Origin of the sequence: Ligilactobacillus ceti DSM 22408, assembly GCF_000423245.1 — a bacterium.
GTDB classification, from domain to species: domain Bacteria; phylum Bacillota; class Bacilli; order Lactobacillales; family Lactobacillaceae; genus Ligilactobacillus; species Ligilactobacillus ceti.
This window is the reverse complement of the sequence record NZ_AUHP01000014.1, coordinates 1-57,671: the sequence shown is the minus strand read 5'-3', so window position 1 is coordinate 57,671 and position 57,671 is coordinate 1. Positions and strand designations below refer to the sequence as shown.

At 34.3% G+C, this 57,671-nt stretch carries 52 protein-coding genes, 2 tRNA genes, 1 rRNA gene and 1 riboswitch (1 of these 56 running past the window's edge); of the genes, 51 read left to right on the top strand and 4 right to left on the bottom strand.

Annotation, left to right across the window (positions count from 1 at the left end; all coding sequences use genetic code 11):
* Window positions 1-1,867, bottom strand: partial view of a helicase C-terminal domain-containing protein gene (locus G540_RS0101755; protein ID WP_027106614.1) — the 5' portion only. 503 nt of this gene lie to the left of the window's left edge; the window shows 1,867 of its 2,370 coding nt (coding positions 1-1,867); it begins with the start codon at window positions 1,865-1,867; its stop codon lies off the left edge, out of view.
* A gap of 228 nt (window positions 1,868-2,095) precedes the next feature.
* On the opposite strand from G540_RS0101755, the gene G540_RS0101750 reads away from it, so the two are divergent.
* The 12 genes from G540_RS0101750 to G540_RS0101695 all read left to right on the top strand — a co-directional run bounded on the left by G540_RS0101750 (window position 2,096) and on the right by G540_RS0101695 (window position 12,968).
* On the top strand, window positions 2,096-3,409 hold the full coding sequence (locus G540_RS0101750) for an NCS2 family permease (protein ID WP_027106613.1): 1,314 nt from the start codon (window positions 2,096-2,098) through the stop codon (window positions 3,407-3,409).
* A 124-nt stretch (window positions 3,410-3,533) separates the two neighbouring features.
* On the top strand, window positions 3,534-4,079 hold the full coding sequence (locus G540_RS0101745) for a dihydrofolate reductase family protein (RefSeq protein ID WP_027106612.1): 546 nt from the start codon (window positions 3,534-3,536) through the stop codon (window positions 4,077-4,079).
* On the top strand, window positions 4,072-4,866 hold the full coding sequence (locus G540_RS0101740) for a TIGR02452 family protein (protein WP_027106611.1): 795 nt from the start codon (window positions 4,072-4,074) through the stop codon (window positions 4,864-4,866). The genes G540_RS0101745 and G540_RS0101740 overlap by 8 nt, the downstream gene beginning before the upstream one ends.
* Before the next feature lie 291 nt (window positions 4,867-5,157).
* Window positions 5,158-5,712, top strand: coding sequence for a LemA family protein (locus G540_RS0101735; protein ID WP_027106610.1), 555 nt, complete (start codon window positions 5,158-5,160; stop codon window positions 5,710-5,712).
* 21 nt (window positions 5,713-5,733) lie between these two features.
* Complete coding sequence (htpX, locus tag G540_RS0101730; RefSeq protein WP_027106609.1) at window positions 5,734-6,627, top strand: zinc metalloprotease HtpX; 894 nt, start codon at window positions 5,734-5,736, stop codon at window positions 6,625-6,627.
* A 7-nt stretch (window positions 6,628-6,634) separates the two neighbouring features.
* On the top strand, window positions 6,635-7,429 hold the full coding sequence (locus G540_RS0101725) for a hypothetical protein (RefSeq protein WP_152973817.1): 795 nt from the start codon (window positions 6,635-6,637) through the stop codon (window positions 7,427-7,429).
* Window positions 7,430-7,544: 115 nt separating this feature from the next.
* Window positions 7,545-8,921: a UDP-N-acetylmuramoyl-tripeptide--D-alanyl-D-alanine ligase gene (locus tag G540_RS0101720; RefSeq protein ID WP_027106607.1), complete on the top strand. Its 1,377-nt coding sequence runs from the start codon at window positions 7,545-7,547 to the stop codon at window positions 8,919-8,921.
* A 170-nt stretch (window positions 8,922-9,091) separates the two neighbouring features.
* Window positions 9,092-10,618 (top strand): degradosome RNA helicase CshA, encoded by a 1,527-nt coding sequence (gene cshA, locus G540_RS0101715; RefSeq protein WP_027106606.1) that lies wholly within the window; start codon window positions 9,092-9,094, stop codon window positions 10,616-10,618.
* 123 nt (window positions 10,619-10,741) lie between these two features.
* A complete protein-coding gene (acpS, locus tag G540_RS0101710; RefSeq protein ID WP_027106605.1) occupies window positions 10,742-11,110 on the top strand; it encodes a holo-ACP synthase in 369 nt (122 codons plus the stop codon).
* 20 nt (window positions 11,111-11,130) lie between these two features.
* Window positions 11,131-12,246 (top strand): alanine racemase, encoded by a 1,116-nt coding sequence (alr, locus tag G540_RS0101705; RefSeq protein ID WP_027106604.1) that lies wholly within the window; start codon window positions 11,131-11,133, stop codon window positions 12,244-12,246.
* A 59-nt stretch (window positions 12,247-12,305) separates the two neighbouring features.
* Entirely contained in the window at window positions 12,306-12,590 is a 285-nt protein-coding gene (locus G540_RS06845) for a hypothetical protein (RefSeq protein ID WP_051188917.1), read from the top strand.
* Window positions 12,591-12,968, top strand: coding sequence for a type II toxin-antitoxin system PemK/MazF family toxin (locus tag G540_RS0101695; RefSeq protein ID WP_027106603.1), 378 nt, complete (start codon window positions 12,591-12,593; stop codon window positions 12,966-12,968).
* 54 nt (window positions 12,969-13,022) lie between these two features.
* Here the strand turns inward: G540_RS0101695 and cbpA are convergent, their stop codons facing one another.
* The gene (gene cbpA, locus G540_RS0101690) at window positions 13,023-13,655 is read right to left on the bottom strand and encodes a cyclic di-AMP binding protein CbpA (protein ID WP_027106602.1); all 633 of its coding nucleotides are present in this window, start codon (window positions 13,653-13,655) and stop codon (window positions 13,023-13,025) included.
* 209 nt (window positions 13,656-13,864) lie between these two features.
* On the opposite strand from cbpA, the gene G540_RS0101685 reads away from it, so the two are divergent.
* The 7 genes from G540_RS0101685 to G540_RS0101655 all read left to right on the top strand — a co-directional run bounded on the left by G540_RS0101685 (window position 13,865) and on the right by G540_RS0101655 (window position 18,480).
* Entirely contained in the window at window positions 13,865-14,701 is an 837-nt protein-coding gene (locus G540_RS0101685) for an energy-coupling factor ABC transporter ATP-binding protein (protein WP_027106601.1), read from the top strand.
* Window positions 14,677-15,552 carry an energy-coupling factor ABC transporter ATP-binding protein gene (locus tag G540_RS0101680; protein WP_027106600.1) on the top strand — a complete coding sequence of 292 codons (876 nt, stop codon included), beginning with the start codon at window positions 14,677-14,679 and terminating at the stop codon, window positions 15,550-15,552. Before G540_RS0101685 ends, G540_RS0101680 begins: the two co-directional genes overlap by 25 nt.
* Window positions 15,542-16,339 (top strand): energy-coupling factor transporter transmembrane component T family protein, encoded by a 798-nt coding sequence (locus G540_RS0101675; RefSeq protein ID WP_235807535.1) that lies wholly within the window; start codon window positions 15,542-15,544, stop codon window positions 16,337-16,339. The genes G540_RS0101680 and G540_RS0101675 overlap by 11 nt, the downstream gene beginning before the upstream one ends.
* A 36-nt stretch (window positions 16,340-16,375) precedes the next feature.
* Entirely contained in the window at window positions 16,376-17,158 is a 783-nt protein-coding gene (gene truA, locus G540_RS0101670) for a tRNA pseudouridine(38-40) synthase TruA (RefSeq protein ID WP_027106598.1), read from the top strand.
* 110 nt (window positions 17,159-17,268) lie between these two features.
* Complete coding sequence (gene rplM, locus G540_RS0101665) at window positions 17,269-17,712, top strand: 50S ribosomal protein L13 (protein ID WP_027106597.1); 444 nt, start codon at window positions 17,269-17,271, stop codon at window positions 17,710-17,712.
* Between the two features lie 12 nt (window positions 17,713-17,724).
* Window positions 17,725-18,117 (top strand): 30S ribosomal protein S9, encoded by a 393-nt coding sequence (gene rpsI, locus G540_RS0101660; protein WP_027106596.1) that lies wholly within the window; start codon window positions 17,725-17,727, stop codon window positions 18,115-18,117.
* 72 nt (window positions 18,118-18,189) lie between these two features.
* Complete coding sequence (locus G540_RS0101655) at window positions 18,190-18,480, top strand: hypothetical protein (protein ID WP_027106595.1); 291 nt, start codon at window positions 18,190-18,192, stop codon at window positions 18,478-18,480.
* 66 nt (window positions 18,481-18,546) lie between these two features.
* On the opposite strand, the gene G540_RS0101650 is transcribed toward G540_RS0101655, so the two are convergent.
* Complete coding sequence (locus tag G540_RS0101650; protein ID WP_027106594.1) at window positions 18,547-19,809, bottom strand: DUF389 domain-containing protein; 1,263 nt, start codon at window positions 19,807-19,809, stop codon at window positions 18,547-18,549.
* Between the two features lie 98 nt (window positions 19,810-19,907).
* Between G540_RS0101650 and G540_RS0101645 the strand changes: the two genes are divergently transcribed.
* Both G540_RS0101645 and G540_RS0101640 read left to right on the top strand, forming a co-directional pair.
* The gene (locus G540_RS0101645) at window positions 19,908-21,989 is read left to right on the top strand and encodes a DNA topoisomerase III (protein WP_035463497.1); all 2,082 of its coding nucleotides are present in this window, start codon (window positions 19,908-19,910) and stop codon (window positions 21,987-21,989) included.
* A gap of 134 nt (window positions 21,990-22,123) precedes the next feature.
* The gene (locus G540_RS0101640; protein WP_027106592.1) at window positions 22,124-23,308 is read left to right on the top strand and encodes an SAM-dependent methyltransferase; all 1,185 of its coding nucleotides are present in this window, start codon (window positions 22,124-22,126) and stop codon (window positions 23,306-23,308) included.
* 37 nt (window positions 23,309-23,345) lie between these two features.
* Here the strand turns inward: G540_RS0101640 and G540_RS0101635 are convergent, their stop codons facing one another.
* Complete coding sequence (locus G540_RS0101635; protein ID WP_027106591.1) at window positions 23,346-24,200, bottom strand: undecaprenyl-diphosphate phosphatase; 855 nt, start codon at window positions 24,198-24,200, stop codon at window positions 23,346-23,348.
* Window positions 24,201-24,351: 151 nt separating this feature from the next.
* Here G540_RS0101635 and G540_RS0101630 point away from each other — a divergent pair, with 151 nt between their 5' ends.
* The 30 genes from G540_RS0101630 to G540_RS0101485 form a co-directional block, all read left to right on the top strand.
* Window positions 24,352-24,789, top strand: a complete 438-nt coding sequence (locus G540_RS0101630) for a universal stress protein (RefSeq protein ID WP_027106590.1) — start codon at window positions 24,352-24,354, stop codon at window positions 24,787-24,789.
* A 100-nt stretch (window positions 24,790-24,889) separates the two neighbouring features.
* Window positions 24,890-25,441 (top strand): TetR/AcrR family transcriptional regulator, encoded by a 552-nt coding sequence (locus tag G540_RS0101625; RefSeq protein ID WP_027106589.1) that lies wholly within the window; start codon window positions 24,890-24,892, stop codon window positions 25,439-25,441.
* A gap of 173 nt (window positions 25,442-25,614) precedes the next feature.
* Window positions 25,615-26,049, top strand: coding sequence for a MarR family winged helix-turn-helix transcriptional regulator (locus G540_RS0101620; RefSeq protein WP_027106588.1), 435 nt, complete (start codon window positions 25,615-25,617; stop codon window positions 26,047-26,049).
* Between the two features lie 120 nt (window positions 26,050-26,169).
* A complete protein-coding gene (locus G540_RS0101615) occupies window positions 26,170-26,757 on the top strand; it encodes an ECF transporter S component (RefSeq protein WP_027106587.1) in 588 nt (195 codons plus the stop codon).
* 30 nt (window positions 26,758-26,787) lie between these two features.
* Window positions 26,788-27,480: a glycoside hydrolase family 73 protein gene (locus G540_RS0101610; protein WP_338048086.1), complete on the top strand. Its 693-nt coding sequence runs from the start codon at window positions 26,788-26,790 to the stop codon at window positions 27,478-27,480.
* 77 nt (window positions 27,481-27,557) lie between these two features.
* A riboswitch (purine riboswitch) is annotated at window positions 27,558-27,655 on the top strand.
* 75 nt (window positions 27,656-27,730) lie between these two features.
* A complete protein-coding gene (locus G540_RS0101605; RefSeq protein ID WP_027106585.1) occupies window positions 27,731-28,306 on the top strand; it encodes a xanthine phosphoribosyltransferase in 576 nt (191 codons plus the stop codon).
* Window positions 28,307-28,336: 30 nt separating this feature from the next.
* Window positions 28,337-29,677 carry a nucleobase:cation symporter-2 family protein gene (locus G540_RS0101600; protein WP_027106584.1) on the top strand — a complete coding sequence of 447 codons (1,341 nt, stop codon included), beginning with the start codon at window positions 28,337-28,339 and terminating at the stop codon, window positions 29,675-29,677.
* A gap of 119 nt (window positions 29,678-29,796) precedes the next feature.
* Window positions 29,797-30,921 (top strand): ATP-grasp domain-containing protein, encoded by a 1,125-nt coding sequence (locus tag G540_RS0101595; RefSeq protein WP_027106583.1) that lies wholly within the window; start codon window positions 29,797-29,799, stop codon window positions 30,919-30,921.
* Between the two features lie 94 nt (window positions 30,922-31,015).
* The gene (gene pcrA / locus G540_RS0101590) at window positions 31,016-33,277 is read left to right on the top strand and encodes a DNA helicase PcrA (protein WP_051188915.1); all 2,262 of its coding nucleotides are present in this window, start codon (window positions 31,016-31,018) and stop codon (window positions 33,275-33,277) included.
* Window positions 33,278-33,291: 14 nt separating this feature from the next.
* Window positions 33,292-35,310, top strand: a complete 2,019-nt coding sequence (gene ligA / locus G540_RS0101585) for an NAD-dependent DNA ligase LigA (RefSeq protein WP_027106581.1) — start codon at window positions 33,292-33,294, stop codon at window positions 35,308-35,310.
* The gene (locus tag G540_RS0101580; RefSeq protein ID WP_027106580.1) at window positions 35,307-36,446 is read left to right on the top strand and encodes a CamS family sex pheromone protein; all 1,140 of its coding nucleotides are present in this window, start codon (window positions 35,307-35,309) and stop codon (window positions 36,444-36,446) included. The genes ligA and G540_RS0101580 overlap by 4 nt, the downstream gene beginning before the upstream one ends.
* Window positions 36,447-36,512: 66 nt before the next feature.
* Window positions 36,513-36,815, top strand: a complete 303-nt coding sequence (gatC, locus tag G540_RS0101575; RefSeq protein ID WP_027106579.1) for an Asp-tRNA(Asn)/Glu-tRNA(Gln) amidotransferase subunit GatC — start codon at window positions 36,513-36,515, stop codon at window positions 36,813-36,815.
* A gap of 2 nt (window positions 36,816-36,817) precedes the next feature.
* On the top strand, window positions 36,818-38,281 hold the full coding sequence (gene gatA, locus G540_RS0101570) for an Asp-tRNA(Asn)/Glu-tRNA(Gln) amidotransferase subunit GatA (protein ID WP_027106578.1): 1,464 nt from the start codon (window positions 36,818-36,820) through the stop codon (window positions 38,279-38,281).
* Window positions 38,281-39,714 (top strand): Asp-tRNA(Asn)/Glu-tRNA(Gln) amidotransferase subunit GatB, encoded by a 1,434-nt coding sequence (gatB, locus tag G540_RS0101565; RefSeq protein WP_027106577.1) that lies wholly within the window; start codon window positions 38,281-38,283, stop codon window positions 39,712-39,714. The genes gatA and gatB overlap by 1 nt, the downstream gene beginning before the upstream one ends.
* A 40-nt stretch (window positions 39,715-39,754) precedes the next feature.
* Window positions 39,755-40,792, top strand: coding sequence for a diacylglycerol kinase (locus G540_RS0101560; protein WP_027106576.1), 1,038 nt, complete (start codon window positions 39,755-39,757; stop codon window positions 40,790-40,792).
* 360 nt (window positions 40,793-41,152) lie between these two features.
* Complete coding sequence (locus G540_RS0101555; protein ID WP_027106575.1) at window positions 41,153-42,622, top strand: peptide MFS transporter; 1,470 nt, start codon at window positions 41,153-41,155, stop codon at window positions 42,620-42,622.
* 234 nt (window positions 42,623-42,856) lie between these two features.
* Window positions 42,857-42,937: transfer RNA gene (locus tag G540_RS0101550), tRNA-Tyr, on the top strand.
* A 9-nt stretch (window positions 42,938-42,946) separates the two neighbouring features.
* Window positions 42,947-43,018 (top strand) — tRNA-Gln (locus tag G540_RS0101545).
* A 177-nt stretch (window positions 43,019-43,195) separates the two neighbouring features.
* The gene (locus tag G540_RS0101540; protein WP_027106574.1) at window positions 43,196-44,503 is read left to right on the top strand and encodes an APC family permease; all 1,308 of its coding nucleotides are present in this window, start codon (window positions 43,196-43,198) and stop codon (window positions 44,501-44,503) included.
* Between the two features lie 176 nt (window positions 44,504-44,679).
* Window positions 44,680-45,441, top strand: a complete 762-nt coding sequence (locus G540_RS0101535) for a MurR/RpiR family transcriptional regulator (protein WP_035463496.1) — start codon at window positions 44,680-44,682, stop codon at window positions 45,439-45,441.
* A 514-nt stretch (window positions 45,442-45,955) separates the two neighbouring features.
* Window positions 45,956-47,047 carry an agmatine deiminase gene (gene aguA / locus G540_RS0101530; protein ID WP_027106572.1) on the top strand — a complete coding sequence of 364 codons (1,092 nt, stop codon included), beginning with the start codon at window positions 45,956-45,958 and terminating at the stop codon, window positions 47,045-47,047.
* A 46-nt stretch (window positions 47,048-47,093) separates the two neighbouring features.
* Window positions 47,094-48,851: a Na+/H+ antiporter NhaC family protein gene (locus G540_RS0101525; protein WP_027106571.1), complete on the top strand. Its 1,758-nt coding sequence runs from the start codon at window positions 47,094-47,096 to the stop codon at window positions 48,849-48,851.
* A gap of 39 nt (window positions 48,852-48,890) precedes the next feature.
* Entirely contained in the window at window positions 48,891-49,919 is a 1,029-nt protein-coding gene (gene ptcA, locus G540_RS0101520; protein WP_027106570.1) for a putrescine carbamoyltransferase, read from the top strand.
* An 81-nt stretch (window positions 49,920-50,000) separates the two neighbouring features.
* Entirely contained in the window at window positions 50,001-50,927 is a 927-nt protein-coding gene (gene arcC, locus G540_RS0101515) for a carbamate kinase (RefSeq protein WP_027106569.1), read from the top strand.
* 35 nt (window positions 50,928-50,962) lie between these two features.
* Window positions 50,963-52,321, top strand: a complete 1,359-nt coding sequence (locus G540_RS0101510; RefSeq protein ID WP_027106568.1) for an APC family permease — start codon at window positions 50,963-50,965, stop codon at window positions 52,319-52,321.
* A gap of 151 nt (window positions 52,322-52,472) precedes the next feature.
* Entirely contained in the window at window positions 52,473-53,165 is a 693-nt protein-coding gene (locus G540_RS06840) for a L,D-transpeptidase (protein ID WP_051188914.1), read from the top strand.
* 30 nt (window positions 53,166-53,195) lie between these two features.
* Entirely contained in the window at window positions 53,196-54,950 is a 1,755-nt protein-coding gene (locus G540_RS0101500) for an ABC transporter ATP-binding protein/permease (protein WP_027106567.1), read from the top strand.
* Window positions 54,947-56,602 (top strand): amino acid ABC transporter ATP-binding/permease protein, encoded by a 1,656-nt coding sequence (locus tag G540_RS0101495; protein WP_027106566.1) that lies wholly within the window; start codon window positions 54,947-54,949, stop codon window positions 56,600-56,602. The genes G540_RS0101500 and G540_RS0101495 overlap by 4 nt, the downstream gene beginning before the upstream one ends.
* Window positions 56,599-57,012 (top strand): YbaN family protein, encoded by a 414-nt coding sequence (locus G540_RS0101490; RefSeq protein ID WP_027106565.1) that lies wholly within the window; start codon window positions 56,599-56,601, stop codon window positions 57,010-57,012. The genes G540_RS0101495 and G540_RS0101490 overlap by 4 nt, the downstream gene beginning before the upstream one ends.
* A 445-nt stretch (window positions 57,013-57,457) precedes the next feature.
* A 16S ribosomal RNA gene (locus G540_RS0101485) occupies window positions 57,458-57,671 on the top strand; the annotation flags it as partial.

Genomic DNA, 57,671 nt, shown 5'->3' with positions numbered 1-57,671 from the left:
CTTGGAAAGCGGTGCTCAATTGTTCTAAATAGGTATAAGATGGTAAAAATACTAAATAGTTCCCGAGATGACTCGTAATCATTGTGGATAAGGTCTGGACAACTTGCGGTAAACTATTTTTTCGTTGTGAGTAAGTTGTTGGCAAATAATTCGGGATAATTAATTTTAGATTTTTAGGATCAAAAGGTGAAGGTAGCTGATAAGCCAAGCTTTGTGGATTGTTGCCTAACATTTTTTGATAATAATTAATTGGTGAGAAGGTTGCTGAAAAGAGCACCTTACTACCAGCTAAAGCTAAATCTTCTTGTAAAAGGCGACTTGGATTTAACGAAAAGACTTTCACAATTAAATCGTTTGTTTGGTCAGATAATTGTAATGAAATACGGAATGTATCATCGAAGAAATCAGCAATTTTTAAGAATGCATGACAAGCTAAAAATACTTCTAAAACAGCTTCTTTCAGACTGCTATCAGGAACTTCTTTTAACCACCGTGAAGTATAGGTGATAAACTGTTGCATACGTAATTCTAAATCTTTTAAACGTTCATCTAAAATTAATTGAGTTTGTTGATTTTCAATTAAGACAGTTTTTAAAACATCAAAAGCATTTAAGAGTTGTGTTAAACGTTTAGCTAAAGCTTTGGGTAAATTATTAGTTTGAACTTTATTTAATAAATCAGCGACAGCTGCGGCCGAGACTTCTTTAGTGTACATACTCTTGGAACGAGCGATTAAATTATGTGCTTCATCAATTAAAAGGCAATTTTGTAAATTGCGGAAATTAAAGAAGCGTTGTAAATAAACTAAAGGATCAAAAAGATAATTATAGTCACAAATAATAACGTCACAAAATAAACTTGTATCTAAAGAAAATTCAAATGGGTCTACATTATGTTTGCGGGCGTAGGTGGTGATTGTTTCTTTAGTGATGATTGTTTCATTTTCTAAAATATCGAAAATCGCACCCTCAATACGATCATAATAACCAATGAAAAAAGGGTTTTTGTCATCAGGCAAACCGACTTCTTCTGGGAAGGTAATCTGATCTTTAGCCGTTAAAGTGATACTGTGGAGCTGAATATGTTGTTGCATTAATAATTCTAATGTTTCTTCAGCCACATGCCGGGTACTTTGTTTAGCTGTTAGATAAAAGATACGATTAATTTTGGATTCACCCATTGCTTTTAAGGCGGGGAATAAAGAAGAAATCGTCTTACCTGTTCCAGTTGGAGCTTCGGTAAAGAGTGTCTTACGTAAAGCAATTGTTTTATAAACTGCGGCGGCCAGTTCCCGTTGATTTTTTCGGTATTGTGGAAATGGAAATTCGAGTGTTTGTAACGATTGATTCCGATTTTGTTGGAGCGTTTGTGTGAAAAGAATTAAATCAGTATATTTTTGGATTAATTCATTAAAGAAAGAACTAATTTCAGCATAATTAAAGATTTCGCTTTTAGTAGTAATTTCTTCAGTTGTTGTTTGATAGTAGATTAATGAACATTTCAGTTCATCTAAATTATTTTGGGTCATTAAAATATATGCATAAACTTTAATTTGTCCCCAATATAATTGTAATTTACTGGCAGGTAAATCTTGGAACTTAGGTGAAGAAGTTTTGATTTCTAAAATTTCTTCATTTTCAATCCAACCATCAACACGTCCTTGTAAAGTGATTTGTTCGCCAGCGATTTCGATGGGGTATTTTACGCTAGCTTCAGCTTGAATTTCCGCCGGCCAGTCAGCTTGAATTTCTCGGTGGATATTAGCACCTTCTAAAGCGGATGTTTGGCTATTTGTGCTAGATGATAAATCGCCTGAACGTAAGAGTAATTCAACTAATTCACGAATACCAATAGTTTTTTCAAGCATGCTTGGGACCTCCTTTCGTCAAAAGTAATTAAGTTATCAACTATTATAGACTAAATTAAGTAATGCGCAAAAATGGGCGATTAGGTTAACGAAAGTGATTTTTAGAGTAAAACACGAACAATAAATAAAATTTTAAAAAATATTTTACAAAAAACAGAAAATAATGTATATTAGTTGAGTAATGTTTTCTCAATAAACATAATAATGTTCGGAAAAAGGGGATTAATTGTGAAAAATAAAATTAATGCATACTTCGGTATCGAGGAACTAGGATCAACAATCAAACGAGAAATGTTAGCTGGTTTTACAACTTTCATTTCGATGGCTTATATCTTATTCGTTAACCCAGCTATTTTAGGTGATGCTGGTATGGATAAAGGTGCTGTCTTTACAGCGACAGGTTTAGCAAGTGCGTTTGGTTGTATTATGATGGGGGTATTTGCCAAATATCCAATCGCCACAGCGCCAGCTTTAGGGATTAATGCTTTCTTCGCATACTCTGTATGTATTGGAATGGGTGTTTCTTGGCAAACAGCTTTAGCCGGTGTTTTCTTAGCAGGTATTATTTTCTTATTATTAACAATTTTCAAATTACGTGAAATGATTATCGATGCAATTCCAGTTGATTTAAAATATGCGATCAGTGCCGGAATTGGTTTGTTTATCGCTTTTATCGGATTACGTGGTGGTGGAATTATTGTTCCTAACAAAGAAACATTTGTTAGTTTAGGTCATTTCCAAGGAACAACATGGATTGCCGTGATTGGTTTAGTTGCAACAGGTGTTTTAATGTTATTAAACGTTCCTGGGGCTATCTTTATTGCGATGTTAATTTCTGCTGTATTTGGTGTTGCGACAGGTATGATTGATGCACCAACTCATTTTGTGTCTAGCGTGCCAAGTTTGAAACCAACATTGTTCCAAGCTTTTACACACGTGACAGATATTAACAGTGTTCAATTAGTTGTTGTTGTTTTAACTTTCTTATTAGTTACATTCTTTGATACAGCTGGTACATTAATCGGTTTAGCACAACAAGCTGGTTTCATGAAAGATAATAAAATGCCACGTGTTGGCCAAGCTTTACTTTCAGATTCTTCAGCCATGGTTGTAGGTGCGTTATTAGGTACATCTCCAGTAGGTGCTTACGTTGAATCATCTGCCGGGATTGCTGTTGGTGGACGTTCTGGGTTTACAGCCGTAACAACAGGTGTCTTGTTCATTTTAGGTTTGTTCTTCTCACCATTATTAAGTGTAGTTACTCCTCAAGTTACAGCTTCTGCTTTAATTATTGTTGGTGTTTTAATGGCGCAAAACATGGCTAAAATCGAATGGGGTAAATTAGAAATCGCGATTCCATCATTCTTAATTTTGATTGGTATGCCGTTAACATATAGTATTTCTGATGGTTTAGCATTAGGTATTATCATGTACCCAATCACAATGATTGCTGCTAAACGTGGTAAAGAAGTATCTCCATTGATGTATGTTTTATTCTTCGTCTTTGTTGGCTTCTTGTGGATTTTAAATGCACCAAAATAAATGATAAATTGGGACTCTCAGCATTGTGAAAATGCTGGGAGTTTTTTATTTGGATTTAAAAAATTGAAAGCCAGCTGTGTTAGTATATAATTGAATTAATAAGAAAAAGATAGGGTTGGTAAGTATGGTAAGGAAAGTAATCGTGTCCGTTTTAGTTAGTTTTGACGGATATATGGCAGATGAACAAGGAGATACAATGCCATTAATGAAAAACTATAAAAAAGATCTCACTTACATTAAAAAAATTACGACGCCAGCTGATTTTGATACGATTATTGTGGGGAAAAATACATATTTAAAAGAAGCGTATGAATTAACAGAATTAGCAAAAAAAGGTAAAAAAATATATGTCTTAACTCATCAACAAGATTTAGCTATTAAGGTGAAGAATTTGTTCTTTGAAGATTGTGATGTAGCTGAATTAGTGGAACGATTACAACAACAACCCGGAGAAAATATTTGGGTGTATGGTGGTAGTCACGTGATTAATCAGTTTACTAGTCGTGATTTAGTAGATGAAATTCATCTTTATACAGTTCCGATTGAGCTTAAACAAGGAATTGTCTTATTTGACGCTCGCTATCAGCCGCCAACTGTGGAGTTGTTAGAAATTACACAAAATGATGAAATTACTTATTCACGTTGGGGTAAAGGTGTTACAAATGAATAATGATGCCCTTAATCAACGTAAAAAATTAGCACATAATATTGTGAACATTTATCAAGTTGAAATGAGTCAATTAGATCAACATTCGTTTGTTGTACCGCAAGGAATTGCTGAAACAGCACCTTTAAGTTTGAAACCGATTAAAATTTTTGTGAAAGATGAAAATGTTTTATACCGGATCCAACATTTACCTCAAGAGGCTAAAATCGGTGTGATGAATTTTGCGAATCCAGTAGAACCCGGTGGAGGATTCTTGTTAGGGATTAATGCTCAAGAACAAGCTTTGTGTCGGAATACCTTTTTGTATCCAGAATTATTGAAACATCGGCAAACATATTATTTGCAAAATTTTACTCATAATCATGATTTTTTATATAGTGATGCATTAATTTATGCGCAAAATATTAAAGTGTTACGTGATGAAAAAGAAGATCAGATTTTACCGTATTTTAAATATGTTGATATTATCACGATTGCCGCCCCTAACTTACGGCGTATGAAACAGCAGCATCTCCCGCTAGATTATGCAAAAATCAAAGAGAGTTTAACTGCGAAGATTTTGGCGACATTACGGATGTTTAAAGAACAGCGTTGTGATTATTTAATTTTAGGTGCTTTTGGTTGTGGTTCTTTTGAAAATGATCCACAACAAGTTGCGCAAATTTTTGCTGAGTGTTTAAAACGTACGGAATTTTTAGGTGCTTTCAAAGAAATTTATTTTGATATTTTAGGAGATGAACATCTTTTTCAAGTCTTCCAAGCTAAATTATTAACAGATTTTAAAGGTTAAGTAAAAAGCTTGAAAAGATAGATAAAAAGGACTAATATTAACTTATGCGATGAGTCGAGAGAAGATCAGGTGATAGAAATATCATTTTGCTGTTAGCAACTAGTGATCTGCATTTCGAAGCAGAACACAATGTCACCGGAATGTGACGTGTTTGATAAAGAATAATGTGAATATTCTTGTCATAGTTAACTTTTTGTTAGCTACTGTCTAAAAGCTACCATTTGTCTTTTGAATTAGATGGATGGTAGCTTTTTTTAAACAATGGATTTAGAAAAAATAGGGGGAATTATCATGATATACATTATTATTATTGTTGTTTTAGCAGTTCTTATTTTCGGTTATATTTCACTTTATAACGGATTACAACGGGCAAAGATTTATACAGAAGAAGCTTGGAGTCAAATCGATGTTCAATTAAAACGTCGGAATGATTTAATTCCAAACTTAGTAGAAACAACAAAAGGCTATGCTAAACACGAAAAAGATACATTATCTCAAGTTGTTAGTTTAAGAAATCAAATGACACAAATTCCAAGTGGAAATCATCAAGAAAAAATGGCTGTGTCTGATCAATTGAGTAATTCTTTGAAAACTGTGTTCGCTTTAGCTGAAAGTTATCCAGATTTGAAAGCTAATACAGAATTTACAAAATTAATGGAAGAATTAAGCAACACAGAAAACAAGATTGCTTACTCTCGTCAATTATTTAATAGTAGTGCTGCTAGTTATAACCAAAAATTAGTTACAGTACCATCAAATATCGTAGCTAATATTCATCATATGAAGAAGGTTGGCTACTTAGAAACTCCAACTGACGAAAAAGTAGCACCTAAAGTTGAATTTTAAAAAGAAGAAGGTTTAGAATAAATGTTGTATGAACAAATCGCTCAAAATAAACGAAAAACCATAGTGGTCATGTTTGCCTTTTTAGGTTTCGTTTTATTAGTGGGTGCGGCATTAGGCTATGTGTTTTATGATAGTGTAATTGCTGGTGTTTTAATGGCTTTATTTTTAGGCATTGGTTATATGGCCATTATGATTGGTCAAGCGACAGAAGTGGTGATGCGCATGAATCATGCACAAGAAATCACCGATGTGCAACAAGCACCTGAATTATGGCATATTATTGAAGATATGGCACTTGTGGCTAAAGTTCCGATGCCGCGTGTGTTCATTATTGACGATGCTAGTCCGAATGCTTTTGCCACAGGTCAAAAACCAGAAAAAGCGGCTGTGGCTGTGACCACTGGTTTGTTAGCACGTTTGAATCGGGAAGAACTGGAAGGCGTTATCGCCCATGAAGTTTCTCATATTCGTAATTATGATATTCGTTTACAAAGTACAGCCTTAGCTTTAGTTGCAGTAGTTTCTTTACTATCTAATATGGCTATGAATGCTTTTTGGTGGGGCGGTGGACGTCGCCACGATGATGAAGAAGAAACCAATCCGATTGTGACTGTTTTAATGATTTTAGGTTCGTTGTTCGTGATTGTTTTAGGACCGTTAGTTGCAACTATGATGCAGTTAGCTTTATCGCGCAACCGTGAATATTTGGCAGATGCGTCAGCTGTAGAGTTGACACGTAATCCCCAAGGCTTGATTTCAGCCTTGCGAAAAATTAGTCAAAGTGAACCGATGGAACATGTAGATAAATCAAGTGCAGCTTTATATATTGATAATCCTTTTAAAGAAGAAGTAAGTGATTTATTTGCAACTCATCCGCCGATTGAGGCACGGATTAAACGTTTAGAATCAATGTAGTTTTTGAATGGAGATGAGCGAGTTGCGTGACAATGTAGTTTACGTACATCTGGAAAAATTAACGCATATGGTGCTATCTTATGGGATTAAGATGGAAGATTTTGTGAATTCGGTTGATCATGTTCCGGAAAAAATTTTATCGATTGCACCAGTCAATTTAGAGAATGAAATTGATATTAATACTGGTTTAAATATGGTGATTGGGCAAAAAAATGTTAAAAAATATTTGCTTAATCGTCAAGAAAAGAAACGTTCCTGGGTGGATTTTGAAGATCAATATAATCTTGAAGAAGTTAAACCGCGGGAAGTCTCGGAATTGTTATATTTAGGTCATGCTTATAGTCATTTACGCTCACCTTTTTATTATAAACTCCAAAACAATTATGCTTTTTTAACTTTACCAAATGGTTCATTGAAAATTTATTATCGATATTTAAATGATTTTTATACTGTTTTTTCATATAGTTTATTGCAGCATGCTACAGCATCTTTTCGGGATAAACGGCCGATTATGTCTTTGCGACAAAGAATCGCACCACTCCCAGAAGAGTTAGTCCAAGAATTAATGCCGGTCTTTTTAAATGGAGCGGTCTTTGATTTTAATACTGTCCAAGCTACTAATACACAATTGAAAATTCCGGTTTTGATTGCACCGGATACAATTTATGAAATTAAATGGTATGAACCAACTCGCTTAGTTGAAAGATCAGAATTGGTTGCTAATTTAAAATATTCATTTCCAAAACGTAAATGGGATTTAGAAATTATTGATCAAATGGCTTTTGACATGCAATGTCTTTAAACGAAAGTGAAGTAGCTGATAGTTACTTCACTTTTTTTGTTAGCATGCAAAAAAATTAAGATATGATACAATAACAACGCGAAAAGAAATCAGTGTGTGAAAGGGACGATTAAATATGAAGATGCAATTGGCTGAAATTGCACAAGCTTTACAAATAGAATCACAACCAGCTTGGGAGGACATTATTGTTACAAGTGTTTGTTTCGATAGTCGGAATCTTGAGCCAGGGGCCTTATTTATTCCGTTAGTAGCGAATAATGACGGGCATGATTATGTGCAGTCAGCAATTGAAAAAGGTGCCGTTGCGACATTATGGCAACTTGATCACCAAGAACAAATTGTTGATTTACCACAATTACTTGTACCTAATAGTTTACAAGCGTTACAAAAATTAGCTAAGTATTACTTAAATAAAATTAATCCACAAGTTGTTGCCATTACAGGTAGCAACGGTAAAACAACAACGAAAGATATGACGGCTGCTGTTTTAGCAACACAATATAATGTGCAAAAAACACAAGCTAATTTTAATAATGAAATCGGTGTTCCGTTAACTATTTTAGCCATGGAACCTCATACAGAGATTTTAGTTGTGGAATTAGGGATGGATCATCCGGGTGAGTTAACTGTCTTAAGTGAATTAGTTGAACCGGATGTTGCTGTGATTACTATGATCGGGGAAGCTCATTTAGAGTTTTTCGGAACTAGAGATAAAATTGCGGACGCTAAGATGGAAATTGTCACCGGTTTAAAAGAAGATGGCGTTTTGATTTATAAAGGTAATGAACCTTTATTACAAGAACGTGTGGCAAAAATTTCACAAGAAAGTTTAACTTTTGGCATGGATGAGGCAGTTCTTGTTGATTATCAAGCAGAGCAGATAAAAAGTGATGGTGTGCAAACTCGTTTTATGATTAAAAATCATAATACACCAGAACTCACGATTCCATTAATGGGTGAATATAATGTAGCGAATGCTTTGGCAGCTAGTGCCGTGGGTGAATATTTCCATATTACTGGAATGAATTTACAAAAAGCTTTACGTGAATTTGCTTTGACGAAAAATCGGACAGAATGGGTCTCTGGAAAACAAGGTGCGAGAATTTTAAGTGATGTTTATAACTCTAATCCAACAGCAGCAAAGGAAGTTTTGAAAACAATTGCTGATTTACCAGTTGTTGGTGAAAAAATCGTAGTCTTGGGAGATATGTTAGAGTTAGGGACACAAAGCGCTCAATTGCACGCTTCTTTAGCAGAAGTTATTAATGCAGATGAAATTTCTCAAGTTTATTTATGTGGGGAAATGATGCGTCATTTAGGTGAAGTTTTAGCTGATAAGATGCCGGCTGAACGAATTCATTTATATGATGTAACTGATAAAGAACGCTTATTAGCTGATTTACAAAAAGAAATTAAGTCGGATGATTTAGTTTTGGTTAAAGGAAGTCACGGCATCCATTTAGAAGAAATCGTGGCTGGTTTAGCAGAGTAATTTGCTTTTAGTTGCTAATGGTGGTAATATATATAGAATAAGTAGAAAAAAGGGCTTTACAAGGCAGTATGTTAATTAATTAATAAGAATCTGAACTGTGTTGTAAAGAAGTAAATAATGAAGTGTTATTTACGGAATTTGTATGAGATACAATTAGGAGGAAATATTAATTGAAATTTAGCGAACTAGGTCTTGATAAAGAGTTGTTGGAAGCTGTCGACCGTAGTGGCTTTGAAGAAGCTACACCAATCCAAGCAGCAACTATCCCATTGGCATTAACAGGGAAAGATGTAATTGGACAAGCACAAACAGGGACAGGTAAAACAGCAGCTTTTGGGTTGCCAATCTTACAAAACATTGATACACAAGATCGGCACATTCAAGCTATTATCGTATCACCAACTCGTGAATTAGCGATTCAAACGCAAGAAGAACTTTATCGTTTAGGTAAAGAAAAGCGTGCTAAGGTCCAAGTTGTTTATGGTGGTGCAGATATCCGGAGACAAATTAGCTCCTTAAAACGTGGCCCACAAATTTTAGTTGGGACACCAGGACGTTTACTTGATCACATTAAACGTCGTACAGCTGATCTTAGCCATGTGAAAATGGTAGTTTTAGATGAAGCTGATGAAATGTTAGACATGGGATTTGTTGAAGATATTGAAAGTATTATTGAAGCTGTTCCAAAAGAACACCAAACATTACTTTTCTCAGCAACAATGCCGCCAGCAATTTTAAAAATTGGCGAAAAATTCATGCACAATCCAGAAATCGTGAAAATTAAAGCAAAAGAATTAACAACTGATTTAGTTGAACAATACTTTGTTAAAGCACGCGATTATGAAAAATTTGATTTAATGACACGTTTCTTAGATATCCAAGCACCTGATTTAACAATCGTGTTTGGTCGTACAAAACGTCGTGTTGATGAATTATCTAAAGGTTTAGAAGCACGTGGTTATAACGCTGCTGGTATCCATGGTGATTTATCACAACAACGTCGGATGTCAATCTTGAAACGCTTTAAAGAAGGTAAGTTAGATATCTTAGTTGCGACAGACGTTGCTGCCCGGGGATTAGATATTTCTGGTGTAACTCACGTTTATAACTATGATATTCCACAAGATCCAGAAAGTTATGTTCACCGTATTGGTCGTACAGGTCGTGCCGGACAACATGGTGTTTCTGTGACATTTGTAACTCCAAATGAAATGGATTACTTACGTGTAATTGAAAAATTAACTAAAAAACGGATGGATGCTTTACGTCCACCAACAGAAAAAGAAGCATTCCACGGTCAAATTAGTGCTGCTTTAGATGATATTAAAGAATTAATTAACGATACAGAAACAGCTAAGTATGAAAAACAAGCAACAGAATTGTTAGCTGAATATGATGCTTTAGATTTAGTAGCTGCATTGTTAAATGATATGACTAAAGATGATGCTCAAAAAGTACCTGTTAAGATTACACCAGAACGTCCACTTCCACGTCGCAAACGCGGTGGTAATGGTAATGGTCGTTACCGTGGTGGTAGCCAACGTAAAGGTGGCAAATCTAACGGTGGCGGACGTCGTTACGATAAGAAACGTAACAGCCGTTCATCTAATTCTAAAGGTAAATTTGATAACCGTCGGAAATCAAATTCTAGCTCTAAATCAAAAGGATATACAATCCGCACAAAGAAAAATAAATAATTAAATTTCAAAACTGAAAGCTGAATAGCTTTCAGTTTTTTTCTTTTGTAAAACAAATTATAATGCAAGCGATAATAGTTTTTGATACAATCAGTAAGAGAATTAAAGCGAGGAGGAATGATGATGATTTATGGAATTGGTATTGATATCACCGAAATAGCTCGCTTTCGTAAAATGGCAGAAAAACAACGGTTAACGCTGTTTGCACAAAAAGTGTTAACCCCTAATGAGTATGAAATTTTTATGGGTTTAACTGGAATTCGTGCTTTAGAATTTATTGCGGGACGTTTTTCAGCGAAAGAATCTTACAGCAAAGCATTAGGGACAGGAATTGGAAGTGCCGTAACGTTTCAAGATTTAGAAATATTAAAAAATCAAGCAACAGGACAACCGATTATTACTAAACATCCCCGTGAGGAAGAAATGAAGGCTTTTATTTCCATCTCACATACGCAAGATGTTGTAATGACAGAAGTTATCTTAGAGCTTTGAAATAAAGAGGTTGAAGAAAAATGGTAGTAGGAGTTCACCGAAAAACAAAAATAAAAATTGATTTGAAGGCTATTGGTAAAAATGTTGCGAATATAAAAAAAGAATTACCACCAGAACAAAATTTATTTGCAGTTGTGAAAGCAAATGCTTATGGGCATGGTTTGGAACAAGTAGCTTATGCAGCACGTGAAGCTGGAGCGAATGGTTTTTGTGTGGCTGTAATTGATGAAGGAATCGCGTTACGTCGTGCCGGAATTGCAGAAACAATTTTGATTTTAGGTGTTAATCCACCTTCTGAAGCTGTTTATTTAGCAGAAAATGATTTATCGATCGCGGTTGAATCAATGGAATTTTTGGAAAAATCGCAAGCCTATCTGAGCCAAGCGAAACAAACTTTAAAAGTACACATCGCTTTAGATACAGGGATGGGTCGGATTGGTTTTAGAAATCCAGCTGATTTACAAAAAGCGCTTGATTTTCTTAAGGAACATCAAGAACAGTTTGATTTTGAAGGTATTTTTACGCATTTTGCCACAGCAGATAGTGCGGATGATACTTATTTTAAACAACAACTTGCTAAATTTAATGAATTAATGACAGTTGTGAAAGAACGTCCTCGCTATGTTCATGTGGCGAATACGGCAGCGTCATTATGGCATCAGACATGTGGTGGGAATACGATTCGTTATGGTGTAGGAATGTATGGTTTGAATCCTTCTGGTAATGAATTAGCTACGCCAGAGCCTTTATATCCAGCGTTGAGTTTAGTGAGTGAAGTCAGTGCTGTTAAGAAAATCAAAGCTGGTGACAAAATTGGTTACGGGATTACTTATACAGCGAAAAATGATGAATGGATTGCGACAATTCCGATTGGTTATGCTGATGGCTGGTTACGACGGATGCAAGGGTTTGAGGTTTTAGTACAAGGGCACCGTTGTGAAATTGTTGGTCGGGTTTGTATGGATCAAATGATGATTCGGGTTCCGCATAAAATCCCGCTAGGAACATTAGTAACTTTAATTGGTGAAGACCATGGTGAAGTAATTACGGTGCAAGATGTTGCTGATTATGCACAAACGATACATTATGAAATTATTTGTGATTTATCATTGCGCATCGATCGGGTCTATTGTTAAATAGTAAGCAAAAGTGCTATGATAAATTGAATGGAAATTTTGGATGAGGAGTTTTGGTGATGACCAATCATAAAGATGAAACCCAGGAAGTTATACAAATACTCGCAGAATGTGCCAATTTATTGGAGTATTGTGAATTTTATGCTATTGATTTAGAAGAAATTAAAACTAATCCTGAAATTACAGAACATATAATTAAAAAACAAGCACTGTTAGAAAGTTTGATTCAAGGATATCGAGAAATGTCTGAAATTAATCAAGATATTTGTCAAGAATTCCTGAGTTGTGATGATTGTGAAGCAATTATTCAACTAGAAATTGAACAAGAGGAGGATCAAGAATAGATGACAACAGGTAATGTCAAACGCGGTGATATTTATTATGCCGATTTGTCACCGGTCGTAGGTTCGGAACAAGGTGGCGTCCGACCTGTATTAGTTATTCAAAATAACATTGGTAATAAGTATAGTCCGACTGTGATTGTCGCGGCGATCACTTCGAAGATTTCTAAACCAAAAATGCCAACACATATTGGTCTTTTAGCTAAAAAAGTCGGGTTGGAACGTAATTCGGTTGTTTTATTAGAACAATTAAGAACAATTGATAAGCAACGTTTGAAAGATCGTGTTACGCATATTGATGATGAATTAATGGAAAAAGTTGATTATGCTTTAAAAGTTAGCGTTGGGCTAGCTGACATACATATTAATAAACGTAAATAAAAAAACAACAGCTCTTTTGATTGGTCAAGAGCTGTTGTTTTTATTTAATTTGAATTAAGCTTGTAAGTCTTCGATTTCAGTAACTTTGAAGTTTTTACGTTCTAAGTTAGCAACGATGCGATCAAGACGTTCGCGGCTGATGTTAGCAGGTAAAGTGAATAAAATACGACGAACTAATTCACCTTGCACATCAAGTGTCATACAGTTTGCGATTGATGTATATTTTGTAATGATTTTTGCGATTTCTACTAAATCACCACGTTCACCAGATGAAGCAACTGTTAAGACATAGCTACCAATATTAACGTTCCATGATTGAGATAACATTTCTAATAATTTAGCATGAGTTAAAATACCAAAGAAATGATTGTTTTCATCTAAAACAGCAATATATGGTAAATCTTTAATACTAAAGAAGATATTAAAGAAAGCTGAATCTAAAGAAACGAATTTTGTAGCATTTTTTAATAAGTGAGTAACAGGTAATGACATATCACCGCCGCGAGATTTGTGACGATAGATGTGCATTTTATAAATGTTACCACGGAAAAGTGAACCAGTTTCATCTAAGATTGGCACACAACGGAATCCAGAATTTTCTAAGACTTCTAAAGCCTCAGCTAAAGTGATGTTTTCACTAACTGTTGTTAATTCTTTTTTAGGACGCACTAAAGTTTTTAATAACATGAGAATCCCTCTTTTCTCTTTTGATAATAAAACATTATTTTAATTATAATAACATATCTCAATCCAAATAAGTATGAATTGTTTTGAAAATAAGGGTATTTCGTCATTTACAGGAGTTTTTTAGTTAAATTCCAGAGAAAATTCAAAGTTAGAACGGTCGTGTGGTATATTATACATATCGGATAAAATTTGAAGGGATTAAATATTAGATGAGTACGATGATTGAAATAAAAGATTTGAGTTTTCGCTATCCGCAACAAACTGAATACGCGCTAAAAAATGTCTCTTTAGAAATCCAAGCAGGTGAGTGGGTTGCGATTATTGGACATAATGGTAGCGGGAAAAGTACTTTAGCGAAAGTTATCGATGGTTTAGAATTACCAGAAACAGGCGAAATTAAAATTAATGGTCAAGTTTTGAATCCTAAAACAGTTTGGGATATTAGAAAAGAAATTGGAATGGTTTTTCAAAATCCAGATAATCAATTTGTTGGTGCAGATGTCGCTGGCGATGTGGCTTTTGGATTAGAAAATCAAGCTATTCCACGAGATGAAATGATTGAACGTGTACAACGCGCGCTGGAAGCTGTTGATATGGCTGAGTTCAGTGATCATGAACCCGGAAAATTATCAGGTGGTCAAAAGCAACGTGTGGCGATTGCTGGTGTATTAGCTGTAGCTCCACGTATTGTTATTTTTGATGAATCGACGAGTATGTTAGATCCGCAAGGACGCCGGGATATTATTGCTTTAATTCGTGAAATGAAAGAAAAACGAGGCTTTACAGTTTTATCTATTACACATGATATTGATGAAGCGGCATTAGCTGATCGAATCGTGGTTGTCAAAAAAGGTGAAATTAAAAAAGTTGGCACACCGGCAACTGTATTTACTTATGGTGATAAATTAATTGAACTTGGTTTAGATATTCCATATCAAGAACGTTTAAAAGCTGAAATGAAAAAACAAGGATATGATGTACCACAAGATTATCTATCAACAGAAGGGATGGTGGAATGGTTATGTCAATCGATTTTGAACGATTAAGCTATACTTATCAAGCTGATAGTCCTTTAGCGTTTCAAGCGTTGCATGAAATAACTTTCACTATACCTGAACACAGTTATACAGCAATTATTGGGCATACTGGGAGTGGAAAATCTACTTTATTGCAACAACTGAATGGTTTATTAAAACCTACAACAGGTTCAGTTACAATTAATGGGCAAACTATTACTGCTGAAACAAAAAATAAAGAATTGAAAGAATTGCGTCAAGAAGTGGGATTTGTTTTCCAATTTCCAGAAGCGCAATTATTTGAAGAAACAGTTTTAAAAGATATCGCTTTTGCTCCACAAAATTTTGGTAAAACAGAAGAAGAAGCGTTAGAAATAGCACGCCAAAAAGCTCGGTTAGTTAATTTACCAGAAGAAGTTTGGGAAAAATCACCATTTGAATTATCAGGTGGTCAAATGCGTCGTGTTGCGATTGCGGGGATTTTAGCGATGGAACCGAAAATCTTAGTATTAGATGAACCAAGTGCTGGTCTTGATCCGAAAGGCCGTTTAGAAATGATGGAATTATTTGAAAGTTTACATCAAGAACAAGGTTTAACAATTGTACTAGTGACACACCAAATGAATGATGTGGTAAATTATGCTAATCAAGTAATTGTGTTAGAAAAAGGAACTGTTATTAAAGAAGGAACACCGGATGATATTTTTAGTCAACCCGATTGGCTTAAGGAACATCATTTAGGTTTGCCGGATACATTGACTTTTGCATATCGTTTAGCTAAAAAAGGGATTCCGTTTAGTGAGGGGATGCCATATGATGAAGCGAGTTTAGCTCATTATTTAGGTGAGTTAATTGTGAAACGAGGTGCTAATAATGGATAAAATTTTACTTGGTCGTTATATTAAAGGGAATTCTTTAATACACCAATTAGATCCTCGTTTGAAAATCTTTTTGAGTTTTTATTTCATTGGAATTATTTTCTTATGTAATAATTGGCAAACTTATGGTTTGTTAGCTGCTTTAACTTTAGTTTGTGTTTGGTTAACACATGTGGGAATTGGCTTTTTTGTCAAAGGGTTAAGACCTTTATTATGGTTGATTTTATTTACAGTTGTAGTCCAAATTTTGTTCTCAACAGGGGGCGAAGTTTTATGGCAATTAGGTTTTATTAAGATTACAGATGTTGGTTTAAAAGATGCAGTCTTTATTTTCTGTCGGTTTGTGTTAATTATTTTTATGTCAACGTTATTAACTTTGACAACGACACCGTTAGAAATTGCCGATGGATTAGAATCGTTAATGATGCCTTTGAAGAAATTACATGTACCTGTTTATGAAATAGCGTTAATGCTTTCGATTGCTTTGCGTTTTATTCCGTTATTAATGGATGAAACAACAAAAATTATGAATGCTCAACGTTCACGGGGATTGAATTTTGCAGAAGGAAATTTATTACAAAAGGCTAAATCAGTTATTCCCTTATTAATTCCTTTGTTTATTAGTTCATTTAATCGCGCTGAAGAATTAGCATATGCGATGGAAGCGCGTGGTTATCAAGGTGGCGAAGGTCGCACAAAATATCGAGTTCAAATTTGGCAAGGTAAAGATACGGTTGCTTTAATTTTATTTGGTGTGATAACTCTTGCGTTAATTTGGTTAAGAAGTTAAGATAATAAAATAAATTGAAATGTGAAAGGTGTTTTCATGACCCAACGTTATAAAATTGTTTTAGCATACGATGGCACAAACTTTGCCGGTTTTCAAAGACAACCGCAACAAAGAACAGTTCAATCTGTGTTAGAAAATGCTTTAAACAAAATGAGTAAAAAAGATGATTATATTACGATTCATGGCTCCGGGAGAACGGATTCCGGAGTACATGCGTTAGGGCAAGTCGTCCATTTTGATTTTCCGCATCATATTCCAGCTGAAGGAATGTTACGCGGTTTAAATAGTATGATGCCGTTAGATTGTGAAGTCAAAGCTTGTGAAATTGTTTCTGATGATTTTCATGCACGCTTTACTAATCATGGTAAACGGTATGTTTATCGGGTGAGTCAAGGTGAATTTGTCGATCCTTTTAAACGGCTTTATACAGGTCATTATAAATATAAATTAGATTTATCCCGGATGGAAGCAGCGATGGAAGATGTGATGGGAACCCATGACTATTCTAGTTTTGTTGCGGCGGGTAGCCAAACAACTAATCATGTGCGTACGATTTACGAAGCAAAAGTTTATCGTGATCAAGCAAATGATGAGATTGTTTTTGAATTTTGTGGGAATGGTTTTTTATATAATCAAGTTCGGATTATGGTAGCGACTTTATTAGAAATCGGGAATGGGCGGCGGCCGATTCATGACTTCTTACGTTTGTATGAAGTTAAAGATCGAAATGAATGTCGCGAAACAGCGCCAGCGAGTGGATTATATTTAAAAGAAGTTTATTATCCAGAAAATGATGAAAAAAAGAGTATTTCTAATTGACTTAAGATATAAATAATCGTAATATAGAGTATGGTATTGTTTGCCCCACAGTAAGCCCCGTTCAAACTTATTGTTAGTCAAACATGCAGAAAAATTGGAGGAAATTAATCGTGCGTACAACATATATTGCAAAACCAGGCGAAGTAGAACGTAAATGGTATGTAGTGGATGCAACAGACATCTCTTTAGGTCGTCTTTCATCTACAGTAGCATCAATTTTACGTGGTAAAAATAAACCAACATTCACACCTCACGTTGATACAGGTGACAATGTGATTATCATCAATGCAGAAAAAGTTGCATTAACAGGTCGTAAAGCTGACAACAAAATGTATTACCGTCACTCAAACCACCCAGGTGGCTTGAAACAACGTTCAGCTGGTGACTACCGTGCAAAAGACCCTGAAAAGTTAATCGCTTTGTCAGTTAAAGGTATGCTTCCAAAAGGTACACTTGGTCGTCAAATGGCTAAGAAGTTACATGTTTACCGTGGTGAAGATCACAAACATGCAGCTCAACAACCAGAAGTATTAGATATCAACAACTTAATCTAGGAGGAAAATGAATTGGCTAAAGTACAATATTTCGGCACAGGCCGTCGTAAAAATTCCGTTGCTCGAGTTCGCCTAGTACCAGGTACAGGTAAAATCGTTATGAACGGTAAACCAGCAGAAGAATACGTTCCATTCGCAAACTTACGTGCAGTTATGGTGCAACCTTTTGATGTAACAGAAACAGTAGGTGCCTATGATGTTATCGTTAACGTTAACGGTGGTGGATATTCTGGTCAAGCTGGAGCTACACGTCATGGTATTGCACGTGCATTACTTGAAGTAGATCCTGACTTCCGCGCAGTCTTAAAACGTGCAGGTCTCTTAACTCGTGACCCACGTATGAAAGAACGTAAGAAACCAGGTCTTAAGAAAGCTCGTAAAGCTTCACAATTCTCCAAACGTTAATATTTTTATATCAATGTTGGAAGGGCGTTTTGCATTAGTGCAAAACGCTTTTTGTGTATTAGGAGGTTTTTTATGAAACAACGTAGTCGAATTTTAGCGAGTGTTGTTGGTGTTATTATAGTAATGAGCGTAGTTATTAGTTTCTATAAGAATCAGATGACAATGATTGATTTTGGATTAATTTTAATCGGATTAGTTTATTTATATCGTGGTTTTGCGAATAAAGTTTTTATCAATAAAATCACATTGTTTATTGCTTTTATGGGAGTAGCAGATGTTGGTTTATATTATTTTAGTGGCCAACCAATGGATGCTTTAGAAATCGTTGATTATTATCGTTATCGTGGCATCAAGAATAGCTAAATTCTGTGGATAAATAAATTAAATTAAAAAAGACGACTTATCCCCAAGTGGATAAGTCGTCTTTTTTTAATCTTCAAATGTAATTTTTGCTACATTTTTATATTCTTTTTTAATTTCTTTTGTTAAGGCTTTTTTCAAATCATCTTTATCGTCATCATCATCGAAATCACTTTCAAATTTAATATCAACGAGATAAACTTTTTTCGAATTTTTATACGCGGTACTTGTGATTACATAATCAATTTCATCAGGGGCCAATTCACGAATATTTTTGTTCATTTTTTCGAATTTATCTTGTTCGCTTTGTTGGCTGACAAGTTGGTTGCTGACGCGATCACGAGCGATTAATTTATTAATATAATCTTCGAATTGTTTATCTGATAATTGTGAAAGTTCCGCAATTTGATTCACACGAATCTTATAACCTTCTAAATTATATTTTGGTAATGTTTTTTGAATAGCTGCAATTTGTTTTTGGGATAAGTTATGCCCAGTTGCTGTGACGGTAATTGTTTGGGTCTCTTTATCCACATTTTGTTGAATTACAGTTGCTTTTTTAAATTCATCGGAAATTAAGTTTTTAACATTTGCTTCTAAAACAGATTGTTCAACTAAAGATTTAGCTGTTAAAACACTTGGGATTAATAATAAAATTGTTACGGCAACAATAATCCATTGTGTTTTAGCTGTTTTTTTCGAATCTTCAGTAACAGTTGCTTTTTTATAAGGATGTTGTAAAATCTTTGTCCCGATAAATGTTGTTAAAATAATAAAAAAGGCATTGATAATAAATAAATAACTAGCACCAAAGAAATAACGCCAATTAGCAACTGAAATTGCATAACCCACTGTACAAAGTGGAGGCATCAAAGCAGTCGCAATAGCGACACCAGGGACGATATTGTTGGCAACTTTTTTATGTGAACCAATAATACCGGCAATCCCCCCGAAGAGAGCGATTAATGCATCCCATAAAGTTGGTGAAGTGCGGGCTAAAATTTCGGCACTGGCATATGAAATAGGTGAAAAATAAAAATAAATAGTTGAAATTAGTAACGCAATTACGACTTCTAAGCCTAATGAGGCAATGGAACGATTTAAAGTTTTGGTGTTATATGTAGCTAAACCAACCCCGATCCCTAAAATAGGAGACATCAAAGGTGAAATTAACATAGCCCCGATGACTGCTGGAGTGGAATTCATATTTAAACCAATACTCGCAATGAAAATCGCTGACGCTAAAATAAAAAGATCAGGAATTCTGATTTTACTATCAGCATAAATTTTCTGCGCGAATTCATTGTAGGTATAGTCACTTTGTTGTAACATCGAAAAACTCCTTCTAAAGATTTCATCAAATATGATATATAATAAATATTATACCATTGATTTTGTACGGAAGAACTTAAATAAGAAAGGTCTTAAAAATGAAGAAAAGATTAGTTATTGCTGAAAAGCCGAGTGTCGCTCGTGATTTGAGTCGGGTTTTAGGTGCTACGCAGCAACATAAGAATTATTTTGAAGGAAAAGATGTTATTGTGACATGGGCATTAGGTCATTTATTGAGTTTGAAAATGCCAGAAGAAATTGATCGAAATTGGCAAAAATGGCAAATGGAAACATTGCCGATGATACCAAAAAAGATCGGAATTAAACCATTACCCAAAACAAGAGGTCAATTAAAAACAATTCAAAACTTAGTGAAACGTTCTGATATTAGTGAAGCCGTGATTGCGACTGATGCTGGTCGAGAAGGTGAATTAGTTGCGCGGTGGATTTTGGAGTGGGTTCGTTTTAATAAACCGGTGAAACGTTTATGGATTTCTTCACAAACAGATAAAGCTATTAAAACGGGGTTTGCTAATTTAAAACCAGCAGAAGCTTATAATGATTTATATTATTCCGCATTAGCGAGAGCACAAGCTGATTGGTTAGTTGGTTTAAATGTGACGCGGGCTTTGACTGTTAAATATCAAGATAATTTATCAGCTGGACGGGTACAAACACCAACATTAGCATTAGTTCGAGAACAAGAAAAGAAAATCGAAAAATTTATTCCCAAAAAATATTTTGTAGTGAATTTAAAAGTTGGGCAAAAGACAGCTCAATATGTGACGAAAAATCCGCAAGCTTTAACAGAGAGAGCGGCAGCAGAAAAGTTAGTGAAAAAACTACAAGTAACTCCCGGAAAAGTTAGTGAAATTCAAGTTAAAGATCGTTATGAAGCTGCACCGTTACCATATGATTTAACGGAATTACAACGCGAAGCCAATGCACGTTATAATTATTCAGCTAAACAAACATTGTCTTTAGTGCAAAGTTTATATGAAAAACATAAAGTAGTGTCATATCCTAGAACTGATAGTAAATATTTAAGTACTGATTTGAAAGCAACGATGAAAGAGCGTTTGTTAGCGGTGCGTAATTTTGCACCGGAACAAGTGCAAAAGTACTTAAAACAAGGTGCCAAAGTGGTACAACAAAAAGTATTCAATAATAGTAAAGTTAGTGATCACCATGCTTTGATTCCAACTGAACAAGTACCTAATTATGCTAAATTCAGTAATGATGAACAACGAATTTATAATTTGATTGTAGCGCGTTTTTTAGGTCTTTTTGCACCAGTCCATCATGAAAAACAAGCTAAAATTATGATTGAATTTGGTCAAAACTTGTTTAAATTACAACAAACAACAGTGATTGAAGCTGGTTGGAAAGAAAATACAGTGACTGAACAAGAACAGGTGTTTACTGTCGGTGAAAAAATTAATCCACAATTTAATTTAGAAGAAAAATTGACTCAACCACCACGGCCTTTAACAGAAGGTACATTATTAGGTAAAATGGAACATTATGGATTAGGAACACCGGCTACACGTGCTGAAATTATTGATAAATTAATTCGTAGTGAATTGTTAGAGCGACAAGGTAATAGTTTACGTGTGACACCGAAAGGAAAACAATTACTCAATTTAGTTAATCCTGAATTAGCAACACCTAAATTAACCGCTAAATGGGAAAAAGAATTAGAAGCAATTGCACAAGGAAAATATAATAGTCAAAAATTTTTACAAGAAATTAAAAATGATACTAAACGTTTAGTTCGTGAAATTAAAAATAGTGAACAAAAATATCAAGATTTTTCTTTAACGCAAAAACCTTGCCCGGAATGTGGAGCAATGTTGAAAGTTAGAAAAACACGTGATGGTGAAATATATGTTTGTTCTAATCAAGAATGTGATTATCGTCGTCGTAAAGAAGCGCGGGTGTCCAATCATCGTTGTCCGCAATGTCATAAGAAGATGTTAATTATGGAAGGTAAAAACGGTAAATATTTCCGGTGTAAATATGATGGCACGACAGAAAAAATGACCGGTAAAAAAGAGCGTAAGAAAAAAATGAATAAACGTGAAGAACGTCGTTTGTTAAAGAAAATTAATCAAGATCAAGAACCACAAGAAAGTGCATTAGCTCAAGCTTTAAAAGCCGCCTTAGGCCAAGAAGATTAAAAAATATTTAGCTAGCTGGTAAATAATTACTAGCTAGCTTTTCATTTCTAAAAAAATTGATAAAAGAGAGTCTTATTGATTTAAAAAATAAAATAATGGTGGTAAAATTTCTGATAAGAAAAGAGGTCTTGAAGATGTTAGATAATCTTATTTTGAAAAAATTAATGAAAAGTTCCTTTAATATTCCTTTAGAAGTGACATATCCTAACGGTAAAACAGAAGTGTATGGTGAAGGTGTTCCGGAAGTAAAAGTTAAGTTTAATAAAGATATATCTTTGAAAGATTTACGTAAAAATGCCTCCATTACATTAGGTGAAGCCTATATGGACGGTGATATCGAAGTTGAAGGTTCGTTGCAAAAATTAATTAAAGCGGCTTATGATGCTCATGATAGTTTTTTATATAATAAACATTTGAAACATTTCTTACCTAAACAAGATCATAGTGTGCAAGAATCTCAAAATGATGTTCAAAGTCATTATGATATTGGGAATGATTTTTATAAATTGTGGCTTGATCCTACAATGACATATTCTTGTGCATATTTTGAAAAAGAAAATGATAGTTTAGAAAAAGCGCAAATTAATAAAGTGCACCATATTTTGCATAAATTAGATTCTCATCCCGGACAAACATTATTAGATATTGGTTGTGGTTGGGGAACATTGATGTTAACAGCTGCACAAGATTATGGCTTATCAGTAGTTGGTGTAACTTTAAGTCAAGAACAATATGATTTTGTTTCAAAACGAATTAAAGAACTTGGATTAGAAGGCAAAGCTGAAGTTTATTTATTAGATTATCGTAAATTAGACCATGTGCCTTTTGACTATATTACAAGTGTCGGCATGTTTGAACATGTGGGGCAAGAAGGTTTAGCGGAATATTTCCAACGTATTTCACAATATTTAAAACCAGAAGGTGTCGCTTTAATTCATGGGATTACACGTCAACAAGGTGGTGCATATAATGGTTGGATTAATAAATATATTTTCCCAGGTGGTTATGTGCCAGGCATGAATGAAAACTTAACACATATTATCCACGCTGGAATGCAAGTTGCTGATTTAGAAATGTTACGCCGGCATTATCAAAAGACTTTAGAAATTTGGGATAGTAATTTTAAAGCTGTCTTACCGGAAGTTCAAAAAATACATGATGAACGTTTTATTCGGATGTGGGATTTATATTTACAAGCTTGTGCAGCTTCTTTTGAAGCCGGTAATATTGATGTGATGCAGTTCTTATTATCAAAAGGCCCAAGTGGAAAAGATTTACCAATGACAAGAAATTATATTTATGAAAAAGAAATCAAATAAAAAAGCAAATCGGCTAAAAACCGATTTGCTTTTTGTTTTAATGTAAGGTGAAATATAAAATCACAATGATTCCTAAGACAATTCGATACCAACCGAATATTTTGAAATCGTGTTTTTTAATATAGTTCATTAATAATTTAATGACAATAATAGAAGTGATAAATGCCGTAATCATTCCAATAGCTAAAATTAATGTTTCCATACCTGTGAAATGGAAACCAAATTTATAAAGTTTGAAAAATGAAGCACCAAACATAACGGGAATCGCTAAGAAGAATGTGAATTCAGCAGCAACTGTGCGTGAAACGCCCAAAATTAAAGCACCGACAATTGTAGCGCCAGAACGAGATGTTCCAGGAAAGACTGCAGCGATTAATTGGAAGAAACCAATCATAATCACAGTGAAATAAGTTAAGTCATTAATTGTATTAATTTTAGGTGTTTTATTTTTATGCACTGTTTCAACCCAGATAAAGGCTACACCAAAGACAATTAAAGCTAAAGCAACGGGGATTGGTTTGTAGAATAATTTTTCAAATGTTTCATTGAATAAAACTCCGACAACACCAGCAGGAATGCAGGCAATCACAATTTTAACCCACATAATAAAGATATCTTTATCCATGTAGTTCCAAATTTTAGCTTGGGAATTGAAATTTGGAGTTAAGGTTTGCTTTTTGTGGAACGGCCAAATTTTACTCCAATATAAAATAACAACGGCTAAAATTGCGCCTAACTGAATAACAACTTCAAACATACTATAAAAATCACGACTAACATCTAATTTAACGAATTGATCTAATAAGATCATATGACCAGTACTACTGATCGGTAACCATTCTGTAATACCTTCAACAATCCCGAAGAGAATGGATTTTAAAATTTCAAGCATAGTTAAGTATCCTTTCTAACTGTTTAACATTTTTTAATTATAGGCTATGTGACTAGGAATAACAACTCAGAGCCAATGAAATAAGGGAATCATTTAACAGAATATCAAAAAATTAGTATAATAAAGTTAAAACATTAAGGAGTGGATTATTATGCATAGTATGAAAGATGTTAAACGAATTTTAGTCGGTGTAACACCTAATGATGATGCGCAAGTAGCGTTTGATGTGGCTATTGAACGTGCAAAAGAGTTAGGGGCTACTTTAGTAATTACTTCGATTTTAGATTTAGATGAATTAAATGTCTATGAAGTCCTTAGTGAAGATTATCTTAAAAAACATCAAGCAGCCTTGGAAGAACAAGTGCAAAAATATAGCACTTTAGCACGAGAACAAGGTGTTAAACACGTGGAAGCAGTTGTTGGTCAAGGAAAACCTGGGGAAGTAATTGTTAAAGAAATTCTTCCGGCAGCGAATATTGATTTGATTATGGTAGGATCAGCTACTAAAACTGGTTTGAAAAAACATTTTGGTTCGCAAGCAGCTTATATTGCTAAATATGCACCAGTTTCTGTTTTAGTTATTCGTTAAAGTATAAAAATATTTAAACTTCATGAGTCTATTATGACGCGGATTTTAATTCATGGTAGAATTATTTATTAGAGTAGAGAATATAGTAGGAGCGTGTGACATGAGTCAGCAACAAGAAAAAAGAAAAGCTGAGCTAGCGCGAGCGTTAAGATCATTATTGAAACATGATGCCATTGAAAAAATAACAATTGAAAAAATTTGTCAAGAAGCCGGCGTGCACCGGAGTACTTTTTATCGTTATTTCCAAGATAAATATGATTTATTACATTATTCTTTTGATGAATTTTTAATTGCGAGAATCGATGAAAACCATGTTATTGAATCAACAATTAGTATGATTGCTGAAGATAAAGCTTTATTCCGGAATGTATCTATTAACAATGAAAAGTTTTCGTTGTTTGAAATTATGTTAGAAATGGTTAGTCAACATCTTTTAGCGGGAGCGTCAGCAGGGCGTTTACATGATATTGAATGGGTGGAACAATTAATTGTTCATTCTAAATATCCGAAGTTAACAAGCGAAATGGTGGCTGGTGCAATTTTAACAGGATTGCTGCAATGGATTAACAGCAATTACCAGATGGATGTTTCCGAAATTAGTGATTTCATTCGGAATTTACAAAAATTCAGTGATTCACAAGCAAGAAACTAAACGTGAGAAAAGGCTAGTTATAAAAGTAAAAAAAATTTATAAAAATAAAGTCGTATTGTTTTACACATTATTCTAAATAGCGTAAAATTTAATTATCGAAAGGTACATATACGGTAAGAGAGACGCAGTTGTGGCTGCTATAAACAGGCGTGCTATTTAGGAGGAGTTTTACAATGAATTCATTACAGAAATCTATGACAAATTTAATGCAAGTTTTACGATTACATGAACAATCAAGTGGAACAATTGACGAATTAGCTAAGTTAGGTGTGGTTGATTTATACTATCTAGAAGCTATTTATCAATTAAAAGAACCAACAATTGGAACTATTTCTAAAATGTTGGATCAATCAACACCAAACACGAACTATCATATTAAAAAGTTAACTAAATTAGGTTTGATTGAAAAACGCCTTGATGATGTGGACCGTCGTGTTACTCACTTGTATGTAACTGATAAATATCTTGATATGCTTGAAGCAGATGCTCAATATTGGATTGATTTGCAAATTAAATTAGAAGATGAAATTGCTTTAAGTGATTTAGCAACATTTAAACGTGTTTTACATCAAGTTACAGAAATTATTGCAGATAGTAACTTAAGTTAAACAAGCGACTGTTATAAGTTAGAACTTAATAAGTAATAATGAGAACTATTTTTTACAAATAGTTCTTTTTTTTATGCTATAATTTAGGATAAAGATTTTTCATGAGTGAGGTAAGAGATAATGCACATGCAAAAGAAGTCCTATCGGTTAGCTTTGTTAGCGTTGTTTACAGCTATTATAATCATGCAAAATTTCATTCCGTTAATTGGATATATTCCAATTGGACCATTAAGCTTAACCGTTATTCAAATCACGGTAATAGTGGCAGCTGTTTTATGCGGTCCTAAATTTGGCGGGATTGTTGGTGGTGTTTGGGGAACGATTACTTTTATTCGCGCATTTGTTTGGCCGACGAGTCCTTTAGCAGTTTATGTATTTACAAATCCGTTAATTGCAATTTTACCGCGGATTTTAATAGGTGTCGTAGCAGGTTATGTATATTTGTTTTTACATAAAAAAGGTCGAAAAACATGGCTTGCTAGCTGTATAGCAGCTGTTTTAGGTTCGTTAACTAATACTATTTTAGTATTAGGCCAAATCTATCTTTTTTATCGCCATCAAGCACCATTGTTGTATCACATTGATATGCAAGCTTTATTACCATATTTATTAGGTGTTATTGGGACGAATGGGATTCCCGAAGCGATTTTAGCTGGAGTGGTAGTTCCTGTTGTAACTCGTCCTTTATTGAAACGAAAAGTTAATTAGAAAATCTTTTGTAAAGGAAAGGTGAGCGCCGTGGCAAAAAAACGCCCCTATAACGCGTCTAATCAGCAACGACCAACTTATTTTAAGAAAAAAGTCAGTTTTTGGCGACGTCAAAATAATTTTTTTGTGCGCCGCGGTAAGCTTCAAGTAACACATTTGTTGTTAGTAGTTTTAATTTTAAGTGTTGCTTCTTTTCAAATTACACATTGGATTAATCGTCAACAAGCACCTAACCAAGCGCAAATCAATGAACCGGATGCAGCCGTTAAAAAAGCTTTCATTGAAAAAATAGCTCCTGTCGCTCAACAAGAACAAAAAGATTATCAAATTTTTGCCAGTATTATTTTAGCGCAAGCAGCCCTGGAATCAGATTGGGGTCGAAGTGAACTAGCAACTAAATATAATAATTTGTTTGGAGTGAAAGGGACCGGTGTGAATAGCGCCTTAATGAAAACGAAAGAATATATTAATGGTCAATGGATTGTGGTTAAAGCTAATTTTCGGGTTTATCCGAGTTGGAGTGCATCTGTGAAAGATCATACGCAACTTTTGGTAAAAGGGACTGATTGGGATCGAGCGCATTATCAAACTGTTGTTCAGGCGGGAAATTATCAAAAAGCAGCCCGTGCCTTACAACAAGAAGGTTATGCCACTGATCCGAATTATGCGGATAAATTAATCAATTTGATCGAAAAATATGATTTGAATCAGTATGATTATTAATATTCCGAACCAAATGAACTAGAATGTAGCTTAAAAACCGAATAATTACTGTTGAACAAGCTAGGAATATATGTTATTATTACAACCAAAGAAAAACTTATATAATGCTTTGATATGGAAAGCTGTTTCTACCTAAGACCGAGAATCTTGGACTATAAGTAAAATTAGAAAACCGACGTGGACTTTTTTTACTTATTTTTTAAGTGAGAAGAGTCTTTTTTATAATTAAAAAGGGAGATGTTAAAACGTAATGAAATTGTTAGAAGAAAGAATTCACGAAGACGGCGTTGTTTTACCAGGAAATGTATTGAAAGTTAATCAATTTTTGAATCACCAAATTGATCCAGAATTGATGAAACAAGTAGGGGAAGAATTTGTTCGTCTTTTCCAAGATGAAGAAATTACTCGAATTGTGACAGTTGAAGCTTCTGGGATTGCGCCAGCAATTATGGCCGGTTTATTATTACAAGTACCTGTTGTGTTTGCACGTAAAAGTAAAAGTTCAATCACAGATCAAAATGCTTATACTGCAGAAGTATATTCATACACAAAGAAAGTTACTAACACGATTTCTATCGATCGTAAATTCTTAGATCCTAACGATAAAGTTTTAATTATTGATGATTTCTTAGCAAATGGTCAAGCTGTAATTGGCTTGTTAGATATTTGTGAAGCAGCTGGTGTTGATGTTGTCGGCGTCGGTATCGTAATTGAAAAGAGTTTCCAAAAAGGAGCACAACTCATTAAAGATCGGGGCGTTCGTTTAGAATCATTAGCTCGGATTGCATCATTTTCAGAAAATCAAGTGCATTTTGTCGAAGAATAAAAATAATCAATGAAAATGGGAGATGAGCAGATGAAAGAGAATAAAGTTAAAGAAGTTGGTCATGGTAAAGCTGCTATTTTAGGTATTCAACATTTATTAGCTATGTATTCGGGTGCGATTGCCGTACCATTATTAATCGGGACAGCATTACATTTTACAAGTACAGAAATGACGTATTTAGTATCGATTGATATTTTTATGTGTGGACTTGCAACATTCTTGCAGTTAATGCGTAATCGCTATTACGGAATTGGATTGCCAGTTGTTTTAGGTTGTGCGATTCAAGCTGTGGAACCTTTGAAAATGATTGGTCAACAATTTACAATCGGAACAATGTACGGAGCGATTATTATTGCCGGGATATTTGTTGTTTTAATTGCGGGGCAGTTTGCGAAAGTTAAAAAATTATTCCCGCCGGTTGTGACAGGTTCTTTAATTACAGTCATCGGTTTATCATTAATTCCAATCGCTGTTTCTAACTTAGGTGGTGGCCAAGTTAGCAGCCCAGACTTTGGTAGTTTAGTAAATATTGGTGTTGGATTCTTAACTGTTTTAATTATTTTAGTAGTGCAAATTTGGGGACGAGGATTTTTAAATTCAATTTCTGTTTTAATTGGTTTAATTGTCGGAACAATCATTGCAGCCTTTTTCGGATTAGTATCTCTTGATCCAATTATTAACGCTCCTTGGTTCCACTTCCCACAACCATTTTACTTTGGTGCACCACAATTCGAATGGTCTTCCGCTGTTACAATGATTATTATTTCACTTGTATCAATGGTTGAATCAACAGGTGTTTATTTTGCCTTAGGTAATATTTTAGACAAGAAAATTACTACAAAAGATTTGAAGCTTGGTTACCGTGCTGAAGGTTTAGCAGTTATTTTAGGTGGGGTATTTAATACATTCCCATATACAACTTTCTCACAAAACGTTGGTTTATTAGAATTATCAGGTATTAAAACAAAACGACCAATTTATTGGTCAGCAGCCTTCTTGATGTTATTAGGTTTATTACCAAAAGCAGGAGCCTTGGCAACAATTATTCCTAATCCAGTTTTAGGTGGCGCGATGCTAGTTATGTTCTCAATGATTAGTGTTCAAGGTATTCGGATGTTATTGGATGTTGATTTCCATGATGAACGTAATATTTTAATTGTAGCTGTTTCAGTCGGATTAGGACTTGGGGTTTCTATTTATCCGCAAATCTTCCAAAACTTACCACGGACAATTCAATTATTCTTAGGTAACGGGATTGTTGTTGCAAGTATTAGTTCAGTTGTTATGAACTTAGCATTTAAGGGTAAAGAAGGTTTAGATCAAGAACAAATTACACAAGAAGATGAACCTTTAATTACATTTGATAACTAAAAATTAATTTTAAAAGAACGTGTTAACTACACGTTCTTTTTTTGCGTTAAAATATGGTAAAATTAAAGATAAAGAAAATGGAGCGTAAGCTTGTAATTAGTAGGGGAAGTAGTGAAAAGATGGATAAGAAAATAATTTTTCCTGGGGATACGTTAGGTGTTATCGGTGATAGTCCAAACGGAATTATGTTAGTTGAAGCTGCTAAGAAATTAGGTTTAACGGTGATTGCTTATAGTAATCAGGAAGCAAGCCCAACTTTAAAAGCTAGTGATGTGAAAATTGTGGGTGAATTATTTGATTTAGGGAAACTCCGTGATTTTGGTGAACGATGTGATGTGGTTGTTTATGAATCAGTTCAAGTTGCTGCGGATATTATTGAATATTTAAGTCAATATACATATATTCCTCAAAATAAAGAAGCTTTAGTAATTGCACAAGATCGTTTATTAGAACGGACTTTTTTAGAACAATTGAATATTAATATTGCACCTTATGCGACAATTGTTAGTTTAGATGATATTTATCAAACGATTGGTTCAATTGGTTATCCTTGTATTTTAAAACCAATTCAAAAGGGCTTTTTCAAAAATCGGCAACGTATTATTCGTAAACAAACTGATATAGCTAAATGTAGTGATATTATCGAACAGGGAACTTATGTTTTAGAATCTTTAATTCCTTACAGTCAAGAACTATCAATTATTTTAAGTCGGGATTGTTTAGGGAATTTGAAATTTTTCCCAATTGCACAAGATGTTTATCGTGAATATCATTTGCATCAAGTGCTAGTTCCGAGTCAAATTAGCGATCCTGTTGAAACAGAAATTAAACGAATTGCAAGTCAAATTGCGACAGCTTTAGAATATGTTGGCGTGATGCAAGTTTCATTTTATATGACAGAACAAGGTAATCTATATGTGAAAAAATTCGTTCCAACGTTGAGTCAAACTGGATTTGTGTTTGATAAAGCTACGAATATCTCGATGTTTGAACAACATTTGCGGACAATTTGTAATTTACCAATGGCAACACCAAAGTTACTCGCAGCCACAGCAGTTGTGATGTTAGAAAAAGATAAAATGGAAGATATTCGTACGCAATGGATTTTAAAAGATAATTGGTTTTATAATTTTTATCGATATCCTAAATCACTTCAAGGGCGCAATATGGGTTATTTACTTGTGACGGCACCAACGATTCATGCGGCGAAAGATCAAATTGAATCAACAGGTATTTGGGAATAAATTAACGAAAAGACCGTTTGTTTTAGGGCGAACTTAAGACACGGTCTTTTGGCTTTTTTCAAGCGATAGAAAGCTGAATTTGCTATAATATTTAATGATTGAAATTACGAGAGGGTTGGAAATTAAAGTGACAAATAAATTATTAACTGGATTAAACCAAAAACAAAGTGAAGCTGTGCAAACAACTGATGGCCCAGTCTTAATTATGGCGGGTGCAGGTAGTGGGAAGACACGTGTGTTAACACATCGGATCGCTTATTTAATTGAAGAAAAACAAGTATTACCTTGGAATATTTTGGCAATTACATTTACCAATAAAGCAGCTAAAGAAATGCGTTTACGGGTTAATAAATTAGTCCAAGATGATGCAGATGCTATTTGGGTATCTACTTTCCACGCTCTTTGTGTACGGATTTTACGTCGTGATAGTGAATTAATCGGTTATAATCGTTCTTTTACTATTGCAAGTACGAGTGAACAACGGACTTTAATGAAACATGTTTTAACTGATATGAATGTTGATTTAAAAAGATATGAACCAAAAATGGTTTTAGGTTCGATTTCTAATGCTAAAAATGATTTAGTGACACCGCAAGAATATGCTAAGCAAGCGCAAGGTCCTTATCAAGGAATTGTTGCTGAAGCATACGCTAATTACCAAGAAGAATTGAAAAAGAATCAAGCTTTTGATTTTGATGATTTGATTATGCAAACAATTCATTTGTTTAAAACATCACCAGAAACATTAGCATATTATCAACGTAAATTTAAATATATTCATGTAGATGAATATCAAGATACGAATGAAGCACAATATGAATTAGTTAATATGTTGGCCGCTGAATATCATAATATTTGTGTGGTGGGTGATGCTGATCAAAGTATTTATGGTTGGCGTGGAGCTAATATGGAAAATATTATGAATTTTGAAGATGATTATCCGGATGCTAAAGTGATTAAATTGGAACAAAATTATCGTTCTACGAAAAACATCTTACAAGCAGCTAATAGTGTGATTGAAAATAATGTGAAACGTAAAGTTAAAACATTATGGACAGATAATCCAGCCGGAGCAAAATTACATTATTATCGTGGACATTCTGCTTATGATGAAGCTTATTATGTGGTGAAAAATATTCGTCAACAAATGCAAGAAAATAATTATGATTATGGACAATTTGCGGTTTTATATCGGACAAATGCCCAATCACGTTTAATTGAAGAAGTTTTTATGAAAGCGAATGTACCTTATAAATTAGTCGGTGCACATAAATTCTATGATCGTAAAGAAATTCGCGATATGATTGCCTATATTCGTTTGGTAACTAACTTTGATGATTCATTAAGTTTTGAAAGAGTTGTTAACGAACCGAAACGAGGAATTGGTGCGACAACTTTAAATAAATTACGTAATTTTGCAGCTTTGCATAGTTTATCGTTATTTGTAGCTGCTGAAAATGCCACATTAGCGATGTTACCAGCACGAGCAACCAACCAATTAATTGCCTTTACAGAAATGATTAAACAATTAAGAGCTTATCAATTAGAACATAATTTAACAGAATTAATTGATGAAATCATGGTAAAAACTGGATATAAAGCAATGTTAGAATCTGATAAAAGTTTAGAAAATCAAAGTCGTTTAGAAAATATCGAAGAATTAAAATCAGTAACGCAACAATTTGAAGAAAAATGGGAACCAGAAGATGAAGAAGCTAATCTTTATGATGATTTCTTAGCGGAATTAGCATTAGTTTCTGATCAAGATAGCGTGGAAGAAGATGCCCAAGAAGTGACATTAATGACATTACATGCGGCGAAAGGTCTGGAATTTCCAATTGTATTCTTAATGGGTCTAGAAGAAGGTATCTTCCCATTATCCCGAGCTGCGGAACAAATTGAAGAATTAGAAGAAGAACGCCGTTTAGCATATGTAGGTATTACACGTGCTGAACAGGAATTATATATTACGAATGCTTTAGAACGAATGTTATATGGACGTAAACAAAATAATCCTGCATCACGTTTTATTAAAGAAATCGATGAAGAAGTTTTAGAATCTGATAATCCAACTTTAGCGTCTACTAATAAAGCAACGCCATTTGCTAAAAATCAAGTGCGTAAAGCAAAAATACCATATCGCAGACCAGCAACAAAAACAGTTGCTAATTCAGGAACTGGTGCGCAAAAACAAGCTTGGCAAGTCGGCGATAAAGTATTGCATAAAGCCTGGGGAGAAGGAACGATTGTTAGCAGCAGTAAAGCTGGGGATGAATTAGAATTAGATATTGTCTTTACTGAACAAGGAATCAAACGTGTCTTGGCAAAATATGCCCCAATTACGAAGAAACCATAAAAGGAGTTGGTTGTATGGAACAGCAAGCAATTAAAGCTGAATTAGCTCAAATTAAAGCTAATTTACAACAATGGAATTATGAATATTATGTTTTAGATCAACCAACAGTTGAAGATGCTTTGTACGATCAAACATATCAACGTTTGATTGAATTAGAAACAGCTTATCCTGATTTAGTGACAGCTGATTCACCAACGCAACGTGTCGGGGGAGAAATTTTAACGCATTTTAATAAAGTTTCGCATCAAATTCCGATGCTTTCTTTAGGTGATGTTTTTTCAAAAGATGAATTACAAAGTTATATCTTAAAAAATCAAAGTCAGGGTGCAAAAAATTTAGCTTATACATGTGAATTGAAAATCGATGGTTTGGCGATTTCCTTAACATATGAAAAAGGTGTTTTTGTGAAAGGGTCCACCCGAGGTAATGGAATGGTTGGTGAGGATATTACTCAAAACTTAAAAACGATTCAGGCGATTCCTTTAACATTACCAGAACCAATTGATTTAGAAGTTCGTGGTGAATGTTATATGCCTAAAAAGGCTTTTGTACAATTGAATGAACGACGTGAAGAGGCCGGGCAAGCAATTTTTGCGAATCCAAGAAATGCTGCGGCAGGATCTTTACGTCAATTAGATACAAGTGTGACAGCGGCGCGTAATTTAAATACTTTTATTTATTATTTGATGGAACCTGAGAAATTAGGTTTGAAAACACAAAGTCAAGCTTTAGAAAAATTAGCACAATTAGGTTTTAAAGTGAATCCGGAATATCAAGTTGTGACAACTGAAGCTGAAATTTATGCTTATTTAGATGAATATCAAGCAAAACGTGCGCAACTACCTTATGATATTGATGGAGTGGTTTTAAAATTAAATGACTTTGCTTTACAACGTGAATTAGGTAATACAGTTAAAGTTCCACGTTGGGCTATTGCGTATAAATTTCCACCTGATCAACAAGAAACTAAAGTTTTAGATATCGAATGGACAGTTGGGCGGACAGGAGCCGTGACACCAACAGCTGTGATGGAACCTGTTTTATTAGCGGGGTCGATGGTCGCACGAGCTTCCTTGCATAATCCAGAATATCTACAAGAAAAAGATATTCGGCTAGGAGATACTGTTCTCTTGCATAAAGCAGGGGATATTATTCCGGAAATTGCGCGAGTTGTATTAGATAAACGACCTAAAACAAGCGAACCTTATGTGGTACCGACACATTGCCCACAATGTCAGGCGCTTTTAGTTCACTTAGATGATGAAGTAGCTTTAAGATGTATTAATCCAAAATGTCCGGCATTAATTAAAGAAAGCTTAACGCACTTTGTGTCACGTGATGCGATGAACATTGCTGGTTTAGGTGGTAAGATTATTGAACGCTTATATGATGAAAAACTAATTAGTGATGTAGCTGATTTATATACTTTAGATTATGCAGAATTATTACAATTAGAGAAATTCCAAGAAAAATCAGCCCAAAATTTATTAGCGGCGATTGCAGATAGTCGACAAAATTCTTTAGAAAAGCTTATATTTGGTTTGGGAATCCGCCATGTTGGGGCAAAAGGTGCTAAAATATTAGCACAAACCTTTTTAGATTTAGAAACATTGATGAAAGCAACGCAACCAGAAATTGCAGAAATTCCAGGGATTGGTGATGTGATTGCTGATAGTGTCGTTACTTATTTTAGTGATGCAAACGTGCAAAGTTTAATTCAAGAATTGAAAGAACAAGGTCTTAATTTTAAATATTTAGGCAAAACATTAACTGAAATTCAAGCTGAGGCACAAACGAGTTATTTTGCTGGCTTAACAGTTGTTTTAACCGGAACCTTAGAACAAATGAAACGTTCTGATGCGAAAAAATGGTTAGAAGAACAAGGTGCTAAAGTCACGGGCAGTGTTTCGAAAAAAACTAATTTGTTAATCGCTGGTAAAAGTGCTGGTAGTAAATTAACAAAAGCTCAAGATTTAGGTTTAGATATTATGGATGAAGCGCAATTTATCGCAAAAATGGAGGAAAACAAGTGAAAAAGTTAGGCATTGTTTTCAGCTTATGTTTGAGTGTGCTTTTATTTGCAGGTTGTGGGAATGATTCAATGAGTAATTCAAGTTCTGCAACAAGTAAAGGATTTCAAACAACAGGCCGAAATGTTGATGGTGAATACCAAGGTGTGATTGAAGATGGTCATTATTTAACAAGTAAATCACGTGGTGTTGTGCTCGTGAAAGATTCCGAAAATATTTTGAATTTACAAAGTTTTGAAAGAGGACTTTTAAATATTTCAAAACAAGAATTTTCACCGAAAAAATATATTTTTCAAGAAGGTCAAGTTTTAAATAAAAGTACGGTTTATAAATGGTTAGGTCGCAAAACTAAAAAGAATACTTTAGGACTTAATCCAAAAGATAATGGTAGTAAAGATCCGAAAAAACGTAATCCTATGTATGTGCAAGCTATTTCGGAACAAGATTATATGCAAAAAGATGATAATGACAAGCTCGTCTTATCAGGCATGACTATTGGGATTGCGATGAATCGTAAAGATTATTATCAAAAAGAAGAATATGGTGCAACATATATTTCAGATATTTCTAAAGAAAAAATGTTACAAGAAGGTCGGATTGCAGCGGCCAAAGTTTTAGCACGATTACGTCAAATGAAAGACGTTCCGAAAAATATTCCGATTGTTATTGCGATGTTTGAACAAGCACCACAAGATAGTTTAGTCGGAGGAACTATTTATGCCTATACAGTTTCGAAAAAAGGTGCTGAACTTGGATCATGGACTGAAACTGATTATCAAAGTTGTGTCTTTCCAGCAACTGATGGCAAAAAAGTACCTAACGATAATGATGAAGAATCATTTTTAAACTTTAAAAATAAAGTCCAAAACTTTTTCCCGAACTTAGCGGGTGTTACAGCGCAAGCTTACTATGAAGGAAAAACTTTACAAGGACTAAATATTAATATTACAACACAATTTTATAGCCAAACTGAAGTGATTAGCTTTACGCAATATATTACACGGGCCGCTAAACAATACTTACCAGCGAATGTTCCACTTAATATTAAAGTTCGTGGTAGTGATGGTAATGTCCAAAGTTTCGTTTCTCACCAACAAAGAGGCGATGATTATTACACGCATGTTTTCGGGAGTTATTAAAAACTTGGAAAAGGTATGCTAAAATAAGAACTATTAAGATAAATTGGATAGAAAGAAGGAAATGTAATGGCAATTAGTGCAAAAGAAGTTGCACACGTAGCGAGTTTAGCAAAACTTGCATTTAACGAAAATGAATTAGAAACATTCACTGGTCAAATGGATGAAATTATTAATATGGTGCAAGAATTAAGTGAAGTTGATACAACTGATGTTCCAGTAACAACTCATGTGACTGATGCACATAATGTTTTACGTGAAGATATTGCGGTTAAAGGAACTGATCGTGATTTATTAATGAGAAATGTACCTGAATCAGAAGATGGTTACATTAAAGTTCCAGCAATTATTGATGGAAGCGAGGATGCTTAATAATGGATTATTTTAAAAATGATTTAGCTAGTTTACATACTAGTTTAGTAAATAAAGAAATTAGTGCTGAAGAATTAACAAAAGCAACTTTCGCTGGCATCAAAGAAAAAGAACCAGTTGTGGACGCTTTTTTAACTTTAAATGAAGAAAAAGCATTACAAACAGCACGTGAAATCGATGCTCAAGGAATTGACGCTGATAATGTATTAGCAGGTATTCCAATTGGGATTAAAGATAATATTGTAACTAAAGATTTAAGAACAACAGCTGCAAGTAAAATGTTAGAAAACTTTGAACCAATTTACGATGCAACTGTTATGGAAAAATTACAAGCTGCGCAAATGATTAATGTTGGTAAATTAAACATGGATGAATTTGCGATGGGTAGTTCCACAGAAACATCTGCATTTAAGAAAACTAAAAATGCATGGGACCAAACTAAAGTTCCTGGTGGTTCTTCTGGTGGGTCTGCAGCAGCAGTTGCTTCTGGCGAAGTTTTAGCTAGTTTAGGCTCTGATACTGGTGGATCTATTCGTCAACCAGCAGCCTTTAACGGTATTGTTGGTATGAAACCAACTTATGGTCGTGTTTCACGATATGGTTTAATTGCGTTTGCATCTAGTTTAGATCAAATCGGACCATTTACACGTACAGTTAAAGATAATGCTTTAGTTTTAAATGCAATTAGTGGACAAGATGCACGTGATTTTACAACATCTGCACAACCAGTTCCTGATTTTACACAAGGAATCGCTGATGGTGTTAAAGGAATGAAGATTGCTGTTCCTAAAGAATATTTAGGCGAAGGTGTGGCAGAAGATGTTAAAGCAGCTATCAAAAACGCTATTACAACTTTTGAAACTTTAGGCGCTAAAGTAGAGGAAGTTTCTTTACCTCATAGTAAATATGGTGTGGGTGTTTATTATATTATTGCTTCATCAGAAGCATCATCTAACTTAGAACGTTTTGATGGAATTCGTTATGGTTATCGTGCACCTGATGTAAAGACTTTAGAAGAAGTTTATGTTAAATCACGTTCGCAAGGTTTTGGTGATGAAGTTAAACGTCGTATTATGTTAGGGACATTCTCTTTATCTGCCGGAACATATGATGCATTCTTTAAGAAAGCAGCACAAGTTCGGACATTAATTTGTCAAGATTTCGCTAAAGTATATCAAGATTATGATTTAATCTTAGGACCAACAGCACCAACAGTAGCTTATGGTTTAGGTGAAAAAATCGATGATCCTGTAACAATGTATATGAATGATATTTTAACAATTCCAACTAACTTAGCAGGTTTACCAGGGATGTCAATTCCAGCTGGTTTCTCACAAGGATTACCAATTGGTTTACAATTAATCGCCCCACAATTTGCTGAACAAACATTATATCGGGCAGGATATGCTTTTGAACAAGCTACTTCCTTCCACAAAGAAATTCCTGTGATTGGAGGTCAAGCTTAATGAATTTTGAAACAACAGTCGGCTTAGAAGTCCATATTGAAATGCAGACAAAATCAAAAGCCTATTCACCATCACCAGTTCAATATGGTGCTGAACAAAATACAAATACAAACGTAATTGATTGGGGATATCCTGGGGTATTACCAGTTGTGAATAAGGGTGCTTTAGAATTTGCGATGCGTGCAGCTTTAGCTTTAAACTGCGAAATCGAACAAGATATTCATTACGATCGTAAAAATTATTTTTATCCTGATAATCCAAAAGCTTACCAAATTACGCAATTCCAAACACCAATCGGTCATGATGGTTGGGTTGAAATTGATTTAGAAGATGGTAGTACAAAGAAAGTCCGAATCCATGAAATTCATATGGAAGAAGATGCAGGTAAGAACTCTCATAAAGATGATGGCTATTCATATGTTGATTTGAATCGTCAAGGGACACCATTAGTTGAAATCGTAGCGGAACCAGATTTATCTTCACCAGAAGAAGCGGTGGCTTATTTAACTAAATTACGTCAAATTATCCAATTTACAGGTATTTCTGATGTGAAAATGGAAGAAGGTTCGATGCGTGCGGATGTTAACGTTTCTGTACGTCCTTATGGTGCTGATAAATTAGGTGTCAGAACAGAAATGAAGAACTTAAACTCTTTTGAACACGTACGTAAAGGTATTCAATATGAATCCAAACGTCAACAAGGAGTCTTGTTAACAGGTGGAGAAATCCAACAAGAAACACGTCGTTTCGATGATGTTACTGGCACAACAAGTTTATTACGTTCAAAAGAAGAAGCTAATGATTATCGTTATTTCCCAGAACCAGATATTCCACCAATTCATATTTCTGAAGAATGGATTGAAAAAGTTCGTGGTGAAATTCCTGAAATGCCAGATAAACGTCGTGCACGTTATGTGAACGAATGGGGTATTCCAGAATATGATGCTGGTGTCTTAACACAGACTAAAGAAATGTCCGATTTTTATGATGCAACAGTTAACGCTGGGGCAGATGCTAAATTAGCAGCTAACTGGTTAATGGGTGAAGTTAATGCTTATATGAATGCTCAAAAGATGGCTTTAGATGAAACAGCGTTAACACCAGAACATTTAGCAACGATGATTAAATTAATTGTTGATGGAACAATTTCTTCTAAGATTGCTAAAAAAGTCTTTAAAGAAATTATTACTAACGATACTGATCCACAAGCTTGGGTTGAAGAAAAAGGTATGGTTCAATTATCTGATCCTGCTAAATTACAACCAATTATTGATGAAATTTTAGATAATAATGAACAATCTATTGAAGATTTCAAAAATGGTAAAGATCGTGCGGTTGGTTTCTTAGTTGGTCAAATTATGAAACAAACACGTGGTATGGCCAATCCGAAAATGGTTAATAAATTATTGATGGCAAGTTTGAATCAAAGATAAGTCATAAACTGTAAGTTTTATGATGATGGGGAGAAATCAAATGCAAAAACGTTGTCGAATTATTTACAATCCTACTTCAGGTAGAGAAGCAATGAAAAATGATTTGGTTGAAATTTTAAATATTTTAGAAGCAGCTGGATATGAAACAAGTGCATTTGCAACGACACCTGAACCTAATTCAGCTCAAAATGAAGCTCGTCGCGCAGCTTTAGCTGGATTTGATGTGATTGTAGCTGCTGGTGGAGATGGAACAATTAATGAAGTTGTGAATGGGATTGCTCCTTTAGAACAACGACCAAAATTAGGTATCATTCCTGCTGGAACGACGAATGATTATGCGCGCGCTTTGAAAATCCCGCGTGAAGATCCAGTAGCAGCAGCTAAATTTATTGCGCAAGGTGATACATTTAAAATTGATATTGGATTAGCGAATCAAGCTTATTTTGTTAATATTGCTGGTGGTGGTTCCTTAACGGAATTAACATATGGTGTGCCATCTCGAGTTAAATCATTATTTGGTTATTTAGCTTATTTAATTAAAGGTGCAGAAATTTTACCACGGATGAAGCCGATCGATATGCATTTAGAGTATGATGAAGGCGTTTATGATGGTAAGGCATCCATGTTTTTATTAGCTTTAACCAATTCCATCGGTGGTTTTGAACAAATTGTTCCGGACGCATCTTTAGATGATGGTAAGTTTACTTTGATTATTGTTAAGCCAAGTAATGTTGTTGAGATGTTACAGCTTTTAACAATGGTCTTAAATGGCGGTAAACATGTTGATGATGATCGGATTATTTATACAAAAACAACGAAACTAATTGCTAAACCAATTCAAAATGATGAAAAGTTAATGATTAATATTGATGGTGAATACGGTGGAGATGCACCAATGGAATTCACTAATTTAAAACAACATATTGAAATTTTCGCAAATGTTAAAGCTATTCCAGATATGCAAAGAAAGATGAATCCAGATGTCCAAGAAGCAAAAGATTATTTTGTGCAAGGTGTAGAAGATTTGTCACAACAAGGTGTAACTGATGATGGTATGATTAAAATGAGAAAAGAGTAAGTAATTCATTAGTTTTGATTTTAAAAAGAAGAAGTTTGATATCCAAAGTTGATATTGAGCTTCTTTTTTTTATATAAATAACCAAAATAAGCAAGTAAAATCAAGGAATTGATGAGTGAACCTTGAATTTTGATAAGTAAAAGTGCTATAATACTATTATCATTTTTTTCTTAGGATGCTAATGAATGTTTAATCATTAAAAAGTCGGTTTAAGGTTTGTTGGTAACTAATATAGCATGATGAGATAAATTCTTAAGTAAAATTAGGGATGGAACTGATTATGAATATATTTTTTCGAGGAAAATAGCAAAAGATAATTCTTATAAAAATAAGAATACATAAGTTTGGAGGAATTTATTAATGGGTAATGACTCAAAGGATACTGCGTTTTTAGGACATCCTCGTGGTTTAGCAACCCTTTTCTTCACAGAAATGTGGGAAAGATTTAGTTATTATGGAATGCGTGCAATCTTGCTATTCTATATGTACTTCTCAGTAGCAGACGGTGGTTTAGGTATGGACAAAGCAACAGCTGCGTCTATTATGGCAATCTATGGTTCACTTGTTTATTTATCAGGTGTACTTGGTGGATTTGTTAGTGACCGTTTGTTAGGTAGTCGTAAGACTGTTTTCATCGGTGGTATTTTAATTATGATTGGTCATATTATTTTGGCTACACCGTTTGGAAAAATGGCATTGTTCTTATCAATCTTCTTTATCATTATCGGAACAGGTTTATTAAAACCAAATGTTTCTGAAATGGTTGGTGGTCTTTATAAGAAAGATGACGTTCGTCGTGATGCTGGTTTTAACATCTTTGTTTTCGGTATTAATGTTGGTTCATTTGCCGCACCATTATTAGTTGGTTATTTAGGACAAGAAGTTAACTTCCACTTAGGTTTCTCATTGGCTGCCGTTGGTATGTTCTTTGGTTTAATCCAATACTACTTTGATGGTAAAAAACACTTATCAAAAGATAGTTTATATCCAACAGATCCAATTGAACCAAAAGATTTAAAGAAAATTCTTGTGAAAGCTGCGATTGCAGTTGCTATTTTAGCTTTAGTATTAGTTATTATGGGTATGTTTAATGTCTTAACATTAGAAGGTGTTATTACATTAGTAACAGTTATTGCTGTGGCAATTCCTATCTACTACTTCACAATGATGTTAACAAGTCGTAAGATTAATGAAGTTGAACGTTCACGCGTGTGGGCATATGTTCTTTTATTTATTGCATCAGTTTTATTCTGGTCAATCGAAGAACAAGGTTCAATTATCTTAGCATTCTTTGCTGAAGAACAAACACGTTTAGCTGTTGCAGGCCATGCCTTCCCAGCTAGTTGGTTCCAAAGTGCTAACCCATTATTCATTATGATCTATGTGCCAATCTTTACAGCATTATGGACAAAAATGGGTAAAAAACAACCTTCATCACCAACTAAATTTGCTTTCGGTTTATTCTTTGCCGGTGCATCATTTGTTTGGATGATGGTTCCTGGTTTAGTTCATGGTACAAATACTTTAGTAAGTCCATTATTCTTACTTGTAAGTTGGGCTTTAGTAATCATTGGGGAAATGTTAATTTCACCAATCGGTTTATCAGTTACAACTAAATTAGCTCCTAAAGTTTTCCAAGCTCAATTAATGAGTGTATGGTTCTTAGGTGATGCGGTAGCTCAAGCTATAAATGCGCAAATTGTACGTCTTTATACAAAACAAACAGAAGTTATGTACTTCGGTATTGTTGGTGGTATTACAATTGCCTTTGGTTTAATTCTTTTATTAATGGTACCTAAGATTAAGAAATTAATGGGTGGTATTAACTAAAAAGTTAATTACTAATTTAATTCAAAAATATAGAGCAATAATCAATTAGATTATTGCTCTTTTTGTTTTTTTAAGGGTTTAAAAAATAGATAAAAGGTTGATTTAATCAGGTTTTATGCTGTTTGTTAACTAGCTTAAAATTTTTTTGAAAAAAATTACAAAAAGGGGTTGCAATGTTTAAAAAAATCGATTATACTAATGTAGTCGATGAGGGATAACACCTTATTGGTACATGGAAGGGTAGCGAAGTGGCTAAACGCGGCGGACTGTAAATCCGCTCCTTCGGGTTCGGTGGTTCGAATCCACTCCCTTCCATTGGTTTAATGGGGTATAGCCAAGCGGTAAGGCAACGGTTTTTGGTACCGTCATGCGCTGGTTCGAATCCAGCTACCCCAATCAAATAAACGATTAAAGGAACTAACTTGTGAAGACAAGTTAGTTCCTTTTTTTTTTCGATAGTGTTATATTATAGTTACTCTTAAGGATGTTCTTATTCTGTTTAAAGCAAGTGATTATACATAAAACAAATAAGAATATTAAGTCTGGAGAATTAAATTTAAGTAGGTGAAAAAATTGGGAAATTCAAATAAAAAACTTGGTTTTATTTCAGTTTATTTACTTGGTGTCAATGGGATTATCGGATCAGGGATTTTTCTTTTACCAAGTAAAATGTACGCTCTATCTGGTATTTGGAGTGTTGCTGTGATCTTCTTTTGTGCTTTAGCAGCATTGGTCTTAACTTTAAGTTATGCTGAACTTGCTAGTCGTTCTACTGGGAATGGTGCAGCTTGGTTATATGCATATGATCAATTTGGAGAGTTTGCTGGTTTTGAAGTGGGGCTCTTTATTTGGTTACAAGGGGTAGTTACAATTTCTGCGGAAACGGCAGCCTTTTTAACGGCCTTGAAGTTAATGGTTCCACAATTAAGTGATCCATTTTTATATAAAGCAACTGGTTTGGCAATTATTTTAGGATTAACAGTTGTGGGAATTATGGGGAACCAAGTTTCGAAATATGCTAATAATATTGCTACAGTTATGAAAATCGGGGCTTTGATTACTTTTGTGATTGGGGGGCTATTCTTTATTAAGATGATGAACTTTAGCCAACCGGTGACACATAGTTTGAAAGATTATAATAGTGCTTTTAATTTGATTTTCTATATGTTTGCTGGTTTTTCATTTTTACCAGTCGCTGCAACTAAAATGGAAAATCCTAAGAAAAACTTACCACGGATTTTATTAGCTGTTATCATTTCAGTTGGTGTGATTTATATGATTACCATGATTGTAGCTATTGGTGTTTTAGGACCAGAAATTGTTCATAATGAAAGTCCATTAGCTTTTGCTTTTGCTGAAAAATATGGTCATATTGGACGAATGATTATGAGTATTGGTATTTTAGGTTCAATCCTTGGGGTAGCAATTTCCTTGTCATATAGTACACCTTATATTGCTTCTTCATTAGCACGTGAACATCAATTGTTACCAGCTTTCTTTGGTAAAATTACAAAATCAGGAACACCTTGGGTAGCGGTGATTCTCACAACATGTATTTGTGCATTGTTATTCTTGAGTGGTGATTATTTATTCTTAGTACCATGTACAGTCTTTATTTCTTTAGTTCAATATGTTGTAACTTCATTTGCAGCTATGAAAGTTAAGAAAAAACAAAAAGATCCAAAAACAGCCACGGATGGATTTAATCTTCCGTTAGGATATACATTCCCAATATTATCACTTTTAATTTGTGTCTATATGTTAATGAACTTTACACAAAAAGTTATTATCTTTGGGGTGACGACAATTGTAGTCTGTGTGGCATTTTATTTCATTTATCGTTACTTTAAAAATAAAAAAACTAAAACAGTAGCTAAATAAACAGTTGGCAGGAAACCAAAATGGTTTTCTGCTTTTTTAGGGCATTTTAAGCGACAAAGTTATTAATTATTAATTGATTTTTTTAAGCTAAATTTGACACATCTTTTAATATTAATTTATAATAATATAGTTAGTTGACTTCAGCTTAAAAATCCCCCTTAGAGGATGTGAAAAAGATGACAGATTTTTACGAAATAACAAGTAAGAATACTAATAGCTTATCTAAAACAGAACAGAATATTTTTAATTATGTAGTAAAAAATATGCATAAAGTAAAAAATATGAGTATTCGAGAACTTTCGACAGAATGTTATGTATCTACTACAACTGTTTTTCGTTTTGTTAAGAAGATTGGTTATTCTGGATATGAAGAGTTTGTAAATTCCGTGCGTGAGGCTGAAGAAGCAACGCGTAAAATTAACATTCCTAATATTGTTAAACATGAAAATTATAAAGAAAGTTATTTGAAAAATATTATTGAAGGTGTGCAAGTTTTAACTGATGATAAAATTGATCAATTTAACGCGATTATGAGCAAGTATCCGAAAGTCTATATTTTAGTTGAAGGTGCTAGTCGAGAAGTGGCTCATTATTTTTATCGGCTATTAGTTTCAGTAGGATATAGTGTTGATATGTTATTTGAAGAGTTTGAAATTGATTCAATTTTGAAACGAATTAAAAGTAACGATGTGTTACTTGTGTTATCTTATACAGGTAGTAATCAACGAGTGATTAATTCTTTAGAACGTATTTTTGCGATTGTAACACCGACAATTGTATCTTTTACACGAGCAGATAATAATATTATTCAAAATATGAGTGATTTGAATTTTTATGTATTTGCTGATGAAGTTAATTATGAAGGAATTGATGTAACATCACGGATCGGAATGATTGCTATCATCGAGATTTTAATGTACAAACGAATTATTAATTAAAGTATAAATTTTAAAATAAAACCTTATTAAAACTGCCGAAAAAGGGCGTTTTAATAAGGTTTTTTTGATGTAGTTACAAATTATGGAACGTAAAAAGTAATTGGTATAGTTGTTGTCAAAGGGTTTAGGAGTAACATATGTAACGATTGGCAGTAACAGTAACATGATGCTAAAAAACGAAAAAAACTAATTGGACCGTTCCACCCTCCCTAAACAGAAATGTTGATAAATCAATGTTTTCTAGTGATAAAACAGTAAAAAAATTAGCGAAAAAAAATAAAAGTAAAGAAAAACTGTTACGTGAAATGTAACAGTTTACAACGTCGTTACGTCTGTTACATACTCTTTGAAAACGCACACAAACGTAAAATGGTGGAATATAATATAGATAGTGATTGAGGCTTATAAGAAAACAACTAACAAGCATTAATTACTAACTAGTACTAGTACAGAATTAAGCTTAAGCAAATGAACAAAGATGTTATTATATTATATTTTGAAAGGAAGTTACAACATGGCTAAAAGAATTGATAGTACACCAAGAAAAGATGGTTTCCGCATGCCCGCAGAATTTGAACCACAATCACAAATTTGGATGCTATGGCCTGAAAGAACAGATAACTGGAGAAGTGGTGCTAAACCAGCTCAAAAAGTTTTCAAAAATATTGCAGAAGCAATTAGTGAATTCGAAGATGTAACAGTTTGTGCATCTCCAGCTCAATTCCAAAACTGCCGTAACATGTTATCTTCCGACATCCGTGTCGTAGAAATGACAAGTAACGACTCCTGGATCCGTGACTGTGGCCCAACATTCGTAGTAAACGATAAAGGTGACGTACGTGCCATTGATTGGGATTTCAATGCGTGGGGCGGACTTCATGATGGACTATATTTCCCATGGGATCAAGATGAATTAGTAGCTCAAAAAGTTTGCGAAATCGAACGTGTTGATAGCTATCGTACACCTGGATTCGTTTTAGAAGGTGGTAGTATCCACGTTGATGGTGAAGGAACAGTTTTAACAACTGAAATGTGTCTTCTTTCCGAAGGACGCAACCCTCATATGACAAAAGAAGAAATTGAAGAAAAATTAAAAGAATACTTAAACGTTGAAAAAGTTATTTGGGTTAAAGATGGTATTGATCCATATGAAACAAATGGCCATATCGACGACGTTGCATGTTACATTCGCCCTGGTGAAGTTGGCTGTATCTGGACAGACGATAAAGAAAGTCAATTCTACCAAGCATGTCAAGATGCATACAAGACACTTAGCGAAGCAACAGATGCTAAAGGCCGTAAATTAAAAGTTCATAAATTATGCATGCCTAAAGAATACGTAACAATTAAAGGCGACTTTGAAATTGACTACGTAGAAGGAACATTACCACGTGAAGATGGTGAAGTATCAATCGCATCATACATGAACTTCTTAATTGTTAACGGTGGTGTAATCGTACCTCAATACGGTGACGTAAATGATGAACTTGCTCTTAAGACGATTCAAGAATGGTTCCCAGATCATAAATGTGTCGGCGTTCGTACAGAAGAAGTTGCCTTTGGTGGTGGTAATATTCACTGTATTACACAACAACAATGTAAATAAGATTCTATCTTATTAAAAGAGCATAGATAGTAGGGAGTCGTTCAAGATGAAAGGAAGAAAAAAATATCTTATTGTTAGTATCTGCATTTTCGTAATATTTATTTTCTGCTTTTCATTTTTGAATGGCCGGTCGCATCAAGGTCAAATTGAAACATTCACATTTGTTAAGAAATTTTTGGCTGATGATACGGGCGTTAAAGAAGTCCTCGTAGCTACCGGAAAAAATCTCGGTGTGATAACGCTCGTTCCAATCATAATTACTGTGATATTGGCTTTTGTTTTAAATGACGTTCTCTTAGCTTTAATAGTGGGTATTTTGACAGGATATGCCATTTGGGGAGCGAGTTTTGGAACCGGAAGTACAATTAGTAAAATTGGTGAAGTGTTCGGTTTGAGTTTTCAAACGATTTTCCACGTTGCAACTGATCCATTTAATTTACAGATTTTTGGAGTATGTTTTACGATTGGTGGCATGGTTGAATTAATTCATTCTAATGGAGGCTTTGCTGCTTTGGCAGATAGTTTACGACGAAGAATTGATTCACCGAAAAAAGCTGCTTTAACAGCACAATTAATGGGAAGTTGTTTATTCTTTGATGATTATGCCAATGTTTTAATAACAGGCCCTACAATGCAAACAATTACTGATAGTCAAGGTATTTCACGCGAGAAATTAGCGTATATTGTAGATTCAACAGCAGCTCCGGTTGCTGGTATGGTTGTAGTATCTAGCTGGATATCAGCAGAATTAGTTGCGATTAAAACGGGACTGGATCTCGCTGGTGTTCATGCTAGTGCTTACAATCAATTTGTCGGAAGTTTACCATATCGAACTTACAATTTCATGGCGTTATTTTTAATCTTTATCACTATCATATTAGGTCGTGAATATGGTCCCATGCTTTATGCAGAGAGACGCGCAAGAATTACATGCAAACGATGTAAACAAGAAGTATTAGAGTCACATGATGAAAAGATTGAAAAAGGCTGTATTTGGTCAGCGTTATTACCAATTATTACATTAATTATATATTCCGTAATTGGTTTTTATGTTGATGGAATGTCACAAGCAATCAAAGCTGGAGTTATTGACAAAAACGCAGGATTTTCGTTTAGCTACATACATTTAAGTTTTAGCTATGCAAATACTGTGAAAATAATTATCCAAGCTGCTTTGTTAGGAGCCGTTGTAGCTTTAGTCATGGGTTGTTTTACTAAAAAATTAAAATTTAGGGCCGGTCTGAAAGCTTGGCTAAAAGGTGCCCAAAGCATATTTTCAACAGTATTTGTGTTAGTGCTTGCTTGGTGTCTTGCTAAAGTGGTCGGACTTTTAGGAACCGCCTATTATTTAGTTGATTTAGTTAGTGCAAATGTACCTTACTATTTATTACCTGTCGTAATTTTTATCACATGTTGTGTAATTTCATTTGTAGTTGGTAGTTTTGGTTGTATGGCGATTGTGATGCCGATTGCTTTACCAGTTGTCTATAGTGCAGTGCAAAGTTCAGGTTTGGGTTATGCTGAACAGTTTGTTTTTGCATCAATAGCAGCAGTTCTCTCTGGAGCAGTATTTGGTGATAATTGCAGTCCAATTACAGATACAACGATATTGTCATCGGTTGGCGCCGGATGTCCGAATATCGATCATGTCAAAACACAATTACCTTACGCATTAACCGCAGCAATTAGCGCTGCAATCTTTGGATTTTTACCGGCGGGATTTGGAATTTCACCGTTTATTTCCTTAGTCGGTTGTACTATAAGTTGTCTCTTAACATTATTATTTATCGGTAAAAAGATTTAAAACATAAAATAGAATTCAACATTTCAGGAGGGTCTAACCATGGAAAAAGTTAGAAATTTAATTGATACACAAGATTTTACAAAAGAAGAACTTATTGACATTATCAACCTTTCATTAAAAATTAAGAAATGTATTAAGAATGGTTACTATCCAGATCTTATGAGACGCCAAACATTGGCAATGATTTTCCAACAATCATCCACACGGACACGTGTATCCTTTGAAACAGCAATGGAACAATTAGGTGGCCATGCTCAATATTTAGGACCAGGTATGATTCAATTAGGTGGACATGAAACAATCGGTGATACAGGTAAAGTGTTATCTGAATTAGTTGATATTATCATGGCACGTGTTATTGAACATAAAACAGTTGAAGAATTAGCTGACAACTGCACAATCCCAGTTATTAATGCGATGAGTGATTATAACCACCCAACACAAGAAATTGGTGATATGTGTACAATCTTTGAAAACTTACCACGTGGCAAGAAATTAGAAGATTGTAAAGTAGTCTTCGTTGGTGATGCAACACAAGTTTGTGCATCTTTAGGTATGATTACAACACACTTAGGTATGCATTTCGTACACTATGGACCAAAAGGACATCAATTAAATGATCATTTCAAAGAAATCATGGAAAAAAATGTTCAAGAAAATGGTGGTAGCTGGTTAGTAACAGATGATCGTAACTCTGTTAAAGGTGCTGACTTTATCTACACAGACGTATGGTATGGCTTATACGAAAACGAAATGCCAAAAGAAGAACGTGTGCGTGTCTTCAAAGACTTCCAAGTTAACCGTGAACTTATGCAATTAGGTAACTTAGGTTGCAAATTCATGCACTGCTTACCTGCAACACGTGGTGAAGATGTTACAGATGAAGTTGCTGATTCTGATGCATCATTATGCTGGGAAGAAGCAGGAAACCGTCTTACAGCTATGCGCGGTATCTTAGTATACTTAACACGTTACAAGAAAGAATCTTTAGAAGCAGAAAAAATTGCTGTCAAAGAAGAACTTGATATGTTCATGGCAGAAAAAGGCTTATTAAAAGAAGTAGATTAATAAACTGAAATAAACGTATTTCTGCATCTATTCAATTGTGGTAGGTGCAGAAATATTATTTATGAAAAGGAGTTGCTTAGAATGGCTAAAATTGTAATTGCTCTTGGTGGGAATGCTTTAGGAAAAACTGCAACAGAGCAACTTAAATTAGTTAAAAATGCCTCTAAGTCAATTGTTGATTTAGTTAAAGCAGGTAATGATGTTGTTATCGCACACGGAAATGGTCCTCAAGTTGGGATGATTAATTTGGCAATGAGTGTAGCTGCTGCTGATGGTGCAATTGCTGCTGATATGCCTTTCCCAGAATGTGGTGCTATGAGCCAAGGTTATATTGGTTATCATTTACAAAATAGTATTGATAATGAATTAAAACATCAAGGTATTGATCGAAAAGCAGTAACTTTAATTACACAAGTTTTAGTTGATGAAAAAGATCCTGCGTTTGCTCATCCAACTAAACCAATTGGAGCTTTCTATACGAAAGAAGAAGCAGAAAAGATTGCTGCAGAAAAAGGTTACGATATGGTTGAAGATGCTGGTCGTGGTTATCGTCAAGTTGTAGCATCACCAAAACCAATCGATGTTATTGAAAAAGCATCAATTAATGAATTAGTTAATGCTGGTAAAATTGTAATTACAGTCGGTGGGGGCGGAATTCCTGTTATTAAAAAAGATGGTAATTTAGTAGGCGTTCCAGCTGTTATTGATAAAGATTTTGCTAGTGCTAAATTAGCTGAATTAGTCGATGCAGATATGTTAGTTATTTTAACAGCGGTTGATAAAGTTGCGATTAACTTTGGTAAACCAAACGAAAAACATCTTGATCATATGAATCTTGATGAAGCTAAAAAATATATTGAAGAAGGTCACTTTGCTCCAGGTAGCATGCTTCCTAAAGTTGAAGCTGCGATGGCATTTGCTAAAGCTGGTGGTAAAGCCTTGATTGCTTCACTTGAAAATGCTGGTAAAGCAATTAATGGTGCAAGCGGAACACTTATTGAAAAGTAAACTATTGGATTAAGTAAAATAAAGGAGGGATTTAGATGGCCGAGCAAAAAGTTAGTGTATGGAAAAGTATCCTCTTTACAATTTGTAGTATCTTAGTTTTAGATACATTCGTAGCACCAGCTATCATCGGGGTATCATCTATTACACTTTGGATCATTACAGCAATTGTTTTCTTCTTACCTTATGGATTGGTTAGTGCTGAGTTAGGTAGTAACTATCCGGATGATGGTGGTATTTATAGTTGGGTTAAACAAGCCTATGGTGAAAAAACAGCCGTTATGGTTGGTTGGTACTACTGGGTTAACGTAGCATTTTGGATGCCAGCTGTATTTATTGCTTTCTCATACTGGATTAGCTACACATTTATGCCAGATGCATCACCTTGGGTTTTATGTGGTTTAGCAGTTGCAATGTGCTGGTTGATCGTTTATATCGGTATCCGGGGTGTCGATTTATCAGTTACAGTTTCTAATATTGCAGCTATTTGTAAAGTTGCTGTTTTACTTATTTTCGGATTTTTGGGAATTGCTTATGCAATTAAATTCGGTGCAAACAATGATTTCTCATTACATGCATTTATCCCAAGTTTTGACAACACAACACAATATATTTCTGCCATTGCCTACAACTTATTAGGGTTTGAATTAATTGGTTCTATTGGTAGCCAAATTGAAGATCCTGAAAAAACAATTCCAAAAATGACAGTTTTTGCGGGTGTAATTATTACAGCGTTATATGTTTTTGGTACATTCGGCGTTTTAGTAGCTTTACCAGCTGATAAAATTGACTCAGCTGATGGTTTCTTCTACGCATTACAAGAATTATGTAGTGTCTTTGGACCAACTCTTTCACGTCCAATTTTCGTAATTGTTATTGTAGTTGCTGCATTAACACTTGTATCTAACATGGTTTCATGGGCATTAGGTGCTAATGAAGTGCTTTCTGCTTCAGAATTAGACAAACGTTCTAAATGGTTAGGACATAAGAACAAGAAATACGGTACACCAGATGGTTTATACATTATTATGGGTCTTATTTCAACATTCTTATTAGTATTAAACTTTAGCTTATCTAAAGATGCTAACCAAATTTTCTGGGTAATCTTATCATTTAGTTTCGTAGTCTTCATGTTGCCATACCTCTTCATGTTCCCTGCAGCTATTACATTACGTAAGAAGAACAAAGATATGAAATATGTCTACAAAGTACCTGGTGGAGAATGGGGATTGAAACTTTGTGTATTCCTTTGTGAAATCTGTGTACTTGCTTCTATCTTCTTCTTATTCAAAGATAGTGGTGGCGGAATTGGCTTATGGACATTAATTATCGGTACAGCAATTACAACCTTCTTTGGTTGGTTATTAATTCGTGCTGGTGAAAAAGCTGATGTTTAAAATAGTATAAATAATAAAATTGAAAAGAGTCGCGATTTTTAATCGCGGCTCTTTTTTAATCTTAATAAGGATATTTAATTTATAAAAAGTGATTAGAAGAATGAATTTAATTATGCTAAGATGAAATCATTATAATATGAGGAGTATTAATGTGAAAAAATATTTATTACCAATTGGAGCGTTTATAGGAATCGTTTTATGTGGAATTGCTGTTTTCTTTTTGATTACAGATGATACATCTAAAACACAAAAGAAAACACAAGAACCTAAACAAGAAAAGGTGACATCTAAAAAGAAAAAAGTCAAAAAAGAGAGTCATCAACAAGCGACTTCGAAGAAAAAAGTTGTAAAAAAAGCAACAGAAGACGTTACTAAAACACAGAAAACTAAAAAAGCGACTGGTATTCCTGCTTGGAACGAACCATCAGAACCAACCTATCCAACAATTAAAAATCCCAGTCAATTAGCTGTGAAAGTTTCTTTAGCAGATCAACGTGTTTATATTCAAGAAGCAGGTCAAACAATTTATACTATTGTATGTTCAACTGGGATTGAAAAGTTAGGTAATGGAACACCGAAAGGTCATTTTGTGATTGAACCAGAACGGGGACCAGCGAATTATTTTGCTAAATATAATGACTGGGCATATAACTGGATTTCCTTTAAAAATCATGGTGAATATTTATTCCATAGTGTTTTATTCTGGGATAAAGATCATGTAGAAGAGGAAGAAGCTGCTAAATTAGGACAAGAAGCTTCTCATGGATGTATTCGTATGTCATTGCCAGATTCAAAATGGTTTTATGATAATATTCCTACGGGAACACCAGTAGACATTTATTAGAAAATAAAGAAAAGGTGGTAATCCAAAGGTATGATCAACAAAAAATTGGTAAATACTGTTCCGAAAAGTAAAAAATATATTGCTTGGAATGTGGCGTTACAATGGATTGCTTTGCTGGCTAATGTAGTATTTATCTGTACAGTGGTGTCATTTATTGAACTGTTATATGAACTTTTATATTGGAAAATAGATACCCAAAAAGCAGTACTAATCCTAGTGGGAGTGACTGTTGTAACAATTATTATTAGAATGTTTTGTTCGTATCAAGCGACTAAAATGGCTTATTTGGCATCTAAAGAAGTTAAACAAAAATTACGTGCGCAAATTTATCAAAAACTTTTACGTTTAGGTGCGGGATATAACAAAGTTGTTAATACTTCTGAAATTGTGCAAGTTACAGTCGAAGGTACACAACAATTAGAAACGTATTTTGGGGCATACTTGCCGCAGTTTTTTTATAGTATGTTAGCACCATTTACATTATTTGTAGTGTTATCGTTTATTAGTTTGAAAACAGCTGTAGTTTTATTAGTGTGTGTACCGTTGATTCCGATTTTAATTGCATTGATTCAAACTTGGGCTAAAAAATTGTTATCAAAATATTGGGGACAATACACTGCTCTAGGGGATTCTTTTTTAGAGAATTTGCAAGGTTTGACTACTTTAAAAATTTACAATACGGATGATATAAAAAATCAAGAAATGAACCAAGAATCCGAAAAGTTTCGTAAAGTTACAATGCGTGTATTAACGATGCAATTAAATTCGATTACGATTATGGATTTAGTAGCTTATGGTGGTTCCGCATTGGGAATTATTCTAGCGATTAAAGAATTAATGGCAGGGAATATTGATTTTGGAGGAGCGTTAATTATCATTTTAATTGCCGCTGATTTTTTTATTCCAATGCGACAATTAGGGAGTTATTTTCACATTGCGATGAATGGAATGGCTGCTTGGAAGAAAATTGATCGGATTTTAAATCTGCCAGAAAAAGAACAAATCAATAAAGTAGATTTGAATTCAAAAGATTTTTCTTGGTTGGAATTTAGTGATGTTCATTTTTCTTATGAACCTGAACGTGAAATTTTAAAAGGGGTTAATATTAAAATTGATCATCAAGGCTTAATCGGAATTGTTGGTGAAAGTGGTAGTGGTAAATCGACTGTTGCCGGTATTTTACGCGGGGTTAATCAAAATTATTCGGGGCACGTTCAAGTTAATGGTGTTGAATTACACGATATTACAGAAAAAACGTTAATGCAAAATATTACAGCAGTTACACATAATAGTTATCTGTTTAAAGGAACTGTGCGTGATAATTTATTGATGGGAAATCCGCAAGCAACTGATGAAATGATGTTACAAGTATTGCGTAGAATGAAGCTGGTTGATTTTGTAATGAATTCAGGCGGTTTGGATATGCCAATTGCTGAAAAAGGACAAAATATTTCTGGTGGTCAGGCGCAACGTTTAGTCTTAGCGCGGGCTTTATTGCATGAAAGTCCGGTATATATTTTTGACGAAGCAACGTCGAATATCGATGTTGAAAGTGAACAAGCGATTTTAGATGAAATCACACGCCTAGCACAAGAAAAAATAGTAATTATGATTTCACACAGGTTAGCTAACTTTGTGAAGGCTAATCAGATTTTTGTATTGCATGATGGACGTGTAGTTGAAGAAGGTACACATGAAAAATTAATTACATCAGCAGGGAAATATCATGAAATTTGGCAAGTTCAAGAACGACTTGAAAAGGTTGGACTCGAGGAGGACGCATGAAAAAAAGAAGTAATATTAAAATAATGCTGAGACTGATACAACTTGTTAAGCCGTTGACAGTCTTTATGTTATTGGCGATTTTGATGGGTGTAGTGGGGCATTTAGCTGCCACTTTTATTCCGATTTTTGGTTCGTTAGCAGTTGTGAAAGTCATGGGGTTGCGAGGGCCGTTAACTATTCATGTGATATTTATTTTATTAGTGATTTTAGCTGTTGTACGGGGAATTTTACGTTATGCTGAACAAGCTTTTAACCATTATTTAGCTTTTAAAATTTTAGCGATTATTAGAGATCGTGTTTTTAAAGCTTTACGACGTTTGGCACCAGCTAAATTAGCTCATAAAGATAAAGGTGATTTGATTTCAGTTATTACGTCTGATGTGGAACTATTAGAAGTTTTTTATGCGCATACAGTTTCCCCCATCTGTATTGCAGGTATTTATACGGTAATTATGACTGTGTTTATCGGACATTTTTATTGGGTATTAGGTTTAATAGCCTTGTTGGCTTATTTAACTATAGGTATATTAGTGCCGATTATTGTTACTAAATTTAGTCATGAAGGCTTGGCTTATCGACAAACAACAGGGAAAATGAGTAGTTTCGTACTGGATAGTTTAAGAGGGTTGAGTGAAATTATTCAATATGATCGTGGAGTGCAGCGGTTAACTTCAATGAATCAACAATCAGCAGATTTGGCTCAATATGAAGAAAAAATGAAATTAAGAACAGGGAAAAATATTGCGATGACTAGTGCGATTATTATTTGTTTTGATGTTTTAATGCTATTGGTTGCAGCGCGTTATTATCTGGTAGGGACGATTGGGTTTAGTGCGGTTATTTTAGCAACGGTTACTTTGATGAGTTCTTTTGGACCTGTGATTGCATTGGCTAATTTAGGGAGTACTTTAGAAAATACATTTGCAGCAGGAAATCGAGTGTTGGATATTTTAGATGAAGAACCGGTTACGAAGGTGATTACTAATCAAGCTGAAGTAGCTTATCAAGGAGCAGCTTTAGAAAATATTTCTTTTGCGTATGATCAAGAACAAATTTTACATGATATTACGATGGATTTTGACAAAGGGAAAATTATTGGGATTAAAGGTAAAAGTGGTTCTGGAAAATCGACTATTTTGAAGTTGTTGATGCGTTTTTGGGAAGTAGATCAAGGGAGAGTCGCTATTTCTGGGCGTTCTGTTAATGAAATTAATACTGCTAATTTACGCGAAATTGAAAGTTTTGTGACGCAAGAGACACATTTGTTTAAAGATACTATTTATGCCAATTTAAAAATTGCTAAACCACATGCGACGAAAACTGAAATGGAACAAGCATGTCAAAAAGCGGCAGTCCATGATTTGATTATGAGTTTACCTAAGGGATATGAGACGCAAGTTGGTGAATTAGGAGATTTACTATCTGATGGAGAGAAATTACGCCTGGGAGTTGCCAGGGCCTTTTTACATGATGGTGATTTATTATTATTGGATGAACCGACAAGTAATGTTGATAGTTTGAACGAAGCGATTATTTTAAATTCTATTAATAATGAAAAAGGCAAACGAACGGTTATCCTGGTGTCACATCGGAATTCAACTTTACGTGTTGCTGATCGAATTTATGAATTGAAGGAGGAACGTGAATCGTGAAGTTGAAAAGAATGATATATGTAGGATTAGGGTTGATTTGTTTAGCGTTAGGTACAGTGGGGGCATTTGTGCCGATTTTGCCAACAGTGCCATTTTATTTAGCGACGGCTTTCTTTTTTGGTCGGAGTTCGGAAAGATTAGATAAGTGGTTTAAGCAAACAGATTTGTATAAAAAACATTTAGAATCTTTTGTTATGAAAAAAGGGATGCTTTTAAAAACTAAAATTATGATTTTGGTTAGTGTTACAGTTGTCATGGGATTTGGTTTTTATATGATGAAACATGTTTTAGGGGGTCGAATTATTTTAGCTATTGTGTGGCTGGCACATGTTGTTTACTTTATTTTTGGGGTTAAGACGATACCGGAAGTTAAACCAGAAAACAATTGTTCTTCTAATCGTAATGATTAGTTAAGACATGAAAAAGAAAAAGGTTTTAATATCATTTTTTGTGGATATTGAAATCTTTTTCTTTTTTTATAAAAAAAGCTTGAAATTTAAATTTGAGATGCTATACTAATTAAGTCGCTGATTGAGCGACAATAAATTATTAATAAAAAAGCAAAATAAACTTGCATTTCATTTCATAATAGAGTATGATATTAAAAGTTGATTGCTTGAAATTCTTTTTTGAAAGAAAAAGTGATTAATAATAAATATAAAAAAGTTATTGACATTAAGTTGTTAACTTGATATACTAATTAAGTCGTTTCACAAGAGCGATTAATTAAAAAGTAGATCTTTGAAAACTGAACAAAGTTTCGACAAACCAAATGTGTAGGGTCTCTTGTTTTAAACAAGAGCAACAAACATTTGCGAAGTCAATTCGCTAGTAAAAAATAATGAGTCACAAATTCAAATTGAGAGTTTGATCCTGGCTCAGGACGAACGCTGGCGGCGTGCCTAATACATGCAAGTCGAGCGCAAAGTTTTATCACCGGATGCTTGCATCCACCGATAAAACTTTGAGCGGCGGACGGGTGAGTAACACGTGGGTAACCTGCCCAAAAGAGGGGGATAACATCTGGAAACAGGTGCTAATACCGCATAACTCAAGGAACCGCATGGTT

What these genes read in the sequence shown, in the direction of transcription:
- G540_RS0101745 (WP_027106612.1), top strand. Translation starts at nt 3,534, where the DNA reads ATGGTAAGGAAAGTAATCGTGTCCGTTTTAGTTAGTTTTGACGGATAT.
- G540_RS0101740 (WP_027106611.1), top strand. Translation starts at nt 4,072, where the DNA reads ATGAATAATGATGCCCTTAATCAACGTAAAAAATTAGCACATAATATT.
- G540_RS0101735 (WP_027106610.1), top strand. Translation starts at nt 5,158, where the DNA reads ATGATATACATTATTATTATTGTTGTTTTAGCAGTTCTTATTTTCGGT.
- htpX (WP_027106609.1), top strand. Translation starts at nt 5,734, where the DNA reads ATGTTGTATGAACAAATCGCTCAAAATAAACGAAAAACCATAGTGGTC.
- G540_RS0101725 (WP_152973817.1), top strand. Translation starts at nt 6,635, where the DNA reads ATGGAGATGAGCGAGTTGCGTGACAATGTAGTTTACGTACATCTGGAA.
- G540_RS0101720 (WP_027106607.1), top strand. Translation starts at nt 7,545, where the DNA reads ATGAAGATGCAATTGGCTGAAATTGCACAAGCTTTACAAATAGAATCA.
- acpS (WP_027106605.1), top strand. Translation starts at nt 10,742, where the DNA reads ATGATTTATGGAATTGGTATTGATATCACCGAAATAGCTCGCTTTCGT.
- alr (WP_027106604.1), top strand. Translation starts at nt 11,131, where the DNA reads ATGGTAGTAGGAGTTCACCGAAAAACAAAAATAAAAATTGATTTGAAG.
- G540_RS06845 (WP_051188917.1), top strand. Translation starts at nt 12,306, where the DNA reads ATGACCAATCATAAAGATGAAACCCAGGAAGTTATACAAATACTCGCA.
- G540_RS0101695 (WP_027106603.1), top strand. Translation starts at nt 12,591, where the DNA reads ATGACAACAGGTAATGTCAAACGCGGTGATATTTATTATGCCGATTTG.
- cbpA (WP_027106602.1), bottom strand. Translation starts at nt 13,655, where the DNA reads ATGTTATTAAAAACTTTAGTGCGTCCTAAAAAAGAATTAACAACAGTT.
- G540_RS0101685 (WP_027106601.1), top strand. Translation starts at nt 13,865, where the DNA reads ATGAGTACGATGATTGAAATAAAAGATTTGAGTTTTCGCTATCCGCAA.
- G540_RS0101680 (WP_027106600.1), top strand. Translation starts at nt 14,677, where the DNA reads ATGTCAATCGATTTTGAACGATTAAGCTATACTTATCAAGCTGATAGT.
- truA (WP_027106598.1), top strand. Translation starts at nt 16,376, where the DNA reads ATGACCCAACGTTATAAAATTGTTTTAGCATACGATGGCACAAACTTT.
- G540_RS0101655 (WP_027106595.1), top strand. Translation starts at nt 18,190, where the DNA reads ATGAAACAACGTAGTCGAATTTTAGCGAGTGTTGTTGGTGTTATTATA.
- G540_RS0101650 (WP_027106594.1), bottom strand. Translation starts at nt 19,809, where the DNA reads ATGTTACAACAAAGTGACTATACCTACAATGAATTCGCGCAGAAAATT.
- G540_RS0101645 (WP_035463497.1), top strand. Translation starts at nt 19,908, where the DNA reads ATGAAGAAAAGATTAGTTATTGCTGAAAAGCCGAGTGTCGCTCGTGAT.
- G540_RS0101640 (WP_027106592.1), top strand. Translation starts at nt 22,124, where the DNA reads ATGTTAGATAATCTTATTTTGAAAAAATTAATGAAAAGTTCCTTTAAT.
- G540_RS0101635 (WP_027106591.1), bottom strand. Translation starts at nt 24,200, where the DNA reads ATGCTTGAAATTTTAAAATCCATTCTCTTCGGGATTGTTGAAGGTATT.
- G540_RS0101630 (WP_027106590.1), top strand. Translation starts at nt 24,352, where the DNA reads ATGCATAGTATGAAAGATGTTAAACGAATTTTAGTCGGTGTAACACCT.
- G540_RS0101625 (WP_027106589.1), top strand. Translation starts at nt 24,890, where the DNA reads ATGAGTCAGCAACAAGAAAAAAGAAAAGCTGAGCTAGCGCGAGCGTTA.
- G540_RS0101620 (WP_027106588.1), top strand. Translation starts at nt 25,615, where the DNA reads ATGAATTCATTACAGAAATCTATGACAAATTTAATGCAAGTTTTACGA.
- G540_RS0101615 (WP_027106587.1), top strand. Translation starts at nt 26,170, where the DNA reads ATGCACATGCAAAAGAAGTCCTATCGGTTAGCTTTGTTAGCGTTGTTT.
- G540_RS0101605 (WP_027106585.1), top strand. Translation starts at nt 27,731, where the DNA reads ATGAAATTGTTAGAAGAAAGAATTCACGAAGACGGCGTTGTTTTACCA.
- G540_RS0101600 (WP_027106584.1), top strand. Translation starts at nt 28,337, where the DNA reads ATGAAAGAGAATAAAGTTAAAGAAGTTGGTCATGGTAAAGCTGCTATT.
- G540_RS0101595 (WP_027106583.1), top strand. Translation starts at nt 29,797, where the DNA reads ATGGATAAGAAAATAATTTTTCCTGGGGATACGTTAGGTGTTATCGGT.
- pcrA (WP_051188915.1), top strand. Translation starts at nt 31,016, where the DNA reads ATGATTGAAATTACGAGAGGGTTGGAAATTAAAGTGACAAATAAATTA.
- ligA (WP_027106581.1), top strand. Translation starts at nt 33,292, where the DNA reads ATGGAACAGCAAGCAATTAAAGCTGAATTAGCTCAAATTAAAGCTAAT.
- gatC (WP_027106579.1), top strand. Translation starts at nt 36,513, where the DNA reads ATGGCAATTAGTGCAAAAGAAGTTGCACACGTAGCGAGTTTAGCAAAA.
- gatA (WP_027106578.1), top strand. Translation starts at nt 36,818, where the DNA reads ATGGATTATTTTAAAAATGATTTAGCTAGTTTACATACTAGTTTAGTA.
- gatB (WP_027106577.1), top strand. Translation starts at nt 38,281, where the DNA reads ATGAATTTTGAAACAACAGTCGGCTTAGAAGTCCATATTGAAATGCAG.
- G540_RS0101560 (WP_027106576.1), top strand. Translation starts at nt 39,755, where the DNA reads ATGCAAAAACGTTGTCGAATTATTTACAATCCTACTTCAGGTAGAGAA.
- G540_RS0101555 (WP_027106575.1), top strand. Translation starts at nt 41,153, where the DNA reads ATGGGTAATGACTCAAAGGATACTGCGTTTTTAGGACATCCTCGTGGT.
- G540_RS0101535 (WP_035463496.1), top strand. Translation starts at nt 44,680, where the DNA reads ATGACAGATTTTTACGAAATAACAAGTAAGAATACTAATAGCTTATCT.
- aguA (WP_027106572.1), top strand. Translation starts at nt 45,956, where the DNA reads ATGGCTAAAAGAATTGATAGTACACCAAGAAAAGATGGTTTCCGCATG.
- G540_RS0101525 (WP_027106571.1), top strand. Translation starts at nt 47,094, where the DNA reads ATGAAAGGAAGAAAAAAATATCTTATTGTTAGTATCTGCATTTTCGTA.
- ptcA (WP_027106570.1), top strand. Translation starts at nt 48,891, where the DNA reads ATGGAAAAAGTTAGAAATTTAATTGATACACAAGATTTTACAAAAGAA.
- arcC (WP_027106569.1), top strand. Translation starts at nt 50,001, where the DNA reads ATGGCTAAAATTGTAATTGCTCTTGGTGGGAATGCTTTAGGAAAAACT.
- G540_RS0101510 (WP_027106568.1), top strand. Translation starts at nt 50,963, where the DNA reads ATGGCCGAGCAAAAAGTTAGTGTATGGAAAAGTATCCTCTTTACAATT.
- G540_RS0101500 (WP_027106567.1), top strand. Translation starts at nt 53,196, where the DNA reads ATGATCAACAAAAAATTGGTAAATACTGTTCCGAAAAGTAAAAAATAT.
- G540_RS0101495 (WP_027106566.1), top strand. Translation starts at nt 54,947, where the DNA reads ATGAAAAAAAGAAGTAATATTAAAATAATGCTGAGACTGATACAACTT.